The 57,671-nt window shown below is 61.3% G+C and carries 42 protein-coding genes, 2 tRNA genes and 2 pseudogenes (1 of these 46 only partly in view); 10 read left to right on the top strand and 36 right to left on the bottom strand.

Features of this window, described 5'->3' with window-relative positions:
• The 7 genes from BFP93_RS19975 to BFP93_RS19945 form a co-directional block, all read right to left on the bottom strand.
• A protein-coding gene (locus tag BFP93_RS19975; protein ID WP_057724218.1) for an ABC transporter ATP-binding protein crosses the window boundary here: on the bottom strand, positions 1-360 show its 5' portion. It extends 357 nt beyond the left edge of the window; 360 of the gene's 717 nt are visible here — the first part of the coding sequence; its start codon is at positions 358-360; its stop codon lies off the left edge, out of view.
• Positions 357-1,232 carry an ABC transporter ATP-binding protein gene (locus tag BFP93_RS19970; RefSeq protein WP_057724219.1) on the bottom strand — a complete coding sequence of 292 codons (876 nt, stop codon included), beginning with the start codon at positions 1,230-1,232 and terminating at the stop codon, positions 357-359. The genes BFP93_RS19975 and BFP93_RS19970 overlap by 4 nt, the downstream gene beginning before the upstream one ends.
• Entirely contained in the window at positions 1,229-2,506 is a 1,278-nt protein-coding gene (gene livM / locus BFP93_RS19965) for a high-affinity branched-chain amino acid ABC transporter permease LivM (protein ID WP_065883355.1), read from the bottom strand. The genes BFP93_RS19970 and livM overlap by 4 nt, the downstream gene beginning before the upstream one ends.
• A gap of 2 nt (positions 2,507-2,508) precedes the next feature.
• Entirely contained in the window at positions 2,509-3,423 is a 915-nt protein-coding gene (locus BFP93_RS19960; RefSeq protein ID WP_034125666.1) for an ABC transporter permease subunit, read from the bottom strand.
• 210 nt (positions 3,424-3,633) lie between these two features.
• Complete coding sequence (locus tag BFP93_RS19955) at positions 3,634-4,767, bottom strand: branched-chain amino acid ABC transporter substrate-binding protein (RefSeq protein ID WP_065894532.1); 1,134 nt, start codon at positions 4,765-4,767, stop codon at positions 3,634-3,636.
• Between the two features lie 374 nt (positions 4,768-5,141).
• Positions 5,142-6,425 carry an L-pipecolate oxidase gene (locus BFP93_RS19950; RefSeq protein ID WP_065894531.1) on the bottom strand — a complete coding sequence of 428 codons (1,284 nt, stop codon included), beginning with the start codon at positions 6,423-6,425 and terminating at the stop codon, positions 5,142-5,144.
• A 151-nt stretch (positions 6,426-6,576) separates the two neighbouring features.
• Positions 6,577-8,067, bottom strand: coding sequence for an L-piperidine-6-carboxylate dehydrogenase (locus tag BFP93_RS19945; RefSeq protein ID WP_065894530.1), 1,491 nt, complete (start codon positions 8,065-8,067; stop codon positions 6,577-6,579).
• 154 nt (positions 8,068-8,221) lie between these two features.
• Between BFP93_RS19945 and BFP93_RS19940 the strand changes: the two genes are divergently transcribed.
• The 3 genes from BFP93_RS19940 to nadE all read left to right on the top strand — a co-directional run bounded on the left by BFP93_RS19940 (position 8,222) and on the right by nadE (position 11,366).
• Positions 8,222-9,112, top strand: a complete 891-nt coding sequence (locus BFP93_RS19940) for a LysR family transcriptional regulator (protein ID WP_065894527.1) — start codon at positions 8,222-8,224, stop codon at positions 9,110-9,112.
• 208 nt (positions 9,113-9,320) lie between these two features.
• Positions 9,321-10,535: a nicotinate phosphoribosyltransferase gene (gene pncB / locus BFP93_RS19935; RefSeq protein WP_065883346.1), complete on the top strand. Its 1,215-nt coding sequence runs from the start codon at positions 9,321-9,323 to the stop codon at positions 10,533-10,535.
• Positions 10,536-10,538: 3 nt separating this feature from the next.
• Positions 10,539-11,366 (top strand): ammonia-dependent NAD(+) synthetase, encoded by an 828-nt coding sequence (nadE, locus tag BFP93_RS19930; RefSeq protein ID WP_065894525.1) that lies wholly within the window; start codon positions 10,539-10,541, stop codon positions 11,364-11,366.
• A gap of 124 nt (positions 11,367-11,490) precedes the next feature.
• Here the strand turns inward: nadE and azu are convergent, their stop codons facing one another.
• The gene (azu, locus tag BFP93_RS19925; RefSeq protein ID WP_065883471.1) at positions 11,491-11,937 is read right to left on the bottom strand and encodes an azurin; all 447 of its coding nucleotides are present in this window, start codon (positions 11,935-11,937) and stop codon (positions 11,491-11,493) included.
• 333 nt (positions 11,938-12,270) lie between these two features.
• Between azu and BFP93_RS19920 the strand changes: the two genes are divergently transcribed.
• Complete coding sequence (locus BFP93_RS19920; RefSeq protein ID WP_065883342.1) at positions 12,271-12,453, top strand: hypothetical protein; 183 nt, start codon at positions 12,271-12,273, stop codon at positions 12,451-12,453.
• Between the two features lie 71 nt (positions 12,454-12,524).
• Here the strand turns inward: BFP93_RS19920 and BFP93_RS19915 are convergent, their stop codons facing one another.
• The 7 genes from BFP93_RS19915 to BFP93_RS19885 form a co-directional block, all read right to left on the bottom strand.
• Positions 12,525-13,415 (bottom strand): transglutaminase family protein, encoded by an 891-nt coding sequence (locus BFP93_RS19915; RefSeq protein WP_065894523.1) that lies wholly within the window; start codon positions 13,413-13,415, stop codon positions 12,525-12,527.
• On the bottom strand, positions 13,415-15,901 hold the full coding sequence (locus BFP93_RS19910) for a circularly permuted type 2 ATP-grasp protein (protein ID WP_065894521.1): 2,487 nt from the start codon (positions 15,899-15,901) through the stop codon (positions 13,415-13,417). Before BFP93_RS19910 ends, BFP93_RS19915 begins: the two co-directional genes overlap by 1 nt.
• 90 nt (positions 15,902-15,991) lie before the next feature.
• Positions 15,992-19,282 carry a transglutaminase family protein gene (locus tag BFP93_RS19905; RefSeq protein WP_065894519.1) on the bottom strand — a complete coding sequence of 1,097 codons (3,291 nt, stop codon included), beginning with the start codon at positions 19,280-19,282 and terminating at the stop codon, positions 15,992-15,994.
• Positions 19,283-19,469: 187 nt separating this feature from the next.
• Positions 19,470-19,919, bottom strand: coding sequence for a hypothetical protein (locus BFP93_RS19900; protein WP_065894517.1), 450 nt, complete (start codon positions 19,917-19,919; stop codon positions 19,470-19,472).
• A gap of 226 nt (positions 19,920-20,145) precedes the next feature.
• Complete coding sequence (locus BFP93_RS19895) at positions 20,146-20,595, bottom strand: hypothetical protein (RefSeq protein ID WP_065894515.1); 450 nt, start codon at positions 20,593-20,595, stop codon at positions 20,146-20,148.
• Positions 20,592-21,524 (bottom strand): NAD synthetase, encoded by a 933-nt coding sequence (locus tag BFP93_RS19890; RefSeq protein WP_065894513.1) that lies wholly within the window; start codon positions 21,522-21,524, stop codon positions 20,592-20,594. The genes BFP93_RS19895 and BFP93_RS19890 overlap by 4 nt, the downstream gene beginning before the upstream one ends.
• Before the next feature lie 209 nt (positions 21,525-21,733).
• A complete protein-coding gene (locus tag BFP93_RS19885; RefSeq protein ID WP_065894512.1) occupies positions 21,734-24,037 on the bottom strand; it encodes a YgiQ family radical SAM protein in 2,304 nt (767 codons plus the stop codon).
• A 313-nt stretch (positions 24,038-24,350) separates the two neighbouring features.
• Between BFP93_RS19885 and BFP93_RS19880 the strand changes: the two genes are divergently transcribed.
• Entirely contained in the window at positions 24,351-30,653 is a 6,303-nt protein-coding gene (locus BFP93_RS19880) for an NEL-type E3 ubiquitin ligase domain-containing protein (RefSeq protein ID WP_065894511.1), read from the top strand.
• Positions 30,654-30,666: 13 nt separating this feature from the next.
• On the opposite strand, the gene dnaB is transcribed toward BFP93_RS19880, so the two are convergent.
• From dnaB to rnr, 7 genes are all read right to left on the bottom strand, one after another.
• Positions 30,667-32,064 (bottom strand): replicative DNA helicase, encoded by a 1,398-nt coding sequence (gene dnaB / locus BFP93_RS19875; protein ID WP_003188079.1) that lies wholly within the window; start codon positions 32,062-32,064, stop codon positions 30,667-30,669.
• Between the two features lie 110 nt (positions 32,065-32,174).
• Positions 32,175-32,621, bottom strand: a complete 447-nt coding sequence (gene rplI, locus BFP93_RS19870; protein WP_003171376.1) for a 50S ribosomal protein L9 — start codon at positions 32,619-32,621, stop codon at positions 32,175-32,177.
• 18 nt (positions 32,622-32,639) lie between these two features.
• On the bottom strand, positions 32,640-33,533 hold the full coding sequence (locus tag BFP93_RS19865) for a hypothetical protein (RefSeq protein ID WP_065894510.1): 894 nt from the start codon (positions 33,531-33,533) through the stop codon (positions 32,640-32,642).
• Between the two features lie 36 nt (positions 33,534-33,569).
• Positions 33,570-33,800, bottom strand: coding sequence for a 30S ribosomal protein S18 (gene rpsR, locus BFP93_RS19860; protein ID WP_002551829.1), 231 nt, complete (start codon positions 33,798-33,800; stop codon positions 33,570-33,572).
• Positions 33,801-33,828: 28 nt separating this feature from the next.
• Positions 33,829-34,251 carry a 30S ribosomal protein S6 gene (gene rpsF, locus BFP93_RS19855; protein ID WP_003236224.1) on the bottom strand — a complete coding sequence of 141 codons (423 nt, stop codon included), beginning with the start codon at positions 34,249-34,251 and terminating at the stop codon, positions 33,829-33,831.
• A 309-nt stretch (positions 34,252-34,560) separates the two neighbouring features.
• Positions 34,561-35,316 carry a 23S rRNA (guanosine(2251)-2'-O)-methyltransferase RlmB gene (gene rlmB, locus BFP93_RS19850; protein ID WP_065894509.1) on the bottom strand — a complete coding sequence of 252 codons (756 nt, stop codon included), beginning with the start codon at positions 35,314-35,316 and terminating at the stop codon, positions 34,561-34,563.
• Entirely contained in the window at positions 35,313-37,943 is a 2,631-nt protein-coding gene (rnr, locus tag BFP93_RS19845) for a ribonuclease R (RefSeq protein WP_065894508.1), read from the bottom strand. Before rnr ends, rlmB begins: the two co-directional genes overlap by 4 nt.
• Before the next feature lie 225 nt (positions 37,944-38,168).
• Between rnr and BFP93_RS19840 the strand changes: the two genes are divergently transcribed.
• The 4 genes from BFP93_RS19840 to BFP93_RS19825 all read left to right on the top strand — a co-directional run bounded on the left by BFP93_RS19840 (position 38,169) and on the right by BFP93_RS19825 (position 41,233).
• A tRNA-Leu gene (locus tag BFP93_RS19840) sits at positions 38,169-38,255 on the top strand.
• Positions 38,256-38,409: 154 nt separating this feature from the next.
• Positions 38,410-38,496, top strand: a tRNA-Leu gene (locus BFP93_RS19835).
• Positions 38,497-38,654: 158 nt separating this feature from the next.
• Positions 38,655-39,680: an iron ABC transporter substrate-binding protein gene (locus BFP93_RS19830; protein WP_065894507.1), complete on the top strand. Its 1,026-nt coding sequence runs from the start codon at positions 38,655-38,657 to the stop codon at positions 39,678-39,680.
• Positions 39,680-41,233, top strand: coding sequence for an ABC transporter permease (locus BFP93_RS19825; RefSeq protein ID WP_065883311.1), 1,554 nt, complete (start codon positions 39,680-39,682; stop codon positions 41,231-41,233). Before BFP93_RS19830 ends, BFP93_RS19825 begins: the two co-directional genes overlap by 1 nt.
• A 92-nt stretch (positions 41,234-41,325) precedes the next feature.
• Here the strand turns inward: BFP93_RS19825 and BFP93_RS29740 are convergent.
• The 13 genes and pseudogenes from BFP93_RS29740 to BFP93_RS19765 form a co-directional block, all read right to left on the bottom strand.
• Positions 41,326-41,841 (bottom strand): annotated as a pseudogene (locus BFP93_RS29740) (methyl-accepting chemotaxis protein); the annotation flags it as partial.
• Between the two features lie 390 nt (positions 41,842-42,231).
• Positions 42,232-42,285: pseudogene (locus BFP93_RS29735) on the bottom strand (hypothetical protein); the annotation flags it as partial.
• A gap of 1,114 nt (positions 42,286-43,399) precedes the next feature.
• Positions 43,400-44,689, bottom strand: coding sequence for an adenylosuccinate synthase (locus tag BFP93_RS19815; RefSeq protein WP_065886517.1), 1,290 nt, complete (start codon positions 44,687-44,689; stop codon positions 43,400-43,402).
• A 54-nt stretch (positions 44,690-44,743) separates the two neighbouring features.
• On the bottom strand, positions 44,744-45,931 hold the full coding sequence (locus BFP93_RS19810; RefSeq protein WP_065886518.1) for an ATP phosphoribosyltransferase regulatory subunit: 1,188 nt from the start codon (positions 45,929-45,931) through the stop codon (positions 44,744-44,746).
• A 292-nt stretch (positions 45,932-46,223) separates the two neighbouring features.
• Positions 46,224-47,090 (bottom strand): protease modulator HflC, encoded by an 867-nt coding sequence (hflC, locus tag BFP93_RS19805; protein WP_003188064.1) that lies wholly within the window; start codon positions 47,088-47,090, stop codon positions 46,224-46,226.
• A complete protein-coding gene (gene hflK / locus BFP93_RS19800; protein WP_065886520.1) occupies positions 47,090-48,268 on the bottom strand; it encodes an FtsH protease activity modulator HflK in 1,179 nt (392 codons plus the stop codon). Before hflK ends, hflC begins: the two co-directional genes overlap by 1 nt.
• Before the next feature lie 96 nt (positions 48,269-48,364).
• On the bottom strand, positions 48,365-49,666 hold the full coding sequence (hflX, locus tag BFP93_RS19795) for a ribosome rescue GTPase HflX (protein ID WP_065894504.1): 1,302 nt from the start codon (positions 49,664-49,666) through the stop codon (positions 48,365-48,367).
• 12 nt (positions 49,667-49,678) lie between these two features.
• Positions 49,679-49,939, bottom strand: coding sequence for an RNA chaperone Hfq (hfq, locus tag BFP93_RS19790; RefSeq protein ID WP_016976904.1), 261 nt, complete (start codon positions 49,937-49,939; stop codon positions 49,679-49,681).
• Between the two features lie 95 nt (positions 49,940-50,034).
• Positions 50,035-51,006 (bottom strand): tRNA (adenosine(37)-N6)-dimethylallyltransferase MiaA, encoded by a 972-nt coding sequence (gene miaA, locus BFP93_RS19785; RefSeq protein ID WP_065894502.1) that lies wholly within the window; start codon positions 51,004-51,006, stop codon positions 50,035-50,037.
• Positions 51,006-52,916 carry a DNA mismatch repair endonuclease MutL gene (gene mutL, locus BFP93_RS19780; RefSeq protein WP_065894500.1) on the bottom strand — a complete coding sequence of 637 codons (1,911 nt, stop codon included), beginning with the start codon at positions 52,914-52,916 and terminating at the stop codon, positions 51,006-51,008. Before mutL ends, miaA begins: the two co-directional genes overlap by 1 nt.
• A complete protein-coding gene (locus BFP93_RS19775) occupies positions 52,916-54,337 on the bottom strand; it encodes an N-acetylmuramoyl-L-alanine amidase (protein WP_065886524.1) in 1,422 nt (473 codons plus the stop codon). The genes mutL and BFP93_RS19775 overlap by 1 nt, the downstream gene beginning before the upstream one ends.
• Before the next feature lie 15 nt (positions 54,338-54,352).
• Positions 54,353-54,823: a tRNA (adenosine(37)-N6)-threonylcarbamoyltransferase complex ATPase subunit type 1 TsaE gene (gene tsaE / locus BFP93_RS19770; protein ID WP_065894498.1), complete on the bottom strand. Its 471-nt coding sequence runs from the start codon at positions 54,821-54,823 to the stop codon at positions 54,353-54,355.
• A complete protein-coding gene (locus BFP93_RS19765; protein ID WP_065894496.1) occupies positions 54,811-55,671 on the bottom strand; it encodes an NAD(P)H-hydrate dehydratase in 861 nt (286 codons plus the stop codon). Before BFP93_RS19765 ends, tsaE begins: the two co-directional genes overlap by 13 nt.
• A 63-nt stretch (positions 55,672-55,734) precedes the next feature.
• On the opposite strand from BFP93_RS19765, the gene queG reads away from it, so the two are divergent.
• Positions 55,735-56,799 (top strand): tRNA epoxyqueuosine(34) reductase QueG, encoded by a 1,065-nt coding sequence (gene queG / locus BFP93_RS19760; RefSeq protein ID WP_065894494.1) that lies wholly within the window; start codon positions 55,735-55,737, stop codon positions 56,797-56,799.
• On the opposite strand, the gene BFP93_RS19755 is transcribed toward queG, so the two are convergent.
• Positions 56,796-57,413, bottom strand: a complete 618-nt coding sequence (locus tag BFP93_RS19755) for a trimeric intracellular cation channel family protein (RefSeq protein WP_170827587.1) — start codon at positions 57,411-57,413, stop codon at positions 56,796-56,798. The genes queG and BFP93_RS19755 overlap by 4 nt on opposite strands.
• Between the last annotated feature and the right edge of the window lie 258 nt (positions 57,414-57,671).

Below are 57,671 nucleotides of genomic sequence, written 5' to 3'. Positions count from 1 at the left end.
CATGCGCTGCATGTCCTCACCGGCGAACTTGTCGCCAATGGGAATGGTGCCCATCAGCAGGTTTTCCTCGACGGTCATGTCAGGGAATACCCGCCGCCCTTCCGGCGACTGCGCGATGCCGTTGGAGGCAATGTAGTGGGACGACTTGTGGGTGATGTCCACGCCGTTATAGAGAATCTGCCCCGACTCGGCCCGAGGCTGGCCGAAGATCGACATCAGCAGCGTGGATTTGCCCGCGCCGTTGGAGCCGATCAGGCTGACGGTTTCGCCTTCGTTGATGTGCAGCGAGACTTTTTTCAGGGCCTGGATCGGGCCGTAGAACACGTCCAGGTCCTTCATTTCGAGGATAGGCCCGCTCATACCAGCTCCTCTTCGTCCGCGCCCAGGTAGGCGGCAATCACTTTCGGGTCGTTGCGGATCGCGTCCGGCCCGCCTTCGGCGATCACGTTGCCGTGGTCCAGCACCACGATGTGGTCGGAAATACTCATCACCATGCCCATGTCGTGTTCGATCAGCACCACCGTGAGGTCGTGTTCGTCGCGCAGCAGGCGAATCATCGCACTGAGGGCTTCGGTTTCCTGGGGGTTGAGGCCCGCTGCCGGTTCGTCCAGGCAGATGATCTGCGGTCGCGTGCACATGGCACGGGCGATTTCCAGGCGGCGCTGCTGGCCGTAGGAAAGCTCGCCAGCAAGACGGTTGGCGCAGTCCACCAGGTCGACCACTTCCAGCCAGTAAAAGGCGTGGTCGAGCGCATCGCTTTCAGCCTTGCGGTAGCCCTTGGTGTTGAGGATGCCCGCGAGCATGTTGCGGTTGACCCACATGTGCTGGGCCACCAGCAGGTTTTCCAGCACCGACATTTCCTTGAACAGGCGAATGTTCTGGAAGGTCCGCGCCAGGCCGGCGCGGTTCACCAGGTGGGTGCCGCCGAACATTTTGTAGTACACGCGGCTGAGGAAGCTTTTCGGCGACACGAAATCGCTGGCCTTGAAGCGCTCGCCCAGCAACTGGATGACGTTGGTCTGCTTGCCGCGCACGTTGAGTTCGATCTTGCCGCCACTGGCCTTGTAGAAACCGGTGAGGCAGTTGAACACCGTGGTCTTGCCGGCGCCGTTGGGGCCGATCAGGGCGAAGATCGAGTTGCGTTCGACCTTGAGGCTGACATCACTCAGGGCCTTGATGCCACCGAAGTGCATCATCAGGTGTTCGACGGAGAGCACGACTTCCTTGCTCATGGCGCTACCCCTTTACGTGGCGTCACACCGGTACGGCTGATCCGAATCAAGCCACGCGGTCTCCAGATCATCATCACCACCATCAACACGCCAAACAACAGCACGCGGTATTCGGAAAAGCTGCGCAGCAGTTCCGGTGCAACGGTCAGCACGAACGCTGCGATCACCACACCCACAGTCGAGCCCATGCCGCCCAGCACCACAATGGCCAGAATCAACGCCGATTCGAAGAAGGTAAACGACGACGGGTTGACGAACCCCTGGTAGCTGGCAAAGAACACCCCGGCCAACCCGGCGGTGGAAGCGCCGATGGTGAATGCCGAGAGTTTGACCAGCACGTGATTCAGGCCCATGGACCGGCAGGCGATTTCATCTTCGCGCAAGGCTTCCCAGGCGCGACCTACCGGCATACGGGTCAGGCGATGCTTGATGTACAAAACCGCCAGCACCACCAGGAACAGCACGATGTAGATGAACATGAACTTGATGTTGGGGTTGTAATCGAGACCGAAGAACTCGTGGAACGGAATCCCGCCATCTTTGGCACGCTTGCCGAACTCGAGGCCCAGGAACGTCGGCGAAGGCACCGGCATCCCGTTTGGCCCGCCGGTAAACGACAGCCAGTTGTTCAGCACCAGGCGGATGATTTCACCAAAACCCAGGGTCACGATGGCGAGGTAGTCCCCGTGCATTCGCAGCACCGGGAATCCGAGTATGCACCCCGCCAAAGCCGCCGCGATCGCCGCCAGTGGCAGCACGCTCCAGAAGCCCAGGCCGAGGTATTGATAACCCAGCGCCAGGCCGTAGGCACCGATGGCGTAGAACGCCACGTAACCCAGGTCGAGCAGACCGGCCAGGCCCACCACGATGTTCAGCCCCAGGCCGAGCAACACGTAGATCAACCCGAGGATCACCACGGTGAGCAGGTACTTGTTGGCGAAAATCGGGAACACGATGGCGATCACGATCAGGGCTGGAATGATCCAGCGCAGCCGCGATTTGTAGTCCGGCGGCAACACGTGCACGCCGGAGCCGCTGCTTTCGAAACCCTGCAGGATCTTCACGCCCTTGGGGGTCTGCAGGAACAGGCTCAAGGCAAAACGCCCGGCCATCACAATGGCGACCAACGTGGCAACGCGCGCAGGTTCCAGGTTGAAGCTGTAGCCGTCGAGCACCACGCCTACGATCGGGCCGAACACGATCAGCGAAATCAGCCCGGCGAGGACCGTATCGACCACGCTTTTCTTGATATCAATGGATTTGGCAGCAGACATGTTTACACCTTCGCCACAAGTGGGCGACCAAGCAGGCCCTGGGGACGGAAAATCAGAATCACCACCAGCAGGGAGAAACTGAACACGTCTTTGTAGTCAGAGTTGATCAACCCCGCGAACAACGACTCGGAAATACCGAGGATGATCCCGCCCAGCATCGCCCCAGGCAGGGAGCCGATGCCGCCGAGCACCGCTGCGGTAAACGCCTTGATGCCGATGATGAAGCCGGCATAGAAGTCGAAGGTGCCGTAATTGAGGGTGATCAGCACGCCGGCCAGGGCAGCCATGGCGGCGCCGATGACAAACACGTAGGAGATCACGCGGTCGGTATTGATGCCCAGGATCGAGGCCATCTTGCGGTCTTGCTGGGTGGCCCGGCACATGCGGCCGAGCTTGGTGTATTTGATGATGTAGGTGAGCAACGCCATGCCGGCGAAAGCCGCCACGAGGATGAACACTTTGGTGTAGGTCAGTTGCACGAAGCCGGTGCCGATATCGACGCGCCAGGCGCCGGCGAGCAGGGTGGGAATGCCTTGTTGCTTGGCACCCTGGGCGATCTGCGCGTAGTTCTGCAGGATCAGGGAGATGCCGATGGCGCTGATCAGCGGTGCCAGTCGGGTGGAGTTGCGCAGCGGTTTGTAGGCGACACGTTCGATGACCCAACCGTATACGCCGGTAACGACCACGGTGAAGATCAGGGTGCCGAGAATGAGCAGCGGGAAGGATTCGATGCCGAAGTAAGCCAGCAGTGCCAGACTGATCGCCGCGAGGTAAGCGGAAATCATATAAACCTCGCCGTGGGCGAAGTTGATCATGCCAATGATGCCATAGACCATTGTGTAGCCGATGGCGATCAGGCCATAGACCGACCCGAGGGTCAGGCCGTTGACCAGTTGCTGCAGGAAAATACCATCCATAACGCAATCTCACGCGGTGAGCACCTGCACACCGAGGGGTGTGCGGCGCTTCTGGAGGAAAACAGAGGCTAGGCACGCGCCCTCCCTTGTAGGAGCGAGCTTGCTCGCGAAAAACCAGAGAACGCCGTGTGCATCCAGGAAACCAGCGTTATCGTTGACGTTCTTCGCGAGCAAGCTCGCTCCTACAGGGAGGTCATGCAGTCGGTTGGGTTACTTCTGTTTTTCCAGCTGGTGGTATTTGCCGTCTTTATCCCACTGGTAAACCACGTAGTCGGAGATTTTCAGGTCGCCCTTGGCATCCCAGGTTTTTTCGCCCATGACGGTTTTAACCGGGTTGGCCTTGAGCCACTTGGCAGCGTCCTCGCCCTTGTTGGACTTGGCGCCGTTGAAGCCGGCGGCCAGGGCCTGGATCGAGGCGTAGGCATACAGGGTGTAGCCTTCCGGCTCGTACCCGCTTTTACGGAAGGCATCCACCACTGCCTTGCTCTCTGGCAACAGACGCGGGTCAGCACCGAAGGTCATGTAGACGCCATCCACGTACTGGTTGCCACCGGCGGTTTTTGCCAGTTCATCGGTCACTACGCCGTCATCGGACATAAACGCGGCCTTGAGGCCTGCCTCGCGAATCTGGCGAACCAAAGGACCGGCTTCGGGATGCAGGCCACCGAAGTACACGACATCGGCGTCAATGGAGCGGATCTTGGTGACCAGGGCGCTGAAGTCTTTCTCGCCACGGGTCAGGCCTTCTTCCAGCACCGGCTTGACGCCGCGCTTGGTCAGTTGGGCAGCGGTGGCGTCAGCCAGGCCTTTGCCGTAAGTGTCCTTGTCGTTGATTACCGCGACTTTTTTGCCCTTGAGCACATCGACAATGTAGTCACCGGCGACGATGCCCTGCTGGTCGTCACGCCCGCACATGCGGAACATGGCGCCCAGGCCGCGCTCGGTGACCTGTGGGTTGGTGGAGCCGGGCGTGATCGCGATAATGCCCGCTTCGTCGTAGACCTCAGACGCCGGGATGGTGTTGGACGAGCAGAAGTGCCCGACCACGCCGATCACTTTGTCCTGGTCCGCCAGGCGGTTAGCCACTGCGACTGCCTGTTTTGGCTCGCAGGCGTCATCGCCGGCCACCAGCTTGATCTGCTCGCCGTTAATGCCACCGGCCTTGTTGATAACATCGGCTGCCGCCTGGGCACCCTTCATGTACTGCTCACCGAAAGCGGCGTTGGCGCCCGTCATCGGGCCTGCCACACCAATTTTCACATCAGCTTGAACAAACGTAGAAACACCCAGCGCCGCTGCAACGGCGAGGGCCAGAAAACCTTTCTTGTAAAACGTCTGGGACATGAGTGGTGCTCCGATATTTTTGATTTTTGGCACGACAACTTGCATTCAAACCTTTCACTGAAAGCTCAGAGCAAGCCGCGTGCCATTACTTTTTTATTCTTCAAAAAGACACGGTGTCATTGTTATTGCACGCGTTTCGCGTCCCCCCGCCAGGACGTGCAACCGTCTAGCCTCGACAGGTGCAACCTACAGGCCAAAAAAGTGCAACCTTGAACGGTGGCACCTGCAACCGAAGGGATAAACGACAGCTCCAGGCGCTGTAACCCCGTGCGTAACGGAACTGCACATTTACAGTGCGTGATTGCTACGACTTGCACCAATACAGATGGGTAGCCGGCTAAGAAAATACCGGCTAACGAGCGCTGTTACGCGGGTCAGACCACGATCCGCAGGCATTGCCCCGCGTGGTACAGCGAGAACCCCGCCTCATAGAGGCAACTGCGCAGGCCCGCGCCCGCCAGGGGTTGCATCGGTGCAAAGGGAATCGGCAGCGACTGGGGATTGTGGTGACACAAATAGTCGGCAAACGCCTTGCCGACCACGCTGCCGGTGGTCACGCCGCGCCCGTTGTAGCCGGTGACCGCCACCAGCCCGGGCGCCGGCTCGAACAAACGCATCAAGTGATCGGGGGTAAACGCGATGCAGCCGGTCCAGGTGTATTCCCACTGCACCGATTTGAGATAGGGGAAGTAATGCTGCTGCACCCGATCGGCCCACGCCTTGAGGAACCAGGTCGGCTTCTGGTTACCGTTGCCCAGGCTGCCGAGCAACAAACGACCATCGGCGTCGCGGCGAATGCTGCTCAGCACCTGGCGCGTGTCCCATGAACCCTGGCCGCCAGGCAGGATGCGCCCGGCGGCGTCATCGGTGAGCGGCGCCGACGCCACCTGATAGTAGTAACCGGGGAAGAAATTACGCCGCAGTTCGGTCCATTCACCTTCGGTATAGGCATTGGAGGCGATCACCACCTGGGCGGCCTGCACCGCGCCCTGGACGGTCTGCACAGACCAGACTGCACCCTGGCGCTCAAGCCGGGTGACGGGGGAATGATCGAACAACTGCCCGCCCAACCCGACGGCCGCATTCGCCAGACCGCTGGTGTAGGCCATGGGATTCAAGGTGCCGGCGCGTCGGTCCAGCAAGGCGGCGGCGATTTTCGTGGTGCCGGTGGCCTGCTCGCAGGCCTGCCCGGTGAGCAACTCGACCGGTGCGCCACGGCGCTTCCATTGTTCTTCACGACTGCGCAGATCCGCCTCGCCACGGGCGTTATGCGCCATGTGCAGGGTGCCCTCGCGGCGCAACTGGCAATCGATGTTGTACTTGTCGATCAGGCCGAACACCAGCGCCGGCGCCGCGCCCAGCATGCGGTTGAGTTGGCTGCCTACGGCTGTGCCGAAACCGGCTTCGATCTCGTCCGGCGGGATCCACATACCGGCGTTGACCAGCCCGACATTGCGCCCCGAACCGCCGTGACCGGTGCGATGGGCCTCCAGCACCGCAACACTTTTACCCTGTTCGAGCAAATGAATGGCAGCCGACAAACCGGTGATGCCGGCGCCGATCACGCACACATCCACCTTGACCTCCCCCTTGAGCGCGGCACGATCCGGCCGGTTGGGGGTGAGGTGTTCCCACAAGCATGTATCGCGTAAAGGCATTGCCAGACTCCGTAGAGGACCTAACAAACAGCTATTTTCAGTTGTGAACCCAATCAAATGTGGGAGGGGGCTTGCCCCCGATGCGGTGTATCAGTCAACAAATGTGCAACTGACCCACCGCAATCGAGGGCAAGCCCCCTCCCACATGGACTCAGTCGAACGTAATGCCCTGCGCCAACGGCAACTCCAGCGAGTAGTTCACGGTATTGGTCTGCCGGCGCATATACCCGCGCCACGCATCCGAGCCCGACTCACGCCCGCCGCCGGTCTCTTTCTCACCGCCAAACGCGCCGCCGATCTCCGCGCCGCTCGGGCCGATATTGACGTTGGCAATCCCGCAGTCACTGCCCACCGCCGACATGAACTGCTCGGCGTCGCGCACATCGGTGGTGAAGATGCACGACGACAAGCCTTGTGGCACCGCGTTGTTCAGGCGCAGCGCTTCGGCAAAGTCGCTGTAGCCGATCACATACAGAATCGGCGCGAAGGTTTCGGTGCACACCACGTCGCTCTGCTCGGGCATTTCCACAATCGCCGGCGCCACGTAGTAAGCGTTGGGGAACTGGTCTTGCAGTTGACGCTTGCCGCCGAACACCTTGCCGCCCTCGCTCAAGGCCTGCTCCAGGGCGTCCTGCATGTTGTCGAAGCCGTGCTTGTCGATCAGCGGGCCGATCAGGTTGCCTTCCAGCGGGTGGCCGATGCGCACCTTGGCGTAGGCAGCCTTGAGACGGGTGACGATTTCCGCCTTGACCGATTCATGGGCGATCAGCCGACGCAGGGTGGTGCAACGCTGGCCGGCGGTGCCGACGGCGCTGAACAGGATCGCACGCACGGCCATGTCCAGGTCGGCGCTCGGGCCGAGAATCATCGCATTGTTGCCGCCCAGCTCAAGGATGCTGCGGGCAAAGCGCGCGGCGACTTTGGGCGCCACTTCACGGCCCATGCGGGTGCTGCCGGTGGCGCTGATCAGCGCCACACGCGGGTCATCCACCAACGCGGCGCCGGCATCGCGGCCGCCGATGATCACTTGGCTGAGGTACTGCGGCGCATCCTTGAAATTTTTCAACACACGCTCGAACAAGGCCTGGCAGGCCAGCGCGGTGAGCGGGGTCTTTTCCGACGGTTTCCAGATCACCGCATTGCCGCACACCAGCGCCAGGGTGGTGTTCCACGCCCACACCGCGACCGGGAAGTTGAACGCGCTGATCACGCCGACCACACCCAGCGGGTGCCAGGTTTCACGCATATGGTGACCGGGACGCTCGGAGGCGATGGTCAAGCCGTACAACTGGCGCGACAAACCGACGGCGAAGTCGCAGATGTCGATCATTTCCTGGACTTCCCCCAGGCCTTCCTGGGTGATCTTGCCGGCTTCCCAGGAGACCAGCTCGCCCAGGTCGGCCTTGTACTCGCGCAACACGTCGCCGAACTGGCGCACCAGCTCGCCGCGACGCGGGGCCGGTACTTTGCGCCAGGCGTCGAATGCATGCTCGGCGCGACTGACCTGCTGCTCCACCTCGGCGGCCCCTTCCCAGTTCACGGCGCCGATGCGGCTGCCATCGATCGGCGAATGCACAGGCTGTGTACCCGCCTGGTACAACGCCGGGTTTACGCCTAGACGGTCAAGCAATGCAGCAACCATGGGGTACTCCTTCAAATCTGCAAACACAAAATTGCGCCGCCGCAGACACGGCGATCCAGGCCTCATTTGTAGCTGGCCCAAGACTTGCCAACAAACGACGATTAGGCGAGATATCATTCCGTTTATTCATGCGAAGAATAAAAAGAGGCATGCCGTGCTGAACAAAAGACATTTGCCCTCGATCACCGCCCTGCAGTGTTTCGAAGCCGCCACGCGCCACCTGAGCTTTACCCGCGCCGCCGAGGAACTGAACCTCACGCAAAGCGCGGTGAGCAAACAGGTGGCGCAGTTGGAGGAGTTGCTGCAGCACCTGCTGTTTCGCCGCGTGCGGCGCCGCTTGCAGATGACGCCGGCGGGCGACCTGTACCTGGTGGAAGTGCGCAAGATCCTCTCCCTGGTGGAGATGTCCACCCACTACCTGCGCTCCTACGGCGGCGAAACCGAAGTGCTGCGCGTGTCCACGCCCTACACCTTCGGCGCGCGCTGGCTGGTGCCGCGCCTCAAGGGCTGGCGCCTGCGTCACCCAAACATCCATCTGGACCTGTGCAACGAACAGGAACCGGATGAACTGCTGCAGGGCAAGGCCGACATGGCGTTCTATTTCGGCCAGGGTTCACGCCCCGGCACCGAGAGCGTGAAGTTGTTCAGCGAAGAGCTTGTACCTGTGTGTTCGCCCGAGAGCCTGCCGGCAGAGCCGTTCACCGACCCGACCCAACTGAGCGAACTGGTGCTGCTGCAAAACGCCTCGCGACCCCAGGGCTGGCATGACTGGTTCGCCAGCCAGGGTTTGCACACCGAACACAGTTATCACGGGCCGCGCTTCGACACCTTTTATATGTGCATTCGCGCCGCGCAGGTCGGCTGCGGCGTGGCGCTGCTGCCGCGGTTTCTGGTGGAAGAGGAATTGGCCGAGGGTAAGTTGGTGATTCCCTGGCAGCATGGGATGCCGAGCCAGGATGCGTATTACCTGGCTTATCCGGAGCATGCGGCGGAGGTGCCTAAAGTGAGGGAGTTTGTGAAGTGGATGCTGGAGCAGGTTATTTAGTGCCTGGAATATAGCCATCGGGGGCAAGCCCCCTCCCACATGTGCAGCGCATTTCAACCTGTGGGAGGGGGCTTGCCCCCGATGAGGCCAGTAGCCACACCCAAAAAAATCACTGGCAATACCCCACAGGTCTATGCGCCACTAGCCCCCTTCCTCAATTGTGCGTAAAGGCCGGCGCCCAGCGTCGACCCGTCTGGAGATTCCCGTTATGAGCGAGAGTGTGTTTGCCGATCGCATCGTGCAGAACCTGCTCGACACCGACTTCTACAAGCTGACCATGATGCAGGCGGTGCTGCACAACTACCCGAACGTGGAAGTTGAATGGGAGTTTCGTTGCCGCAACAGCGAAGACCTGCGCCCGTACCTGGCGGAGATCCGCTACCAGATCGAGCGTCTCGCCGAGTTAAGCCTGAGCCCGGACCAATTGGGCTTTCTGGAACGTATCAGCTTCATGAAGCCGGACTTTTTGCGCTTCCTCGGGCTGTTCCGCTTCAACCTGCGCTACGTGCAGACCGGCATCGAGAACGGCGAGCTGTTTATCCGCCTGCGCGGGCCGTGGCTGCATGTGATCCTGTTTGAGGTGCCGATGCTGGCCATTGTCAGCGAAGTGCGTAACCGCTACCGCTACCAGACCGTGATCCTGGAACAGGCCCGCGAGCAGCTGTACCGCAAGTTCGACTGGCTGACGGCGAATGCCGCCAGCGATGAACTGTCGGAGCTGCAAGTGGCCGACTTCGGCACGCGTCGACGCTTTTCGTACCGGGTGCAGGAAGAAGTGGTCAGCGTACTCAAGCACGACTTCCCCGGCCGCTTTGTCGGCACCAGCAACGTGCACCTGGCCCGCGAATTCGACATGAAACCGTTGGGCACCATGGCCCATGAATGGATCATGGCCCACCAGCAACTCGGCCCGCGCCTGATCGACAGCCAGATCGCCGCCCTTGACTGCTGGGTCCGCGAATACCGTGGCCTGCTGGGCATCGCCCTGACCGACTGCATCACCACCGATGCGTTCCTGGGCGACTTCGACTTGTACTTCGCCAAGCTGTTCGACGGCCTGCGCCACGACTCCGGCGACCCGGTGCAGTGGGCGGAAAAAGCCATCGCCCACTACCATAAGCTGGGTATCGAGCCGATGAGCAAGACCCTGGTGTTCTCCGACAGCCTGACGTTGCCCAAGGCCCTGGAGATTTTCCGCGCCCTGCGTGGTCGCATCAATGTGAGCTTTGGCATCGGCACCAACCTGACCTGCGACATTCCAGGGGTGGAACCGATGAGCATCGTGCTTAAAATGACCGCGTGCAATGGCCAGCCCGTCGCCAAGATTTCCGATGAAGCGGGCAAGACCCACTGCACCGACCCGAATTTTGTCGCCTATTTGCGTCACGTTTTCAAAGTACCTGCCCTATCCAGCAAGGAGTGAAGCATGCAAGCCGTACAGCGTGAGATTGCGCAGCAGCTCAAGGTGCAAGCGCCGTTCAAAGACCAGGCCGCCCTTGAGGCAGAAGTCGCCAGGCGCGTGGCCTTTATCCAGGACTGCCTGCGCAATTCCGGGCTCAAGTCGCTGGTACTGGGCATCAGTGGGGGTGTCGATTCCCTGACCGCAGGCCTGTTGGCCCAACGTGCCGTGCAGGAACTGCGCGCCAGCAGCGGCGAAGCGGCCTATCGTTTCATCGCCGTGCGCCTGCCCTACGAAACCCAGTTCGACGAACTCGATGCCCAGGCTTCGGTGGACTTCATCGAACCGGACGAGCGCCACACCGTCAACATCGGCCCGGCGGTCAAAGCCCTGGCCAAGGAAGTCGCGGCGTTCGATGACAAACCGGCGGCCTCCCGCGATTTCGTGCTGGGCAACACCAAGGCGCGCATGCGCATGGTCGCGCAGTACACCATCGCAGGCGCGGCCGGTGGGCTGGTGATCGGTACCGACCATGCGGCGGAAGCGGTGATGGGCTTTTTCACCAAGTTCGGGGATGGCGCCTGCGACCTGGCGCCGCTGAGCGGGCTGGTGAAAAACCAGGTGCGTGCGATTGCGCGGCATTTCGGCGCGCCGGAGTCGTTGGTGGAGAAAGTCCCGACCGCCGACCTGGAGGACCTGTCGCCGGGCAAGCCGGACGAAGCGTCACATGGCGTGACCTATGCCGAAATCGACGCGTTCCTGCACGGTGAGCCCGTGCGTGAAGAGGCGTTCAGGATTATCTGCGAGACGTACCGCAAGACGGAGCACAAGCGGGTGATGCCGTTTGCGCCTTGAGGTGAGGCAGGTAGTTTTGCATTGATTGCCAGAATGCCATCGGGGGCAAGCCCCCTCCCACATTGACTGTGTTCACAAATCAAGTGTGGGAGGGGGCTTGCCCCCGATGAACGATAACGCGGTCTTACTTGACGGTCACAGTGCCTTTCATCATCGAAATATGGCCTGGGAACGAGCAAAAGAACATGTAGTCCGTGCCCGCCGTCAGCTTCGACACGTCGAACGTCACCGAATCTTTCTCGCCGGCACCAATGAGCTTGGTGTGGGCGATGATGCGGTCGTCGCCTTCCTTGAGGTAGTTTTTGTCAACACCGGCGGCCATGCCGTCGCTGGCAACCGGCTGCATGTTGGCGGCGCTGGTCAACACCCAGTTATGCCCCATGACATTTTTCGGCAGGTTGCCCGAGTGCGTCAGCTCGACGGTGAACTGCTTGCAGCTCTTGTCGATGGTGATTTCTTTGGTGTTGAACGACATCTGGTCGGTGGAGTCGACAGTGACCTTGCACTCTGCAGCAAGCAACTGGCCGCTAGCCAGAGTCAGCAGGGAAACAGCAACGAGTTTGGCGAACATGTGAATCTCCAGGGCAGGGTTGGAAAACGCGTATTGCGACAAAGGGTGCCTCAAGCAGGCTTAAGTTCTTATGATCTGCATCAACAGATTGTATACAACTTTAGGCTATCAGGCTGATCAACACAATCTAACATCCGCCTCCACGGCAACCGGATATGATCGGCCCATCCCCCACTGGAGCCCGCGCCATGCCCCTCAATCAACTGTTCAACGGCCTGTTTGCCGCTTACGCCAACGGTAAGTGAAGGCCAAGCGCGCTGCGAAGCTGCTACCATAGCGACCCAAGGCAGCCGCGCGCCGCCCACCCTCACCTTCGACCCTAGAGGATCGCCCATGGCCAAACCTAATTACTCCTTCGCCAAACGTCAGAGAGACTTGGCCAAGGAACAGAAGAAAGAGGAAAAGCTGCAACGCAAGAAAGCCGCTGCTGATGAAGAAGCGGGCGCACTGAACCCGGACGTCGACGCTGAAGCAACCGGCGACGACACTGAAACACCAAAAGATCCGGCTGAATAATTGATCGTTCCCACGCTCTGCGTGGGAATGCAGCCTGGGACACTCCGCGTCCCGGCGCACCTGAAGCACGATTATTCCAGCGGCATCACCGTCACCCGCACCTCCGGGTCATGGTTCCCTCCCCCCAATATCACCCCGCGCAACGGCGACACATCGGAAAAGTCCCGGCCCCAGGCCAGGGTGATGTGCTCCAGTGCCGGCCGCACGTTATTCGTCGGATCGAAATCCACCCAACCCGACACCGGACAAAACACCGACACCCAGGCATGAGACGCATCGGCGCCGATCAGCCGTGGCTGGCCGGGCGGCGGCTGGGTGAGCAGATAGCCGCTGATATAGCGCGCCGCCAGGCCCCGCGAGCGCAGGCAGGCGAGCATCAGGTGGGCGAAGTCCTGGCATACACCGCGACGACGCTCCAGCACTTCCACCAGCGGCGTGGCGACCTGAGTGGCTTCGGCATCGAAGGTGAATTCGCTGAAGATCTTCTGCATCAGCGCCTGCACGCCTATCAACAGGGGTGCGCCGGCCGGGAAGCAGCTTTCGGAGAACTCGACGAAGGTTCTTTTCAAATGCACGTAAGGCGATTCGAAGCGATAACGGCAGGCTTCGATGATCTGCGGCGACAGCGGCTGACTGCTGTAGGTAAAGCTGTCACGGGTGCGGTCCCACGCCGGCGACTGGCACAAATCCAACGGCGGCCGCGCCAGCACTTCCACGGTCAGGCCGGCATTGATCAGCAATTCGTCATGGGGCCGTTCGAACGCCAGGCGGGTGATCGGGTTGCCGAACACGTCCAGCTCATCGCGGCGTGACGAGGGCTGCGGGCTGATATCCAGGGTCTGCCAGGTGCACCGTTGCCACGCACAGGGCCGCGGCCATAAATGCGCCAGCTGCTGGGCCAGGGACACCGGGCTGTCGTAGTGATAATGGGTGTCATGGAAAATCTGATAGCGCGCACTCATCACACCGACACCGTTTGCTGGCTGACATCATCCACATGGGCAAAGTGGCGCAGGGCCAGGCGGTCTGACACTTGCCCGCTTTCATCGGCGACCGCTTGCAGCAGGTCGGCCAGGCCATCCAGGGCGGCGCGCACGCCGGATTCGCCGAACAGCGGGTTCTCCAGGCAACCGAGGTCGAAGCGCGCCAACTGCTCCACCAATGCTCCCAGGCCGGTTTCCCGTGGCACGCCGAAATCATCGTTCAAGCGACGCAAGGTGCGGCTCACCAGTTTGAGCTGGAACAGCACCGCATGGGGGTTCTGCTCGTCGAGCAACAACAGGTCGAGCACCGGAATCAGTTGCGGCACCGCCAGGTACCGCGAACGGTAGGTGATGCTGCTGTTGCCCAGTTCCAGCAACCATTCCAGCCCGGCCTGATCGAAGACCGCCACCCCGCGCAGGAACGCGGCAAGGCTGCCGCTCAGGAACTGCAGGCGCTCGATGCGCCGGCCCATCATCAAGAAGCGCCAGCCCTCGTCGCGGGTCATATCGTCCAGGGCAAACCCGGACAGCGCCGCCAGGGACATCACCAGACGGTTGAGGAAGTCCAGCAACTCGCCGAAGTCCGGGGTTTCACGCTCCAATTCCATGGCTTCGCGTTGCAGCTCCACCAGCGCCTGCCAGTTTTCCCGGGACAATTTGCCGCGCACCTGGGACGCCGCCCACTGCAAACGCTGCAAATTGGCGCGCAGGCTCGAGGGCCAGTCATCGCCGAGCAAGGCGGCCAGCAAGCGTTCGGGCAACTCGCCCTCTTCCGGCAACAGCCGCAGGCTTTCGCCCAGTTCGACCGCCGCCTGCAAGGCCAGCGGGTCGTCGCCGTCGACATAGCGCGCCAGCACAATACGCAGCCAGCGCGCACTGTCATCGCAACGCTCGCAATAACGGCCAAACCAGAACAGGTTCTCCACCACTCGCGACGGCAGATACGGATCGCGGCGCACCAGGTCGTGCGCGCCAATCACGCGCTGGGCGCGCCACTGCTCGCCACCGGGCGCACGTTCGCCGAGTACCCAGGTGTCCTTGCTCGCTCCGCCGCGTTGCATCGACACCACTTCGGCATCGGCTTCGGCGGCTACGCGGGTCAGGCCGCCGGGCAGCACACGGTAGCCGTCGTCACTGGCCACGGCGTACACGCGCATGCCGATGGCGCGGTGTTGCAAGTGGTCGTCCACGGTGTGCCACACCGGCGCCTGGGACAGCTGCGCCAGCTCCTGGGCAACATAGGCGTAGGGCCTGGCACGCATGCGGTCGGCCAGGGCCTGGCGTTGTTCGGCGTTCAGGTCGCGACCGAACACCGGGGCGAAACTCTGCGAAGGGAACGCCGGCTTGATCAACAACTGCGGCAGCTTCTCCAACGCCTCGGCCAGCACCGGCGCCTCGCCGCACCACCAGGTGGCGATGGACGGCAGGATCAGTGCTTCGCCAAATAAAAACTCATTGATCTTCGGCAGAAAGCCAAGCAGGCCCGGGGACTCCAGCACACCGCTGCCCAGGGCATTGGCCACCAGCACATTGCCCTGGCGCACGGCATCCAGCAGGCCCGGGACGCCGAGCGCCGAATCGGTGCGCAGCTCCAGGGGGTCGCAGAAGTCGTCGTCCAGGCGCCGCATGATTGCGTGAACGCGGCGCAAGCCACTGAGGGTCTTGAGAAACACGGTGCTGTCGCGCACGGTGAGGTCGCCGCCTTCCACCAGGGGGTAGCCGAGCTGACGCGCGAGGTACAAATGTTCGAAATAGCTTTCGTTGAAGCGCCCCGGCGTCAGCAGCACGATCAACGGTGGCTGGTCATCGCCGGGCGCCTGGCGGGCCAGGGTTTCCTGGAGCGTGCGGAAGAAACCGGTGAGGTGTTGCACCTGCAGGTCACGGTAGAGGTCCGGGAAGGCGCGGGACACGATGGTGCGGTTTTCCAGGGCATAGCCGGCGCCCGACGGGGCCTGGGTTCGGTCGGCCGTCACCCACCAGCGTCCATCCGGCGTGCGGGCCAGGTCCACGGCGTACAGGTGCAGGAAAGCTCCGTCCGGTGGCTGGATACCCTGGCACGGCCACAGGAAGTTGTTGTGACCGAATACCAGCTCGGCGGGCAGCAGGCCTTCCTTGATCAGGCGCTGCGGCCCATAGAGGTCGGCGAGCACGGCATTGAGCAGGCGCGCCCGCTGGGCAATGCCGGCCGACAGGTGCTGCCACTCGTCAGCGGCCAGCACGTGGGGCAACAGGTCCAGTTCCCATGGGCGATCGGCGCCCTTGGGATCGGCGTAGACGTTATAGGTTACGCCGTTTTCCTGGATCTGCCGGGTCAGCAATGCCTGGCGCTGGGCCAGTTGGGCTGGCGTGCTGCGTTGCAGGTGGTCGAGCAGGCGCTGCCAATGGGCACGCACTGCGCCGCTGTCATCCAGCAGTTCGTGATAGGTGCCCGGAGTCAGCGGGTAACGGTCGAGCAAATCGGACATGGAACGCTCGGCAGAGGCAAGGGGGCTCAGGTTAACTCAACAAACACTGCAAATCCTTGTGGGAGGACCCTCCCACATTTGGATTGTCATTCAATCATTTTTATTAGGGAAGCGGCGCAGATCCAGCGTCATCGGCAATTCATCGTTCACCACCACAGTCGGCACGCAGAGCTTACCTGGACTATGCCCCAAGCGGAAAAACCGCGCCATCCGCCGGCTCTCGGCTTCATTGGCATTCACCGGCAAGCTGTCGTAATTGCGCCCGCCCGGATGGGCCACATGGTACTGGCAACCGCCCAGCGAGCGCTGCATCCAGGTGTCCACCAAGTCGAACACCAGTGGCGCATGCACCGCGATGGTCGGCTGCAGGCAGTTGGCCGGTTGCCAGGCGCGGTAACGCACCCCGGCGACAAACTCGCCGACGCGGCCGGTCGGCTGCAGCGGCACCGGGATGCCATTGCAGGTCAGTACATAACGTTGCGGTGCCAAGCCGCTCAACTTCACTTGCAGACGTTCCAGGGATGAGTCCACATAGCGCACCGTACCGCCGACCGCGCCCTCCTCGCCCAGCACATGCCAGGGTTCCAGGGCCTGGCGCAGTTCCAGCTCGATACCGCTGACGGCATAGTCGCCGACCTTGGGAAAACGAAACTCCAGGTGCGCGGCAAACCACTCGGCGCGCAGCGGATAACCGGCGGCATTGAGCTCGGCGATCACATCGGCGAAGTCCTGCTCGATAAAGTGCGGCAACAGGAAGCGATCATGCAGTTCGGTGCCCCAGCGCGCCAACTTCGGTGGCGCGTAAGGTTCACGCCAGAACCGCGCGACCAGCGCCCGCAACAGCAACTGCTGGGTGAGGCTCATGCGCGCATGGGGCGGCATTTCAAAGGCGCGCAGTTCCAGCAGGCCCAGGCGGCCGGTGGCGCCATCGGGGGAATAGAGCTTGTCGATGCAGAACTCGGCGCGATGGGTATTGCCCGTGACGTCGATCAGCAGGTTGCGCAGCAAACGGTCGACCAACCAGGGCGGGCATTCTTCGCCCGGCGCGGGCATTTGCGCAAAGGCGATTTCCAGCTCATACAGCGCGTCGTTGCGCGCCTCATCCACTCTCGGCGCCTGGGACGTGGGGCCGATAAACAGGCCGGAAAACAGATAGGACAGCGAGGGATGGTTATGCCAATAACTGATCAAGCTGCGCAGCAGATCAGGCCGGCGCAGAAACGGTGAATCCTTGGGCGTGGCGCCGCCCAGCACGAAATGGTTGCCGCCGCCGGTGCCGGTATGACGACCGTCGATCATGAACTTTTCCGTGGTCAGGCGGGTTTGCCGCGCCTCTTCGTAGAGGAATTCGGTGCGCTCCACCAACTCGTCCCAGGTGGCGGACGGCTGCACGTTAACCTCGATCACGCCGGGGTCCGGCGTCACTCGGAAATTGCTCAGGCGTGTATCCGAAGGCGGTTCGTAGCCTTCCAGCAGCACCGGGCAATGCAGTTCTTCGGCGGTCGCCTCGATGGCGGTCACCAGCTCCAGGTAATCCTCGACGCGCTCCAGCGGCGGCATAAACAGGTACAGGCGTCCTTCCCGCGCTTCGGCGCACAGCGCAGTGCGGGTGAGCCAGTCGGCGGATTCATCGACCTGCGGCATGCGCTCATCACTCGGGGCCGGCTCGTCATGACTGTGCAGTTGGGCAGTGGTCGGCAGCGCCGGTTGGTCCTGATTCGGGTCGGTCGGATGCACAAACGGATATTCCGCAGCCGTCACCCACGGCTGCGAGGCCAGCGGCAGTCGATAACCCAACGGCGAATCGCCCGGCACCAGGCGGCAATGGTTGTCGCGCAGGTACCAGCGCCCGCTCTGCCAGCGATCATTGGCGGCGGTGCGCGCCAGCGGCAGCACCTGGCCGATGACTTTATCCAGGCCCTGGTTGAAGACTTTGCGCAGGCGCTCGCGCTCCAGGTCATCGCTCAGGCGCGGGTCCTGGGCGGTGACGTTTTGCGGTAGCGCCCCCTCGCGCCACAGGTAGTAAAAATTGTCTTCAAACGCGGGGAACACAAAACGGGCCGGCAGCTTGAGACGCTCGGCGACACTGGCCAGGAAGCGCCCGGCCAGTACGCCATCCGCGCCGTAGTCGGCTTGTTCATCGGCGATCAACGCGCTGTTGTGCCAGATCGGCACGCCGTCGCGGCGCCAGTAGCAGTTCAGGGACCAGCGCGGCAACTGCTCGCCGGGGTACCACTTGCCCTGGCCGAAATGCACCAGGCCCTGCGGCGCGTAGTGCCTGCGCAGGCGCTGGAACAGCTCGGCGGACAAGCGACGCTTGTCCGGGCCCAGGGCGGCGGTATTCCATTCGGCGCCGTCGGGGTCATCGATAGAGACGAACGTCGGTTCGCCGCCCATGGTCAGGCGCACATCGTCCCTGTGCAGGTCAGCATCAATCTGCCGGCCCAGGGCCTGGATCGCCAGCCATTGCTCTTCGGTGTAGGGCTTGGTCACCCGTGGCGCTTCCCAGAGGCGCTCCACCGACATCTCGTGGCTGAACTCGCATTCGCACGGCTCAACCAAGCCACTGATCGGTGCCGCAGAAGACGGATCGGGACTGCAGGCCAACGGGATATGGCCTTCACCAGCGAACAAGCCCGAGGTGGCGTCCAGGCCGATCCAGCCGGCGCCGGGCAGATACACCTCGCACCAGGCGTGCAGGTCGGTGAAATCCACGTCGGTGCCGGAGGGGCCATCCAGGGCTTTGACATCGGCGGTGAGCTGGATCAGATAGCCGGAGACAAACCGCGCCGCCAGCCCCAGGTTGCGCAGCAACTGCACCAGCAGCCAGGCCGAATCGCGGCATGAGCCCGAGGCATTTTCCAGGGTGAACTCCGGGGTTTGCACCCCCGGCTCCATGCGGATCAGGTAGCCGATATCGGCGGCCAGGCGCTGGTTGAGTCCGACCAGAAAATCCACGGCCGGCAGCGGCGTGCGGTCGATACCGGCCAGGTAGGCGGCAAACTTCGGCGTCAGCGGCAACGTTTCCAGATAGGGCGCCAGTTCGCGCTGCTCATCGGCGGCATAGCTGAAAGGGATGTTTTCGGCGTAGGGCTCGAGGAAAAAATCGAATGGATTGAATACCGCCATCTCGGCGACCAGATCGACCTCTACGCGCAGCTCGTCAGTCTTTTCCGGAAATACCAGACGCGCCAGATAATTACCCTGGGGGTCCTGCTGCCAGTTGATAAAGTGCTGCTCGGGCAGCACCTTCAGCGCATAGGACAGTATCCGCGTGCGGCTATGGGCCGCCGGGCGCAATCGCACAATTTGCGGGCCGAGTTCGACAGCACGGTCGTAGCGGTAATGCGTAACGTGGTGCAACGCGACATGAATCGACACGGCGGCCTCCTGCGAGCCAGGGCATGGGCACGACGCGCGCAAGACTTATGCCAGAGCGGCGGTCATTGCGCTTTATCGTGGGAACCGCCGCAGTACAGCACCAAAATGGCGCCAACGGTGGCGTCATGGTGCGAAGGCTGCACATATTTATGGCGAACGCCTGGAGGGAGGTGGTGAATCTACCCAGTCATGGGGCCTTGTGCCTGGCGCCGATGGCTTGCCGCAGGTGGCGAATTTTAACCAATTTGGCTCGCATCTCTCGCTGCCCCTTGCTGTTGAGTATCAGCAGCCCGAACAGTGGAAAAACCAGCGCCAACCCATAAAGAACAGGATGAGGGGCGTATTGGAACATCGGCAACACAAACAGCAGGCAGGCCACGTAGATACCGACCATCAACCATGTCCAAGAGGGTTTGCCGCGCAAAATCATAAAGTTGCTGTGCACCGTCAGCAGCGTGAACACGGCCCCGGCCAGCATGATCTTGCGCCCGACTTGCGCAAGGGGCGCATCAGCAAAATAGGTGACGAACGCCAGCGCCATGGCCAACGCCAATGAAAAATACGCCGCAAATACGCCGCCCAGAAATGTCAGAAAGTAATGCCTGAAAAAGTCCCGGAGCGTCATCAGTTCGCCCATTCTTTTACTTCCTCGTACAACTGAACCGACGCTATCGGGGGCAAGCCCCCGATAGCAATCTGATAGGCGCCACCATACCAAACAGGCTCAGCACCTACCACAAAGCGAAACGCCAACCCGAGACTGGCGTTTTACAGGCCTGCGCGGCCGCCTGGTTTAGCGCGAGATCGTAACGCGGGCCAGACTTCCTGGTGAAGGTGCGAACACAGGTGGTGAATCTACCCAATCAACGGGCTCTACGCTGGGCAACGACGGCCTGTCGCAAGCGCCGTATTTCATGTAGCCGCTGACGCATTTCGCGGTGGCGCTTGCTGTTGAGCAACAGTAAGCCCAGCAGTGGGAACAAAACCGCCGAGCCGTACACCAGGCGGTTGAGGTCGTACTGAATCATCGGCAAGACGAACAACAGGCATGCGCCGAGGTATCCCGCCACCAGCCTGGCCGCCCAGGAATAGCCACGCGCGATCATCACGTTGCCAAACACCAGCACCACCACCAGCAGCAGAATCGCAGCCCCCGAATAGCTGGACTTGAGCGCTGGCTCTACCCCACGCAAATAGGTCACGCCCGCAGTGGAAACTGCGACTGAGCCGGAGAAGATCGCCATGAAGACGGTGCCCATGAACACCGGAAAATAACGGGCGAGAAAACTGCGCATATCGGGGAAGCCGCTCATTCGGTCAAATCCTCGTACAGGCCGATCGCAATGGTGCTGGCCGTACCGACATGCCCGGTTCGATAGCTACCGGCGATACCCAATAGGCCGCCCAGCGCATCTTTCAATTGGGTCAGCGTGGCGTGGCGGATTTCGGTGGAGCTGTAGCTCTTGGTCAGCTTGCCGGCGCGCTGCTGCAGCTTGAGCAACTTGGGCGTCAGGCTCGGATCGCGCAGGCTGAGCAACTCCTTGGTCAATTTCTTGCGTTCCTGACGGCTCAGGCCCTTGAGCAGCTCATACCAACTCTTACCCAACGCGGCGGCCTTGTTGGCTTTGAGCAGCCTGACCGTGGTCAAGGCCCCCGTGCCGATCCCCACCAGCGAGGCCGCATCGAGGATGGGCGAAACCGCGCCATACCATTCGGCGTCGTCCATGCGGTCGTTCGCATCGGGATCAAGTATTTCGTTATAGGTACGCGCCACGCCAAATCCGCATTGGGCGCTGCTCGCCAGCGCCGCAGTGACGCCGATACCCACCACAAACGCACTGGCACCCGCAGTGAACGGCACAGCGACGCTGCCGCTGAATACAACGATCCAGCCGATCACCGCTGCGCCACATGAAAGGCCCATATCAAACGCCTCTTTCCTCAGACGTCCTTCGCGGGGGTCGGTCTTCACCTGCTCTACAAACTGTGCGGGCGAGATGTATTTCTGCGCCTCGCGCAAGATGATGCGCTTGGGCCTGATACTGCAGATGGGCTTGAATTCGCGCAGAGTGATAACGTTGAGGTCAGCGTCGATATACACAACGCCAGCCCCGACGATGCCCGGATCGGCGTCGATAGCTGCAAACAACCGCGGCAGGTTGATCTGACTTTCAATACGCTGGCGCGCCATGAACTGGGAGCGGTTGGAGTCCATGCCGATGCTGAGCAGGGGGTTGCTCATGGGGGTGATCTTCCTTGAAGGGGGTGACGGAACTGACGCTATCGGGGGCAAGCCCCCTCCCACATTTTGAATGTATACACGCATCAACGTGTGGGAGGGGGCTTGCCCCCGATAGCAATCTGATAGGCGCCACCATACCAAACAGGCTCACCACCGACTAGAAAGCAAAACGCCAGCACGAGGCTGGCGTTTGGCATGTCAGGCTGCGATCAACGCGGCACCACCGGCTTGCGCACAGGCTTGCCGCCTTTGCCCTTCGCCGCATCGGTACGTTCCTTCGCCGCCTGTTTGTTGCGCGCCTGCGCCGCCGCCTTGGCTTGCTCGCGCTTGTCCCACGGGTTGCTGCCATCACTGCCACGCGGTGGCAGGCCGGTGTGCTGGGTGAGGATTTTGGTGGTGGTTTCCCTGGCGACCTTGTGGCTGCCGGCCGGCGTCGAGTTCTTGCGACGCGCGCTCTGGTAGCTGTCGGTGCTCGGCTGGTGCAGCGGAATCAGTTGGTCCTTGCCCGGCCCGATCAGGTCGGCGCGGCCCATGCGGGTCAGCGCTTCACGCAGCATCGGCCAGCCCTTGGGGTCGTGGTAGCGCAGGAACGCCTTGTGCAGGCGGCGCTGCTCTTCGCTCTTGACGATGGTCACCGCATCGCTCTTGTAGGTGACCTTGCGCAGCGGGTTCTTGCCCGAGTGGTACATCGCGGTGGCGGTGGCCATCGGCGACGGATAGAACGCCTGCACCTGGTCGGCACGGAAGCCGTTGCCCTTGAGCCACAGGGCCAGGTTCATCATGTCTTCATCGGTGGTGCCGGGGTGAGCGGCGATGAAGTACGGGATCAGGTACTGTTCCTTGCCCGCTTCCTTGGTGTACTTCTCGAACATGCGCTTGAACTTGTCATAGCTGCCGATGCCCGGTTTCATCATCTGGTTGAGCGGACCTTCCTCGGTATGCTCCGGGGCGATCTTCAGGTAGCCACCGACGTGGTGGGTCACCAGTTCCTTGACGTATTCCGGCGACTCAACGGCCAGGTCGTAACGCAGGCCGGAGGCGATCAGGATCTTCTTCACACCCGGCAACGCACGGGCGCTGCGGTACAGCTGGATCAGCGACGAGTGGTCGGTGTTCAGGTTCGGGCAGATGCCAGGGAACACGCACGACGGCTTGCGGCACGCGGATTCGATTTCCGGGCTCTTGCAGGCGATGCGATACATGTTCGCGGTTGGCCCACCGAGGTCGGAGATCACGCCGGTAAAGCCCGGCACCTTGTCGCGGATCTCTTCGATCTCGCGAATGATCGACTCTTCGGAACGGTTCTGGATGATGCGGCCTTCGTGCTCGGTGATCGAGCAGAAAGTGCAGCCGCCGAAGCAGCCACGCATGATGTTCACCGAGAAGCGGATCATGTCGTAGGCCGGGATCTTCTCCTTGCCGTACGCCGGGTGCGGGACACGGGCGTAAGGCATGCCGAACACGTAGTCCATTTCTTCGGTGGTCATCGGAATGGGCGGCGGGTTGAACCACACGTCGACTTCACCGTGCTTCTGCACCAGGGCGCGGGCGTTGCCTGGGTTGGTTTCCAGGTGCAACACGCGGTTGGCGTGGGCGTAGAGCACTGCATCGCCACGGACTTTTTCCACCGAAGGCAGGCGGATGACGGTCTTGTCGCGGGTCATGCGCGGGCTGGCCAGGATCTGTACGACCTTGGCTTCTTCCGGGTCGTCCACCGCGCCTTTTTCCTGCTCGATGGCGCAAGCCTGGGTGTCCTGGGTATTGACGTACGGGTTGATGATCTTGTCGACCTTGCCCGGGCGGTCGATGCGCGTGGAGTCCACTTCATACCAGCCCGCCGGGGTGTCACGGCGAATGAACGCGGTGCCGCGCACGTCGGTGATGTCTTCGATCTTATGGCCCCACGACAGGCGCTGGGCCACTTCGACGATGGCCCGCTCGGCGTTGCCGTACAGCAGGATATCGGCGGTGGCGTCGATCAGGATCGAGTTGCGCACACGGTCCTGCCAGTAGTCGTAGTGGGCGATGCGGCGCAGGGAGGCTTCGATACCGCCAAGCACGATTGGCACGTTCTTGTAGGCTTCCTTGCAACGCTGGCTGTACACCAGGCTCGCACGGTCCGGGCGTTTGCCGGCCATGCCGCCAGGGGTGTAGGCGTCGTCGGAGCGGATTTTCTTGTCGGCGGTGTAACGGTTGATCATCGAGTCCATGTTGCCGGCCGCGACGCCGAAGAACAGGTTCGGCTCGCCGAGCTTCATGAAGTCGTCTTTGGACTGCCAGTTCGGCTGCGCAATGATCCCGACGCGAAAGCCCTGGGACTCCAGCAGCCGGCCGATGATCGCCATGCCGAACGACGGATGGTCAACGTAGGCATCACCGGTGACGATGATGATGTCGCAGGAATCCCAGCCAAGCTGATCCATCTCCTCCCTGCTCATCGGCAGGAATGGCGCAGGACCGAAACATTCGGCCCAGTACTTGGGATAGTCAAATAACGGCTTGGCTGTTTGCATGACGGTGACCGGTGTTGAGATGAAAAATCGCGGGCGCGGAATATAGCACAAATTTTGACCAATTCCGACGACAGTGGTCGGCTTTTAGCCACGCCGCGCCCGACGGCGCTTATAGCCCGGTTTTGCTGGTGGCAGGGCCCGCATGGGGGTGCTGATCACTCGTCGTCATTGACGGTGCAGCGGCCGGGGCGTTTTCAGCGCACAGCTTTATGCACCGCTTCTTTCGATACTGTCCGCCCTAATGTCGCTCGGTCCTTTCAACAGAGCGCCTGCCAGGCTGCCATGCCAAGCGCTCTCTTCCTGAGCACACACCATGACCAACTCAGTCACCCCTGATGCAGAGCAACCTGCATTACTCACCAATGCAAGCTGGGCCGAACAACAGATTTATCAGCTGATACAGGAAAACGTAACCGCCTTCATGGGCAAGATGGGCGTGGATGAGCAAAAAGAATACCTGCGCCTGAGCAAAGAGCTGGTGGAGCGCGAGCAAACCCTTGGCAACGCCCTCACAGCTCTTTACGACGACCTGAGCCAGCAAATGGTCGACGCTCTGGAGCGCGCGCTGAAGAGCAAAACCGGCACGGCCATCAATTCGCGTACTACCTACCTGAAGACGCGGATCCGGCAGTTGCCGGTCTCCCCGGATGACCTCCCCGCCAACGATCGCCTGGGCAACAACGTGCGTATCTACAAAGAGGACCTGGGCGTACGTGAGTACGAACGCTCGATCACCTTGCTGGAGGCCGCGTATCGCAACTTCGGGTTTACCGCGTATTTCTCCACCGAAGAACAACGCGCCAGCTCTATCAGCGGCGACGTCATCAGCGTCAAAGAGTTCGTGGGCGTGGCAAGGAGCGTGGACATCGGCAAGCGCATCAGCGACTACATCGAAAAAGAGTTCATGAAGCGCCTGTCCACCCCGCTCTCCGGCCTGCAAGGCACCAAGCTGCTGGTCGCTTTGAGGGACGCCTATCGCACCAATGAGTCCTGGAGTATCAGCGAGCGGGAATTCAATGACCTCAAAAGCTGGCTGTTCGACACCAGCGTGCATTGGGACCTCTACCAACTGGACGCCGGCGGCGACAAGATTGCCTTGCCGTTTTTCACTCGTCGCTTTGATACGCCAGACGGTTCTTGCGTCTACAGTTATTTCCCGGACCGCCCCAACGGCGCACTACGGCGGCACGCCTCTGGGCAAGAAGCCGTGGACGCCCTGCAGAACCAGATCCGCAACGACGTGGGGCTGGCACACTTCAGTTGGTTCATGAAGGCCATCTCCCTGAACAATCAGGAAAAGCTGCGAGCCTTCATCAAACCGCTGAATGTCAACCGGGACGACCTCTCCTGGCACGCACGGATCCTGTACGACCTGTTTGCCAGCAAGACCCCAAACAGGCAAAAACTGGCGGTGGAAAAAATCGGCACGGACATCCGCAGCCTCGCCCTCACCTTGCCGATCTACCAGTCGTGGCCAATCCAATCGGACCTTATCCGACTGGCGCGCACCAATAAAATGGCGGACCGCGAGGCCGCCGTTAAGTTGGCCACCTATCTGGTCAGCGAGACCTTGTCGATGCTGCTGATTCCGCTCCCCGGTGGCGTGACCGGCTTGGGCAAAATCATGCTGGTCGCAATGCTGGGCACCCTCGTCTACCAGACCTGGTCTGCCATTGTGGCGCTGCGCCGAGGCCAGCAGGCAGAGCTGGTGCAAGCCGTCGGCGACATTCTTGACCTGCTGGTGGGGCTGCGTTTACAGGGGGCGGCGGCCAAGTTGTCTGCCCGCCGCACCCGTCGGTTGATGAGCGCGCTGGGCAACCCCAACTACGCTATTGCCACAGACGGCAAGCCAGGGTTGTGGTTCATCAACGACTACACACAAATCGACCCGAACTACCTGACAGGACTTGAACAAAACCCTCAAGGCCTGTTTGAAAAGGGCGGCCGCAGCTACATCAAGCTGCAGGTCGACAACCAAACCAAATTCGCCCAGGTCACCCTCGAGAAGAGCTCCGGGCGCTATCAACTGGACATGCCGGGCTCTTCAAGCATTCACCCCTATGTCACTTACTCGGCCAAACATGACCGCTGGACACTCGACTCCATCGATACCCGCGCGCTGAACGAAGCCCAATTGCTGCAGCACATGATCTCGCCCAGCGAACTGCCGTTGAGCCCGACCGCCAGCAAGCGCGCGTTGGATGTCGCAGCCGTTGATCGCCAGGAATTGCTGGATATCTGGTTCGATCGCCGGCCCGGCCCTGTCGCCTTGACACAAGCCATCGAGAATCAGCAACTGCGCGAAGGGCTCACCCAGCTGCAAACAGCGCTAGAGCGCAGCGATGGCCCGCTGCCGCCCATCGCCGACCAGATCATGCCTGCACTACTGGCAGACCTGGGCACCTGCACGATCAAGCTGTACACCCCTGACGGCAAAACCTTGCTGTCCAGCTACACCCCGGTGCTCGCGCCCCACACACAACCGTTGGCCACCATCGAGCTGCGCCAGGAGGGGCGTGATCGTTACCTGGCACCGGCATTTGGCTCGCCGGTCGGCTCACTCATGCAACAGGTCTTGCAGGAACATGAACGACTCATCCCGGGTAGCACGTTGGGTCAGGCAGGTCACGGCAGTGAAGCGCACCACCTGGCGAGCCGATTGCTTGAGCTGAGAAAAAAACTCGCGGCACACCTTCAGACGCATCAAGCAGCCGTGTATGAGGCGTTACGCGATGGCCGACTGCGCGACCACATGAATGCACAACATCCAGCCACTCGGTTTGCACCCACGGCACTGTTTGAGCAGACAGCCGGTGGTGACCCCGCCATCAGCCTGTTGCGGCGTCGCTTTCCGGACCTGTCACGAGCAATGGCCGCAGATTTGCTAAGGCTTCATCCCGCATTACGCGACATCGGCCTTTACTCGTTCCTGGAGGCTCCAGTACGCGAAGCCATTCACAAGAGTATTCAACAAAGCACCATCACTGAGGCGCTCAACGCACTTTCGGACCCGAGCGGCCTCGGGCTCAACGCGCACAGCCAGGCCCTGTTCTGCAACCTGCTGACGCTCTTGCCGGGTTGGCCGAGCGACCTCGGTGTAAAGGTTTACCAAGGCGCCACCGATCAGACCGGGCGGATCACCCACCGAGGCTCACTGCTGGAAACCTATGGGAGCGAAGACGCAGACAGCTTCGTCATGCTGGTCAAGTCCGGCACTGAATATGCCGGCTACCTACAGGGCAGTGGCGAACTGAAAACGGCCGTCGCCGGGCAGAACAGCCTACTCGGCGCCACCCTGCGCGCGCTCACCGAAACCCAACGCAATGAGTTGGGCCTTGAGCCCCACGACATCGCCGTGCTGGCCCAGGACGTGCTTGAACAGGCGCGCGTACAACAGGCGCATCTGCCGCAATTCCTCACACCTTCGCGGGAGGCGCCGCTATCAACCTCAAGCATCAGTGCTTTCCGGATACCCCACTGGCATGTGCCAGACAATGCCGATGCAGACGGCATCCACGCCATGGGCGAGCGTCGATACGTGACCATCGACAACGGCACCTACCGGGTCATGCTCGACCGCGACGCTTCCTCGGCGACTGGCAAAGTCTGGCGCATCGTCAAACCGGGCGATCCGGTAGCAATGGACGAGGCTAACGTCTACAACAGCAGCCGCCTCGGTGAAAGCCATGCCATCCGGCGCAACGCCGCCAATGTGTGGGTCAGCGCCCTCGTCGGTGCTCCGGGGGGTGTACGAGGCGAATGGCATGACTGGTCGTTCTTTCGGCAATTGGCCGACAGTGCCAGCGCCCTCTTGAATCAACTGCGCAGTCCGCAGCGGCGAGTACACACACTGTTTCCGTCGTTTGACCAGGGTCAGATCAACGCCTTTATCCAGTCTCTGGGCAACGACATTGCTGGCGGACTGGCTCGACGAGAAACCGAATACAGAACCCTCGGCAGGGAGTTGAAAGCATGGCGGCATGCGAACGCATCCGAATCTGCAAGCTGGCCCAGGCTCGCTACCGATGAGGTCAAACGCTGCTGGCGTCGTGAGACCGGGACATCACTCAGGATGCCGCCGGGTACGGCTGCGCTTCCTGGACTGAAAGCCGACTTCAGCCATGTACGGAAGTTGGATCTTGTGTCGATCAACTGGTCGGACGGGGCCGATACGTTCCTGGGCAATTTCTCCAACCTGGAGCGACTGAGCATCACCCACTCCAAACTCGACAAGCTCCCCACAGCGGTCAGCGAAATGAGCCATTTGACCTCGCTGAACGTGAGCTCTAACCAGATCAGGCTGGATGTACCCAGCGCTGAAAAATTGGCCGGCCTGGCCCAGCTTGAACATATCGATCTGTCGGAAAACCCGCTGGGGATAACACCCGATTTCAGTGGCATGCCGAAACTGCAAACCCTGGACCTCAGCAGTACACAGATCGATCAATGGCCAACAGGCCTGCTGAGTCAAACCAACCTGAAAAGCGTCAAACTGCTCAATAACCGCCTGCGCGCAGTGCCTGAAACCTGCCTGAACCCACCGACCGATCAATTGGAAGCCATCGTCCGGATCAATAACGTCACGCAGCTGCAAGGCAATGACTTCCCCGCTAAATACTGGAGAAAATTCGACAGCTATTGGCGCAATCTGCATGAAAACCATCCGAACCTGATCAACAACGCAATCGACAGCGCGTTTGACTGTGGCAATCCAAGGGTTGAAAGATATCGGCGGATGTATCCGGGCAAGAGCATCAAGCAAAGTCGAGAGTTTCTCTGGGGGCTCCCCAAAGGAACAGTGGCGGCAGAGCTGGACAGGCTGGAACTTGAGTTCAATCAACTCCAATCACAGTTGGACGCCTGGGCCTTTTCGGGAGGCGTTCGCCGTCAGGGCTACGTTCGCGCAGGCCAATTGGCAACCAATGCAGTGACTCGGGGGGATCGCGACATCGCTAAAGCTCGTATTCTGAGTTGCTGGAGACGAGAAACACCACAGATGCTGGCCAATGACGGCACACCGATCGGCCTGCAACTCGATCTCAGTGGACTGACACTGCCGAGCCTGCCAGACCTTGACGTAGACTTCAGCCACGTAGGCTCACTCAAGCTGGATAATATGAACCTGAGTGTTTCCCCGGAAAGCTTCCTGACGCGATACCGACACGTACGCTGGCTGAACCTGGCAGACAATCAGCTCAGGGACCTTCCCCCGGCATTGGGCGAGATGCACGGCCTTACGCGCTTGTATCTGCATAACAACCGTATTCGCCTGACCCCGGACACCGCCCGCATCCTGGCGGAACGCGTCACGCTCAGAGCGCTCTTGTTACAGGGAAACCAACAGCTCGGCGTGACCCCCGACTTCAGCCAGATACCCGATATCCGCTCGATTAATCTGTCGGGCACAGGCATTGAGACATGGCCGACGGGCCTGGCGGAGCAGCCGCTGCTGGACACGATCAACCTGAATGCCAACCGGATTACAGAGATCCCTGACGCCGTCATCGCGCCTACAGATGCGCTCCTGGCCCAGGCGGCCCGACTCAATAACGTGACCTCTGTTACCGGCAATCCATTGTCCGATCAGACGTTGACGCGGGTCGCGCAATACGCAGAACGGTTGATCACAGCCGGGCTCGCCCAAGTGGGGCAGCCGAACCGTCTAGTGGTCACATCCACCGAAAACAGGTCACCGGCACCCTTTAGAGATCGGGGCGACGAGTCGTTTCGACGCTTGACCAACGGACTGGCCTCCGCCCAGGTTTCCGCCAGGCGGGCGCAATGGAATATGCTGCGCGAACAGCAGGGAGCGGAGCCTTTCTTCGACCTGCTCAGGCGCCTGGAGCAACTGGGTACGGGCCAGCAGGATCACCGGCGAAGAGTCTGGGAGTTGATCGACGCCATCTCCGAAAACAGTCCGGAGTCCGAACAGCTGCGCAGAGAAGTTTTCGATCGGGCCGGCGAACCTGCGTGCTGCGACCGAGCGGCGTTCTCGTTTGGCAACCTGGAGGTCGCGGTCCTGGTATACAGGGCCCTGAGTCAAGCCATGGACCAATCACAAGGCAAGGCGCTGTCGGCATTGTCCAGAGGGCTGTTCCGTTTGCACGAAGTGGACAAGTTCGCCTCAGCCGACATCCAGCGCAGCGAGATGATCGTCAACGATCCGACGGTATCGGAAGAAGGGAAACGCCCCCATCGCCTGCGCCTGAGTGAGGAAGTCGAGATCAGGCTGGCTTATCGCTACGGTCTCAAGGATCGCCTCCAGCTGCCCGGACAGCCTCAGCGGACGGCCTTTACCCAGATGGGTGACGTCACTCAGGACAGGCTGGATAGCGCTTATGAAAAAATCGTGGCCCTGGATAATTCACCTGAGGAATTCCAGGCACTGGTTTCCAGGGAGTTCTGGCAGGTCTATATAACCAACAAATACCGAGCGCAATTCGAAGCGCAGCGCCAACCCGCTCAGGAACGATTGAATGCATTACGTGACAGTTTTGTCGCCGGACTGCTGCCGGAAGCAGACTACAAGAAGCAAACCGATGACGAGCAGGCCCAGCTCGCTATCGAAGAAGCCGAGCTGATCCAGACACTGACTCGGCAAGTGCTGGCCGAATGATCCCGGCCAGCGGTTACTCGTCGTCGTCGAAGTTGTAACTGCCCGGCGCCAGGTTCTCGAAGCGCGTGTACTTACCGATGAACGCCAGGCGAATAAAGCCGATCGGGCCGTTCCGCTGCTTGCCGATGATGATCTCGGCGATGCCCTTGTGTTCCGTTTCGGGGTGGTACACCTCGTCGCGGTACACGAACATGATCACGTCAGCATCCTGCTCGATCGCCCCGGATTCGCGCAAGTCGGAGTTCACCGGGCGCTTGTTGGGGCGTTGTTCCAGGGAACGGTTGAGCTGGGACAGCGCAACTACCGGGCAGTTGAATTCCTTGGCCAGGGCTTTCAGGGAACGGGAGATTTCGGAAATCTCGTTGGTACGGTTGTCGCCGCTCGAACCCGGGATCTGCATCAACTGCAGGTAGTCGATCATGATCAGGGCGATGTCACCGTGTTCACGCACCAGGCGGCGGGTACGCGCACGCATCTCTGAAGGGCTGATACCGGCGGTGTCATCGATGAACAGCTTGCGGTCGTTGAGCAGGTTGACCGCCGAGGTCAGGCGCGGCCAATCGTCGTCTTCCAACTGGCCGGAACGCACCTTGGTCTGGTCGATACGGCCGAGCGACGAAAGCATACGCATGATCAGCGATTCGCCTGGCATCTCGAGGGAGTACACCAGCACCGCCTTGTCGCTGCGCAGTACGGCGTTTTCCACCAGGTTCATTGCGAAGGTGGTCTTACCCATCGACGGACGGCCGGCGACGATGATCAAGTCGGACGGCTGCAGGCCGCTGGTCTTCTCGTCGAGGTCGGTGTAGCCGGTGGAAATGCCGGTAATCGCCGCATCCGTGTTGAACAGGGTATCGATGCGGTCGATGGCTTTGGTCAGCAGGTCGTTGACGCTGACCGGCCCGCCGGTTTTCGGACGGGCTTCGGCGATCTGGAAGATCTGGCGCTCGGCTTCGTCGAGGATTTCGGCGGCGGTGCGGCCTTCGGGGTTGAAGGCGCTGTCGGCGATTTCGGTGCTGATGCCGATCAACTGGCGCAAGGTGGCGCGCTCGCGGACGATCTGCGCATACGCCTTGATGTTGGCGACGGACGGCGTGTTCTTCGCCAGCTCACCGAGGTAGCCCAGGCCGCCGACCTGGGAGGTCTGGCCTTCCTTGTCCAGTTGCTCGGCCAGGGTCACCACGTCGATCGGTGAGTTCTGGTCGGCCAACTTGGCGATGGCGCGGAAGATCAGGCGGTGGTCATGGCGATAGAAGTCACCGTCCGAGACTTGATCCAGCACGCGTTCCCAGGCGTTGTTGTCCAGCATCAAGCCACCGAGCACGGCCTGTTCGGCCTCGATGGAATGCGGCGGCACCTTCAGGGCAGCGGTTTGCAGATCGTATTGCTCAGGAGCGGAGATTTCGTTCATGGCCACTTGAAATTTGGGGTGTGTAAAAAAACAAAAGGCACGACCTGTAAACAGGATCGTGCCCGATGTTAACCGGCTGACACACGAGGTGCCAGTCAGTTAGGTGCGACTTAAGCTGCTACCACGACAACGCGTACGGTGGCTTCAACTTCGGCGTGCAGGTGCACGGCTACGTCGAATTCGCCTACGTTGCGGATGGTGCCGTTCGGCAGACGAACTTCGCTCTTCTGCACTTCAACGCCGGAGGCGGTCAGTGCATCAGCGATGTCGTGGGTGCCGATCGAACCGAACAGCTTGCCTTCGTCACCGGCAGTGGCAGTGATAGTCACTTCCAGCTCAGCCAGTTGGGCAGCGCGAGTTTCGGCCGAAGCTTTTTTGTCTGCTGCGGCTTTTTCCAGCTCAGCACGACGCTCTTCAAACGCAGCCAGGTTGGCAGCGGTTGCAGCGGTGGCTTTGCCGTATGGCAGCAGGTAGTTACGACCGTAGCCGGCCTTAACGTTCACTTTGTCGCCCAGGTTGCCCAGGTTGGCGACTTTTTCCAGAAGGATCAGTTGCATGTGAAAATCCTCTAACTTTTAACCTTCACCGTTCGCGCTATCGGCATCTTTCGACGCCAGACGTCCGCGAAAATCAATCAGGCCGTCGACAATGGCCAGGACCACGAGTAACGGATAGATCAGCTGCATGAACAGCAACAGCGTGACGTACAACCCCACCAGCCAGAACCTGGCCAGGCGCTTTCGCGCAACCAGCCCATGAATCAGGGCCAGCCCGGCAAACACCAGCGGTACGCTGCAAATCGGCGCCAGCAAGGCCATCTGTGGACCGAAGTTCGGTCCGACAACCATGCACGCCAGCAGCAACATCGCCGGTCCTGCGGGAATTCTGATACTGCGAAACTCGCGACCAAAACCACCCGGGTTATACAACAACGCCTGCCAATAACGCCCAAGAATCAGGCTCAGCACGCTGACAACCTGCAGCAAAGCCGCAATCAGGCCGGTCAGGACCGGCGCAATCAGTGACGCAAACCGCGCTCGCTCATCTACCGACAATTGCTGGTAGAGATCCCCGAGGGCCAGCGGCAGGATCTTGACGATCTCCTGCGCCAGCGCCTCGATTTGCGGGCGGAAAGCCGCGCCAAGCATCACTGAGTACACCAACCCCACTGCCACGCTGACCAGCAGCGTACGGACCCAGGACTCACTTGCGCGCAGAACCAACGCAAGGCTCGATGACCCCAGCAGTACCAGAAGTACCCGTGGATCACCCATTTGCAGCCACCAGATCAAGGCCGGCAACAAACCCAGGGCAAGAACGCCCAGGGCGTCCTTCAAACCGCGCCGCAGGAGCACAAGGCATCCAGCGGCAGCACCCAACCAATAAAGCAACGGCAATGCCGCACAGCCAGCCACTACCAGAGTGGCCTGCACACGACCGCGCATGATGAACTCAGCTAAGGCGCGCATGCATTCAATCCCTTACTACTTGTCGACTGCCCGGTCTCAGCGGCCGTGGCTGTCGGTGTAGGCCAGCAGGGCCAGGAAGCGGGCGCGCTTGATAGCGGTGGCCAGCTGACGCTGATAACGTGCTTTGGTACCGGTGATACGGCTTGGAACGATTTTGCCGGTCTCGGATACGTAGGCTTTCAGAGTGTTGAGATCTTTGTAATCGATCTCTTTCACGTCTTCAGCGGTGAAGCGGCAGAATTTACGACGACGGAAGAAACGTGCCATTTGATAGGCTCCTTAAAAGGTCCGTGGATTACTCGTCAGCGTTATCGCTGTTGTCGCTGTCATCACTATCAGCGCTATCAGCGCCTTCGTGCTCAGGACGGTCGCGACGCTCACGGCGCTCACTGCGGTTTTCTTCAGCCTTGAGCATCTCGGATTGGCCGGTAACGGCTTCTTCGCGACGGATGACCAGGTTACGGATCACTGCATCGTTGTAGCGGAAGTTGTCTTCCAGCTCGGCCAGGGCCTTGCCGGTGCATTCAACGTTCAGCATCACGTAGTGAGCCTTGTGAACATTGTTGATTGCGTAGGCCAGTTGACGACGGCCCCAATCTTCCAGACGGTGGATTTTGCCGCCGTCTTCTTCGATCAGCTTGGTGTAACGCTCAACCATGCCGCCGACTTGCTCGCTTTGATCCGGGTGGACCAAAAAGATGATTTCGTAATGACGCATGAATGCTCCTTACGGGTTGTAGCCTGCCGCTCAAAAACGGTCAGACAAGGAGTGAATGACACTTATGGATCTTGCCGCAGGGGAGGCACATGCGTGCCTGCCAGGTGGGCAAGGGGCGCAATTGTAGAGAAGGGGGAGAAAGCGCGCAAGGTGATTGGTGATTATTTGAACAATCGCCCAAACACCACAAAAACAACTGTGGGAGGGGGCTTGCTCCCGATTGCAGTGGGTCAGTCACAACATCTGTAACTGAAACACCGCTATCGGGGGCAAGCCCCCTCCCACATTTTGATCCAGGCCAGGCCCGGCTTACTTCTTGGTCCTGGCCTTGGCACCGCGCTGACGCCGCGCTTCGAACAGGCATACACCCGTCGCCACCGACACGTTCAGGCTGCTGACGCTGCCGGCCATCGGCAAGTGCACCAGGTAATCGCAATGCTCGCGGGTCAGGCGACGCATGCCCTTGCCTTCAGCGCCCATGATCAGGATGGTCGGGCCGGTGAGGTCCTGGTCGTAGATGCTGACTTCGGCCTCGCCTGCCGTGCCGACAATCCACAGGCCGCGCTGCTGAAGCTTCTCCAGGGTGCGCGCCAGGTTGGTCACGGCCACCAGCGGAATCACTTCCGCCGCGCCGCAGGCCACTTTACGCACGACCGGCGTGAGGGTGGCCGACTTGTCTTTAGGCACGATCACTGCCAGCGCGCCGGCCGCATCCGCCGAACGCAGGCAGGCGCCGAGGTTGTGCGGATCGGTCACGCCGTCCAGCACCAGCAGCAACGGTGCGCCTTCGGTACGGTCGAGCAGCTCGTCGAGCATGGCTTCGCCCCACACCTGACTCGGGCTGACGTCTGCCACCACGCCCTGGTGAACACCTTCTACCCATACGTCCATTTCACGGCGTTCGGCCTGGCCGATGGCAACCTTGTTCTGGGTGGCCAGCTCAACCAGCGTCTGCACGCGTGGCTCGCTGCGACCTTCCGCCAGCCACACCTGTTTGACGCGCTTGGGGTGGTGACGCAGCAGTGCTTCTACGGCGTGCACGCCGTAGATTTTTTCCAGACTCATGACTTGGCCTTAGGTTTGCGCGACCCGCCGCTTTTCGCGGGGGCCGAACCCGCTTTAGGCGGGCCTTTACGGTGCTTACTCGGTTTGCTCGACGGTTTTTCCGCCCCTTGGGACTTTCCCCCAGACGCCGCTTTACCACCGCTTTTGGCTTCGTTGAGCAACTGCTGCTTCAACTCGCGGCTCTTGCGCAGCTCGGCATTTTTCGCCGCGGCATCGCTTGGGCGGTAGGCTTCAGGGGCCTTGTCCTTGGCCGAAGAACGACGTCCGGTCTTGGCAGGTGCAGGCTCGGCAGCCGTCTTCGCGCTGGAAGCCTTGCCTTTGGACGCCGGCGCTGCGGTTTCGCTGCCGCGCTTTTTGCGGCCAGCCGGCTCGGCGGGCTTGTCAGGCATGCCGAAGTCGATCTTGCGCTCGTCCAGATCGACACGCATGACCTGCACTTCCACGGTATCGCCCAGGCGGAAGCTGCGACCGGTGCGCTCGCCCGCCAGGCGATGGTGCACAGGATCGAAGTGGTAGTAGTCACCCGGCAAGGCGGTGACGTGCACCAGACCCTCGACGTAGATGTCGGTCAGCTCGACGAACAGGCCGAAACCGGTCACGGCGGTGATCACACCCGGGAACGATTCGCCCACGCGATCCTTCATGAACTCGCACTTGAGCCAGTTCACCACATCGCGGGTGGCTTCGTCGGCGCGACGCTCGCTCATGGAGCACTGCTCGCCCAACTGCTCAAGCGCCGCTTCGTCGTACGGATAGATCCGTGCCTTCGGAATGGTCATGGCACCGGCGCGCTTGACGTGCGGGGTGTTCTGCTTGGAATGGATCACGCTGCGGATCGCGCGGTGCGTGAGCAAGTCTGGGTAACGGCGGATCGGCGAAGTGAAGTGGGTGTACGCCTCGTAATTCAGGCCGAAGTGGCCCTGGTTATCGGCGCTGTACACCGCCTGGCTCAACGAGCGCAGCATCACGGTCTGGATCACGTGGTAATCCGGACGGTCCTTGATGCTGGCCAGCAGGGCCTGGTAATCCTTCGGCGTCGGGCCGTCCTTGCCTTTGTGCAGGGACAGGCCGAGCTCGCCAAGGAACGCACGCAGTTTTTCCAGGCGCTCCGGCGGCGGACCGTCGTGGACGCGGTACAACGCAGGAATCTCGTGCTTCTTCAGGAATTCAGCGGTGGCCACGTTGGCCGCCAGCATGCATTCCTCGATCAGCTTGTGCGCGTCGTTACGGGTGGTCGGGGTGATGGCAGCGATCTTGCGCTCGGAACCGAAGACAATCCGGGTTTCCTGGGTTTCAAAATCGATCGCGCCACGGGTGTGGCGGGCGCCCAGCAGCACCTTGTACAGCGAGTACAGCTGCTTGAGGTGCGGCACCACGTCGGCGTATTCGCCGCGCAGGGCCTTGGCTTCGCTGGTCTTCGGCGCTTCCAGGATGGTGCTGACCTTGTTGTAGGTCAGCCGCGCCTGGGAGTGAATCACCGCTTCGTAGAACTGGTAGTCGGTCATTTCGCCGGTTTTGGAGATGGTCATCTCGCACACCATGGCCAAACGGTCGACTTTCGGGTTCAGCGAGCACAGGCCGTTGGACAGCTGCTCCGGCAACATCGGGATCACGCGCTCAGGGAAGTACACGGAGTTGCCGCGCACCTGGGCTTCGTTATCCAGGGCCGAACCGATCTTCACGTAGCTGGACACGTCGGCAATCGCGACGTACAGCTTCCAGCCGCCGGAGAACAGGCGCAGCTTGCCCGGCTTGGCTTCACAGTAGACCGCGTCATCGAAGTCGCGCGCATCTTCGCCGTCGATGGTGACGAACGGCAGATGGCGCAGGTCGATGCGTTTTTCTTTGTCTTTGTCTTCAACTTCCGGCTTGAGCTTGGCGGCTTCCTTGAGCACGGCATCAGGCCAGACGTGAGGAATATCGTAGGTGCGCAGCGCCACGTCGATTTCCATGCCCGGCGCCATGTAGTTGCCGACCACTTCAACGATATCGCCCTGGGGCTGGAAGCGCGCAGTCGGCCAGTGGGTGATTTTCACCTCGACGAACTGGCCGACCTTGGCGGCGCCATTGCGGCCCGGGGTGATCAGCACTTCCTGCTGGACCTTCGGGTTATCCGGCACCACAAAGCCGATACCGCCTTCTTCGAAGTAACGACCGACGATGGACTCGTGGGCACGGGACACCACTTCGACGATCACGCCTTCACGACGCCCACGACGGTCCAGGCCGGACACGCGCGCCAGGGCACGGTCGCCATCGAACACCAGGCGCATTTGCGCAGGGCTCATGAACAGGTCGTCACTGCCGTCATCCGGGATCAGGAAGCCGAAGCCGTCCCGATGGCCGGCGATACGGCCCAGGATCAGGTCGAGCTTGTCGACCGGCGCGTAGGTGCCACGGCGGGTGTAGATCAACTGAGCATCGCGCTCCATCGCACGCAAACGGCGGCGCAGGGCTTCGAGCTGGTCTTCGGTGGTCAGACCGAACTCTTCAACCAACTGCTCGCGGCTAGCAGGCGAACCACGATCGGCGAGGTGCGCCAGGATCAGTTCGCGGCTAGGAATAGGGTTTTCATATTTTTCCGCTTCACGAGCGGCCTCGGGATCGAGGGACTGCCAATCGGCCATTAGAGAGTTTTCACCTTGTCTATATGCGGGTTAGTTTGGCATACGCGTATTGAAACGGGAAATTTCAGACGTCATCAAGCCTTTTAAAGCCCTTTGCAGCCCTCGGCGCGCACCTTGCACGACCATTGGCGAAATTTTCCAGGCTTTTTTCATGGCAGGGGTTTACAGGGCAAATATCGCTCCGTATAGTGCGCGCCATCGACGACGGCAACGTTGTCAGATAATGCCCAGGTGGTGAAATTGGTAGACACGCCAGCTTCAGGTGCTGGTGATCGCAAGGTCGTGGAAGTTCGAGTCTTCTCCTGGGCACCAAATTCAGATCAAACCCGCGAAAGCGGGTTTTTTTGTTTCAGACCTTTGATTTTTAACGGAAAAATTGATTTATATTTTTCGAATCAGGGGTTTACAGATTAAAAAGCCCGCCGTATAGTTCGCCCCATCAACAGCGGCAACGTTGCTTGATAATGCCCAGGTGGTGAAATTGGTAGACACGCCAGCTTCAGGTGCTGGTGATCGCAAGGTCGTGGAAGTTCGAGTCTTCTCCTGGGCACCAAATTCAGATCAAACCCGCGAAAGCGGGTTTTTTCGTTTCCGGGGTTTGAAAAATCCGGCTTGAAAACGCTCCCCGCGATTACCCTCAAGCCCGCACTTGAGAAGCTTTATCGTTTATCCTTGTAGTGATTTGTTGCACATAAGCGAGGAACACTTCGGATGATGATCCGCGATACCCGATTCAAGACATCCCTTCTGCGTGGCCTGTCTCTTACTCTGCTTGGCCTGGCCCTGCTCTCACCCGCCGCCTATTCTGCCGACAAGGTCTCCCTGACCCTTTACAACGGCCAGCACAAAGAAGTCGGCGATGAACTCGCCAAAGCCTTTGAAGCCAAGACCGGTATTCACGTCAACGTGCGCAAAGGCAGCAGCAACCAGCTGGCCAGCCAGGTCGTCGAAGAAGGTGATCGCTCCCCTGCCGACGTGATCTACACCGAAGAATCGCCGCCGCTGAACAAACTCGGCGAGCAAGGCTTGTTGGCGAAGATCGATGCCAGCACCCTCGACGTGCTGCCCAAGGATTACGTCGGCAGCAATGGCGACTGGATGGGCGTCACCGCACGCACCCGCGTCGTCGCTTTCAACCCCAAGCTGATTGCCGAAAAAGACCTGCCCAAATCGGTGCTGGATTTCGCCGGCCCCGAATGGCAAGGCAAGGTCGGCTTCGTGCCCACCAGCGGCGCGTTTCAGGAACAGGCCGTGGCGATCATCAAGCTGCACGGGCGTGAAGCGGCCGAAGAGTGGCTGACCGGCCTGCGCGCCTTCGGCAAGGTGTACAGCAACAATATGGTCGCCCTCAAGGCCGTTGAAAATGGCGAAGTGGCCGCCGTGCTGGTGAACAATTATTACTGGTTTGCCTTGAAGAAAGAAAAAACCAACCTCGACTCCCAACTGCACTATTTCACCGACGGCGATGCCGGCGGCCTGATTACCGTGTCTTCGGCTGCCGCGCTGAAATCCAGCAAACATCCCAAGGAAGCCCAGCAACTGCTGGCCTTCATGGCCAGTGAAGAAGGCCAGCGTGTGATCACCAACACTTCGGCGGAATACCCGTTGCGCAAGGGCATGGAGTCCAACCGTGGCCTCAAGCCTTTCAGCGAACTGCAGCCGCCGAAAGTCACCCCTGCCGACCTGGGCAATGCCGAAGAAGCCCTGGAACTGGAACGTGACGTTGGCCTGAACTGATGACCCCGTCGCTCAGCGCTGCAGGCTTTCGCCCCCGGCGCAAACGCCCTTCAATCTGGCTGCTGTTGCCGGTGCTGTTCCTGGTTGGCCTGAGCCTGCTGCCGCTGGTGTATGTCGGGCTCAAGGCCTGGCAAGCCGGCTGGGCACAGGCGGTGCATCTGCTGTGGCGGCCTTATGTGTTCGGGCTGCTGCGCAATACCCTGTCGCTGATGGTCGGCGTGACGGTCGTGTGCGGCGTGGTCGGCTTGTCCCTGGCCTGGTTGCTGGAACGCAGCAACCTGCCTGGGCGACGCCTCTGGGGCGTGATCCTGTGCCTGCCGTTTGCGGTGCCGGCGTTTGTCAGCAGCTTTACCTGGGTGTCGCTGAGCGCCAACTTCGAAGGCCTCGGCGGCGCGATCCTGGTGATGAGCCTGTCCAAGTATCCGCTGGTCTTTCTGCCGGTAGCCGCCACGCTGCGCAATCTTGACCCCGCCCTGGAAGAGTCGGCGCGCACCCTGGGGCTGAATCGCTGGGGCGTGTTCCGGCGCATTACCCTGCCGCTGCTGTGGCCGTCGCTGGTGGCGGGAGCACTGTTGATTGCATTGCACATGCTGGTGGAGTTCGGCGCCCTGTCGATCATCGGCTTGCAGACCTTTACCACCGCGATCTACCAGCAGTTCGAACTGGAATTCAGCAACGCCAACGCCGCGATGCTCTCGGCGGTGCTGCTGGTGATGTGCCTGAGTTTGTTGTGGCTGGAGCTGCGCGTGCGCGGCAAGGGCCGCCATGTGCGGATCGGCCAGGGCGCGGCGCGACAGGCCGAGCAGGTGAAACTGGGTAAATGGGCGCTGCCTGGCCAACTCTATTGCCTGGCGCTGGCGATCATTGGCAGCGGCATTCCCCTGGGGATGCTCGGTTATTGGCTGGCCGTGGGCTCATCGGCGGCGTTTCCGGTCGCCGCCATCAGTGAGGCGCTGTTATCGTCCCTGGCACTTTCCCTGGGTGGCGCGGCATTGTGCCTGGCGCTGGCGGTGCCGGTAGGCCTGCTGGTGGTGCGCTACAAAGGCCAGCTGGCGATCTGGGCCGAACGCCTGCCGTACCTGCTGCACGCCCTGCCCGGCCTGGTGATTGCACTGACCCTGGTGTATTTCGCGCTGCACTACGTGCCGGCGCTGTATCAGACGTCGGCACTGTTGCTGATCGCCTATGCGCTGTTGTTCCTGCCCCTGGCCCAGGCGCCGATTCGCACGGCGCTGAACAAGGCTGCACCACAGCTGGAAGAGGCGGCGCGCACGCTCGGCGCATCGTCGTTCAGTGCGTTTTGCCGGGTGACGCTGCCGATTATTTTCCCGGCATTGGGCGCCGCGTTTGCGCTGGTGTTTCTGGATGCGATGAAGGAATTGACTGCGACCTTGCTGCTTAGTCCGACCGGGCTGAACACCTTGGCCACCGCCGTGTGGGCGCATACCTCGAATGTGGAGTTTGCGGCGGCGGCGCCTTATGCGGCGTTGTTGATTCTGGTGTCGGGGTTGCCGGTGTACCTGCTTACGACGCGGATGTATTTGAGCCGCTGAGATGGCTATCGGGGCAAGCCCCCTCCCACATTTGGAATGCGTTGCAACCTGTGGGAGGGGGCTTGCCCCCGATGAGGCCGGCACAGACAACCCTAAGCCCGAAACTGCCCCAGACTCGCCTTCAACTGCGCCGCCAAGCCATCCAGTACCTTGCCACTGGCCGTGGTCTCCACCACCGCCTGCGCGGCCCGCTCAGCCTGGGCATGAATCACCTCAACCCGACCACGCACCGCATGCGCACCCTGGGCCTGATGCTCGGCCGCGCGTGTCGCCAGGCCGATCGCCGCATGCACCTGCTCCACCGAGGCCTGCACGGTCTGCTGCAAGCGCACGCTGTCGCGCAACACCAGCAAGCCCTCATTGGCCTGACGACCAGCCTTGCCAATGGTTTCCACCGCCTCACGCGCGCCCTGCTGCAACGCCACGATATGCGCCTGGATGTCACCGGTGGAGCTTTGGGTCTTGCTCGCCAACGCACGCACCTCGTCCGCGACCACCGCGAAACCACGCCCGGTTTCGCCGGCACGGGCCGCCTCGATGGCCGCATTGAGCGCCAGCAGGTTGGTTTGCTCGGCGATGCCGTGAATCACCGTCAGCACCACTTCAATCTGCTCGCTTTGCTGCGCCAACCGCTCGATCACCTGGGAGCCAGCCTGCACCTGCCCGGCCAACGCCTCGATCAAGCTGCCGACTTCGGCAGAAGTGCGCGAGTTTTCATCCGTGGCCTGGCGAATCTCCACCACCTGCTGCAAGGCCGCCTGCATGGCATGGCTTTCGGCCTGGGCCTCGTCGGCCATCTGCGACAGTGCGCGCAGGCTTTCTGCAACCTCGTCGCGCTGCAGGCCGGCCGCTGCATCGGCACCGGCATTGCGCAAGGTCATCGCGCCGATTTCCATGCCGGTGCGCTGGGCCACATCGCCCGCCTCGCGCACGATGGGCTGCAACTTATCCACAAAGCGATTGACCGCCGAAGCCATGTCACCAATTTCGTCCTTGCTGCTGATCTGTACACGCTTGGTGAGGTCACCCTCGCCTGCCGCCAGGTCATCCATGGCCGCGATCAACAGCTTCAGGCGGTTGACGACGCGGCGGCCGAGCACAATGGCGATCAGCAGCAATACACCGAGACCGACCAGCGCCAGGCCCATGCCGATACGCCAGCGCAAGGTGCCGGCAGCCTCTTGAACCGCACTGGTGGTATTGGCCGCCATCTGCGTGGCCGTGACTTGCGCCGATTGCAGGCGCGCGCCCATGGCGGCAGCGCTATCGGCGGCGGCGCCTTTGAGGCTGTCACCGACCAGTTGATCACCGCTGGCAATCAGCGCGGCGAAGCGGCTGTCCAGTGCTTGCAGGTCGGCCTCGACCGATGCGGTCGACACCCCCATGCGGACTTTGCCGATCTCAACGCCGTTGGGGCTGATCGAGGCCTCGACGTAATACACCGAAGGATCAGCCTTGGCCGCGTCCAAGACTTTATCCAGGGCACGCTCCCCCGCACCTTTGGCCAACAAGGCCTGGTTGATCGGATTTTCACGGTTCAGGTAACGGGTCAAATGCTCGCCCGCCGCGTCGTCATACACCACGAACAACACGTTGGGATTACGCTGCGCACGCCGGGCAAATTCCGATAATGTCGGCACGTCGCTGTCCCACATGGCACGCGGCGCCACCGAAGCCAGCAACTGGGCCATGTCATTGGCGGAGTCCTGCAGGTCTTTTTCCAGGGTCGCCCGCAATTGCTTCTGCTCTTGCTGAAGACGCGTGGAGAGCCCTGCAGTCAGACGTTGGCGAGTGCTGGTGGACAGGCTATCCAGGCTGGAGGTGACTTCCTTGCCGGCCTGTGCCAATTCGCCGGACAATTTCTGGCTGTCGATGCCCAGGCGACTCCCCAAATCGGCCTCCAGGGCCGTGACCGTGCTCCGCGTCAGCGCGACGGCCACCAGCACTTGCACCAAAAGAGCGATACCTAGGGTAACGAACACCGGCCGCAGTAGACGGCTTTGTAACAACGAGAGAACGGCAGACACTGGAAATCCCTCCACCACGGGTGCCATTAAATTGATAGCACCGCGAAAAAGAGAAACACAGCAAGGGTCGTGCCGCTTGCCAGACAGAAACGACAAAGGGCTCCCGAAGGAGCCCTTTACTTTTTACATCAACAGCTTATTAAGCGAACGGGTGACGCAGAACGATGGTCTCGTTGCGGTCCGGGCCCGTCGAAATAATGTCGATCGGGGCGCCGATCAGCTCTTCGACGCGCTTGATGTAGGCGCGGGCGTTGGCTGGCAGCTCTTCCAGGGTCTTGGCGCCCACGGTCGATTCGGTCCAGCCCGGCACTTCTTCGTACACAGGCTGCAGGCCCACGTAGCTGTCAGCGTCGGTCGGGGCAACATCATTGCCTTGCGCGTCTTTGTAGCCGACGCAGATGTTGATGGCTTCCAGGCCGTCGAGCACGTCCAGCTTGGTCAGGCAGATGCCCGAGATGCTGTTCACGTCGATAGCGCGACGCAGGATAACGGCGTCGAACCAGCCACAACGACGAGCACGGCCGGTGGTGGCGCCGAATTCGTGACCCTGCTTGGCCAGGTGTGCGCCGACGTCGTCGAACAGCTCAGTCGGGAATGGACCGGAACCTACACGGGTGGTGTAAGCCTTGGTGATGCCCAGGATGTAGTCGAGGAACATCGGGCCAACGCCCGAACCGGTGGCAACGCCGCCGGCGGTGGTGTTGGAGCTGGTCACATACGGGTAGGTGCCGTGGTCGATGTCGAGCAACGAACCCTGGGCGCCTTCGAACATGATGTCTTTGCCGGCGCGACGCAGGTCGTGCAGCTCGGCCGTCACGTCGAGCATCAGCGGCTTGAGCAGCTCGGCGTATTCCTTGCACTCGGCCAGGGTCTTTTCGAACTCGATGGCCGGCTCTTTGTAGTAACCCACCAGCATGAAGTTGTGGTAATCCACCAGTTCACGCAGCTTGTCTTCAAAGCGTGGCATGTTGAGCAGGTCGCCCACACGCAGGCCACGGCGCGCCACCTTGTCCTCGTAGGCCGGGCCAATGCCGCGACCGGTGGTGCCGATCTTCAGCTCGCCACGGGCCTTTTCACGGGCCTGGTCCAGCGCCACGTGGAAGGACAGGATCAGCGGGCAGGATGGGCTGATACGCAGGCGCTCGCGCACCGGCACGCCCTTCTCTTCCAGCTTGATGATCTCGCGCAGCAGGGCGTCCGGCGCAACCACTACGCCGTTGCCGATCAGGCACTGCACGCCTTCGCGCAGTACACCCGATGGGATCAGGTGCAAGACGGTTTTTTCGCCATCGATGACCAGGGTGTGGCCCGCGTTGTGGCCACCCTGGTAGCGCACTACGGCGGCAGCATGTTCGGTCAGCAGATCAACGATCTTGCCTTTGCCCTCATCACCCCATTGGGTGCCCAGGACTACGACATTCTTACCCATAACACTTGTCCTCATTCGCGCAAACTTGGTGCCGGCGATGGCCGGCAGGAAAACTCAAGAAGCCAGTGGCGATACTTGCCAAAGCCCGTTCTGCTGAATCAATTGCCGGTCGCAGTCCGCTTCACGGGCGGCGGCCAATGGCTGCCCAGGCAAAGCCTGGACGACACGCTGACCCTCACTGCGCAACTGGCAGACCTGCTGCCAGAGTGCCGCGTCCGTACTGTCGGGCATCCAGATGCCACCAGACGGCAGCTCGACCTCAGCACGCCCCAGGGTCACCAGGGTTTTCAAATCGGTGGAAAAGCCGGTGGCCGGACGGGCGCGACCGAAGTCGGCGCCGATATCGTCATAACGACCACCCTGGGCGATGGCCTGGCCAACACCCGGAACGAACACCGCGAACACCACACCGGTGTGGTAGTGGTAGCCGCGCAACTCGCCCAGGTCAAAATACAAAGGCAGCTGCGGGAAGCGCGCCGACAGTTGCTCGGCAATCGCCAGCACATCATTCAGCGCAGCCAACACCGGCGCCGGCGCGTTGGCCAGGCGCTCACGTGCAGTGACCAGCACTTCACGCCCGCCGCACAGGTCAACCAGCGCACGCAGCATGTCGGCCAGTTCAGCCGGCACGCCGGCGGTCAGGGCGATGACTTCATCGATGGCCTTGCGTTGCAGCGCATCGAACAACTGTTGCTCAACTTCACCGGACAAGCCGGCCGCACGGGCCAGGCCGCGGTAGATCCCCACGTGGCCCAGGTCCATGTGCACGTCCGGCACATCAGCCAGTTGCAGCATGGCCAGCATCAGGCTGATCACTTCAACGTCGCTGCTCGGGCTCGCATCGCCATACAACTCGGCGCCCAGCTGGATCGGGCTGCGTGAAGATGACAAGGCACGCGGCTGGGCATGCAGCACGCTGCCGGCGTAGCACAGGCGGCTGGGGCCTTCGCGGCGCAGGGTGTGCGCATCGATACGCGCCACCTGCGGCGTGATGTCGGCGCGGAAACCCATTTGCCGGCCCGATTGCGGGTCGATGACCTTGAAGGTGCGCAGATCCAGGTCCTGGCCCGCGCCGGTCAGCAGGGACTCCAGGTACTCGATATGAGGGGTCACGACAAACTCGTAGCCCCAGCTCTGGAACAGATCCAACACCTGGCGACGCGCTATTTCAATACGCGCAGCTTCTGGTGGCAGTACTTCTTCGATGCCATCTGGCAGCAGCCAGCGGTCTACCGTTGCCATTACGCCATTCCCCTTTGATCCGGGCGGCCAGCCCTCGGCCGAGCCTTGAGTGAAGCAGAAAATACCCGCCGTCTGCATAAACCACGCGCAAGAGCGACGTGACGAACGGCCTGCAAACGGCCTCGTCGGGCACTTTCCTCGAAAAACCTGTCACGCCTGCCGAATCGAACACGCAGACGCAAAAAAGCCGGGAATTTCCCGGCTGCCGCATCATACACCCGTTTTCTGAAAGGATCACCCCGCCAGGCATTTTAGCCGCCCGACGGAGTGGTCCTACAGAATCACAGGCCTGTTACTTGGACTTTTCCAGGTAGCGGAAGAAATCGCTGCTTGGGTCCAGCACCAGCACGTCGGTCTTGTTCGCGAAGCTTTCACGGTAGGCGCGCAGGCTACGGTAGAACGCGTAGAACTCCTGGTCCTGGCCGTAAGCCTTGGCGTAGATCGCCGCGGCTTGAGCATCACCATCACCACGAGCCTCTTCAGACTCGCGATAGGCCTCTGCCAACAGTACACGGCGCTGACGATCGGCATCCGCACGGATACCTTCGGCCAGCTCGTTACCCTTGGCACGGTGCTCACGGGCTTCACGCTCACGCTCGGTGCTCATGCGCTCGAACACGCTGCGGTTCACTTCCTTGGGCAGGTCGATAGCCTTGACGCGAACGTCGACCACTTCGATACCCAGCTCTTTCTCCGCCATGGTGTTCAGCGAACGAGTGATGTCAGCCATCAGCGCATCGCGTTCACCGGATACCACCTCGTGCAGGGTGCGCTTACCAAACTGGTCACGCAGGCCCGATTCCAGACGACGCGACAGACGCTCGTCGGCAATCTGCTTGAGGCCCGAGGTCGCCGTGTAGAAGCGCTCGGCATCCTTGACGCGCCACTTGGCGTAGGCGTCAACCATCACGGCTTTCTTTTCCAGGGTCAGGAAGCGCTGTGTCGGTGCATCCAGGGTCATCAGGCGGGCGTCGAACTTGCGCACCTGGTTGACGTAGGGGACTTTCACATGCAGGCCCGGCTGGACATCCGCCTGGACCACGCGACCGAATTGCAGCAGCACCGCGCGCTCGGTCTGAGCGACGATGTAGAAGCAGTTCCAGGCAGCGATGACCACGACGACGCCCACAATCAGGGCGGTCAGCGATTTATTGCTCATCAACGACTCTCCCTGGTACGTGTTTGCTGTTGCAGCAAGTCAGCGGCCGCACGGGCGCTCGCTTCGTTGGCAGCGGCATTCGAACCGGTGGACGGCGCGCTTGTGCCGCCGCTACGACCACCTTCGATCATCTTGTCCAGCGGCAGGTACAGCAGGTTGTTCTGCCCACCCTTGCTGCCGGTCACGAGAACCTTGCTGGTGTTGCTGAAGACTTCCTGCATGGTGTCCAGGTACAGACGCTCACGGGTAACCTCGGGCGCCTTGCGGTACTCGGCAACCAGCTTGGTGAAGCGGTCCGCCTCACCCTTGGCACGGGAGACCACTTCGTCGCGGTAACCGTTGGCATCCTCAAGGATACGCTGGGCCTGACCACGGGCTTCCGGCACCACGCCGTTGGCGTAGGTTTCAGCCTGGTTGCGCGAACGCTGCTCGTCTTCACGGGCGCGGATCACGTCGTCAAAGGCTTCCTGCACTTCACGCGGTGCCGCTGCGCTCTGTACGTTGACCTGGGTAACGGTGATACCGGTGCGATAGGTATCGAGGAAGCGTTGGAGGCGCTCCTTGATTTCGCTGGCCATCAATTCACGCCCTTCGGTCAGCACCTGGTCCATGGCAGTGGAACCCACCACATGGCGCAGGGCGCTTTCGGTCGCGTGTTGCAGGCTGATTTCCGGCTGATCGACGTTCAGCACGAAGTCCTGCAGGTTGGTGATCTTGTACTGCACGGTCAGCGGCACTTCGACGATGTTCTCGTCTTCAGTCAGCATCTGGCCCTGCTTGGTGTAGGCACGCTCACGCGTGACGTTCTCCATGTACTTCTTGTCGATCGGCGGGAAATAGATGTTCAGGCCTGGCCCGACCGTCTCGTAATACTTGCCGAAGCGCAGCACCACGGCTTGCTCCTGCTCGTCCACCACGTAGACCGCGCTGTACAGCCAGACGGCCGCGAGCACGACAAGACCCAGGCCCAGCAGGCCGTAGCCGCCGCCCTTGCTTGTGCGACCACCCTCGTCACCACCGCGTTTTTTCCCACCACCGAACAACCCATTCAGGCTTTCCTGCAGCTTTCGGAAGGCCTCGTCGAGATCCGGTGGCCCCTTGCGGTCGCCATTATTGCGGCGTTTACCACCCCAAGGATCCTGATTATTCGAGTTGCCACCCGGCTCATTCCAAGCCATAGCGCTCTCCATCTGATAAAGCAAAGACGCACCCACGGCGCGCCGACCAATGCTACAGAATGCCTGCTACTGCGGCACAACCGCTTTCTCAGGCTTTTATTGCAAAGTGTGTTGTTCGATGAACTCCGCCGGTACAACACCCTCGCGACTGACCAGTCGATTGAGCTCCGCGCGTGGCAATCGAACGGCCAGCAAGCTGACACCTTCTTCGTCGTGTTCTTCTTTCTGTACCGCGCCCAGCTCGAAAAACTGTGCACGCAGTCGAGCAAAACGCTGCGGCAAGCGCAAGGTGCCCACGAACAAATCGCCGCCGAGCAACTCGGCGATGGCTTGCTCAAGCAATTCAAGGCCACTGCCATTACGCGCCGACAGCCAGACCCGCTGGGGTCTGCCATTCTCATCGCGCTGGATTTGCGGCTCGACGCCTTCAAGCAAATCGAGTTTGTTATACACCTCGAGGATCGGCAAGTCCTGGGCACCAATCTCGCCCAGCACCAGCATCACCTGCTCGATCTGCAGCATGCGATCCGGCTCGGCCGCATCGATCACGTGCAACAGCAGGTCGGAATTGCTCGACTCTTCGAGCGTAGACCGAAATGCCTCGACCAGCTTGTGCGGCAAATGACGAATGAAACCTACCGTATCGGCCAGGACAATCGGCCCCAAGTCGTCAAGATCCAGGCGGCGCAGGGTCGGGTCGAGCGTCGCGAACAGTTGGTCGGCCGCGTACACGTCCGACTTGGTGACGTTATTGAACAGCGTGGACTTGCCCGCGTTGGTATAGCCCACCAGGGACACGGTGGGGATATCGGCACGGGAACGGCCACGGCGCGATTGCTCGCGCTGGCTGCGGACTTTCTCCAGGCGGCCCTTGATCTGGCGCAGGCGAACCCGCAACAGACGTCGGTCGGTTTCCAGCTGGGTTTCACCCGGGCCACGCATGCCGATGCCGCCGCCCTGGCGCTCAAGGTGCGTCCAGCCGCGAACCAGCCGTGTGCTCATGTGGTCAAGCTGGGCCAGTTCGACCTGGAGCTTGCCTTCATGGGTACGCGCGCGTTGGGCGAAGATATCGAGAATCAGGCCGGTGCGGTCGATCACGCGACACTCGAAGACACGTTCGAGGTTACGCTCCTGACTCGGCGTGAGGACGTGATTGAAGATCACCAGATCGGCTTCTTCGGCATGGACCAGGTCGCGCAACTCTTCGACCTTGCCGCTGCCAATCAGGTATTTGGCGGTTGGCCGATGACGCGGCACGTTAAAAAACGCAACGGTCTCGGCGCCGGCCGAATTTGCCAACTCCTGAAACTCCTGCGGATCTTCGCGCGCCTCAGGGTCCTGTCCATCCAAGTGAACGAGGATTACTCGCTCACCACCACCGTGGCGCTCAAAGAACAAAGGAGACTCCTATCAGGCGTTACCTGGCTCAGCGTCAGCTGCTTCATCACCGGCTGCGCTAGGCAGACGGATTGGACGAACAGGGACGACTGTCGAGATAGCGTGTTTGTAAACCATCTGGCTGACGGTGTTTTTCAGCAGGATCACGAACTGGTCGAACGACTCGATCGTACCTTGCAACTTGATACCGTTGACCAGATAAATGGAAACCCCCACTTTCTCTTTACGTAAGGTATTCAAGTAAGGGTCTTGTAGCGAATGCCCTTTTGACATGTGCCGCACTCCTTTAAGGATCAATAATAAAAAATCGGAAAAATAAATAGCTCATGGCCGCCACACCCCCAAGGATAGACGGCAATTGCAAGGACTCAGCTCAATATGGAGACCGTTCCCAGGTATTTCAAGGCGCGTGACAGATTGTCGCTGTCCAGGCTGTCCAGCCAGTGCAAATCGCTCCAGCTGCGCAGCCAGGTGAACTGGCGCTTCGCCAATTGGCGCGTGGCAATGATGCCGCGCTCCTGCATTTCGGCTGACGTCAGCTTGCCATCCAGATGATCCCAGACTTGGCGGTAGCCTACAGCACGTATCGAAGGCAACCCCGGATGCAGATTACCTCTTGAACGCAGTGCTACGACCTCCTCCACAAACCCCTGTTCCAACATATTTGTGAATCTTTGTGCAATTCGTTCATGCAGCACCTGGCGATTTGCCGGAGCGATGGCCAGGTTCGCCACAGTATAGGGCAATTGTGACCGGCCATATGCGCCTGCATCAGCACTTTGCGCAGTTTGTTTCAGCCTGTGTTCAGTCATGGTCAGGCCACTGACACGCCAGACTTCCAGGGCACGGGAGAGACGCTGGGGGTCATTGGGGTGAATGCGCGCCGCCGACACCGGATCCACCGCCGCCAACTGATCGTGCAGGGCTTGCCAGCCAAGGCGTGCGGCCTCTTCTTCGAGTTCGGCGCGCACCTGGGCATCGGCCGGCGGCATATCCGCCAGGCCTTCCTGCAAAGCCTTGTAGTAGAGCATCGTGCCGCCGACCAGCAACGGGATGTTACCCCGCGCGGTGATCTCGGCCATGGCGGCCAGGGCGTCGGTACGGAAATCCGCCGCCGAATAGCTCTCGGCCGGGTCGATAATGTCGATCAACCGATGCGGATGCCGCGCCAGCACCTCTTTCGAAGGCTTGGCCGTGCCGATGTCCATGTCCCGGTAAACCAGGGCAGAGTCCACACTGATCAGCTCGCACGGCAGGACCCTGGTCAGTTCGATGGCGAGGTCGGTCTTGCCGGCGGCCGTGGGGCCCATCAGGAAGATCGCGGGGGGTAAGGCACTCATCAGCGACCGCGCAGGAACAGTTTGTCCAGATCATCCAGGCCCATCTGGGTCCAGGTCGGTCGGCCATGGTTGCATTGGCCGCTGCGCTCGGTGTTTTCCATGTCGCGCAGCAGGCCGTTCATTTCCGGCAGGGCCAGGCGACGGTTGGCGCGGATGGCGCCGTGGCAGGCCATGGTGCCGAGCAGTTCATTGATATGCGCCTGAATGCGGTCGCTGGTGCCGTACTCCATCAGGTCCGCCAATACATCGGCGACCAGGCGGTTGGCCTCGGCTTGCTTGAGCAGCGCGGGAATCTGGCGGATGGCCAGGGTCTCCGGGCCCAGGCGTTGCAGTTCGAAGCCCAGCTTCTGGAACACACCGTGGTGCTCTTCGGCGCAATCGGCTTCTCGCTGGCTGACCGCCAGGGATTCGGGCACCAGCAGTGGCTGGCCACTGAGCCCTTCACTGGCCATGGCGATCTTCAGGCGCTCGTACATGATCCGCTCGTGGGCCGCATGCATGTCCACCAGCACCAGGCCGTGGGCGTTTTCCGCGAGGATGTAGATGCCCTTGAGCTGCGCCAGCGCGTAGCCCAAGGGTGGAATATCACCGCCACCCTCGGGCAAGGCAACGGTGCCTGGCTCGGCACCCGGCAGCGGCGCGAAGAACTCACGATAAGCCGCCTGGGCCTCGGCCACCGGCACGGTCGATTGCGGGCGCGGGGTGTATTGATACTGATAACCGGCGCCGGCGCCCGCGTTGGGTGCCGTGTAGTTGGGCTGCTGCGGAGATTGCAGCAAGTTGGCGGCCAAACTCATTTCGCCCTGAGGCCCGAATTCACCGGCCTCGGGACCGCTTGGGCGAACGACCGCCGTCACGATGGGCGCCGACAACTGATCATCCGGACGCACGTCGCCCAAGGCGCGGTGCAAGGTGCCGTACAGGAAGTCATGCACCATGCGCCCATCACGGAAGCGCACTTCGTGCTTGGTCGGGTGCACATTGACGTCAACCACCGAGGGGTCGACCTCAAAAAACAGCACAAACGTCGGATGCCGCCCGTTGAACAACACGTCGCGGTAGGCCTGGCGCACCGCATGGGCCACCAGCTTGTCACGCACTGCCCGGCCATTCACGAAGAAATACTGCAAATCCGCCTGGCTGCGGGAGAAGGTCGGCAAACCGACCCAGCCCCACAGGCGCAAACCATTGCGTTCAATCTCTATCGGCAGCGCCTGCTCCAGAAAGCCGGCTCCGCAGACTGCCGCCACGCGCCGAGCACGCGCGGCGTCGTCATTGGCTTCGTGCAGGCTGAGGATGGTCTTGCCGTTGTGGCGCAGATGGAATGCCACATCGAAACGTGCCAGGGCCAGGCGCTTGATGACTTCCTGCAGGTGGTCGAATTCGGTTTTTTCGGCCTTGAGGAATTTGCGCCGCGCCGGGGTGTTGAAGAACAGGTCGCGCACTTCCACCGAGGTGCCCACCGGATGGGCTGCCGGCTGGACCCGGGGCGCCATGTCACGGCCTTCGGTTTCCACTTGCCAGGCCTGCTCGGCGCCGCGTGTGCGCGAGGTCAGGGTCAAGCGGGCCACGGAGCTGATGGAGGCCAGGGCCTCACCGCGAAAGCCCAGGCTCATCACCCGCTCAAGGTCTTCGAGGTCGCGGATCTTGCTGGTGGCGTGACGGGCCAGGGCCAGCGGCAGGTCATCGGACGAGATGCCGCTGCCATCGTCCCGCACCCGCAGCAGCTTGACGCCGCCCTGCTCCACGTCCACGTCGATGCGTTTGGCGCCGGAGTCGATGCTGTTTTCCAGCAGTTCCTTGATCACCGAGGCCGGACGCTCAACCACCTCGCCCGCAGCGATCTGGTTCGCCAGGCGCGGGCTGAGCAATTCGATACGCGAGCCGCTATTCAAGACAGATTCGCTCATTACTGCGCCGCCAATTCGGTGCCCGGGATGGTCAACACCTGGCCGATTTTCAGCTCATCGGTTTTCAGGTTGTTGGCGCTGCGCAAAGCGGCGGGCGTGACCTGGAAACGTACCGCCAGCATGGCCACGGTGTCGCCGGGCTGTACGCGGTGGTCGCGCGGGCCCTGGGCAATTTTGCCGGAATCACGTAACCAGGCAATGTAAGTGCCCGGGGGCGGGTTCTGTTGGAAGAACTGACGCACACCGGCGCTGATCGAGCGCGCCAAGGCCTGCTGGTGGCTGGCACTGGCGAGCTTGGATGCCTCGTTGGCGTTGGAAATGAATCCGGTCTCGACCAGGATCGACGGGATATCCGGCGACTTCAGCACCATGAACCCGGCTTGTTCCACGCGCTGTTTGTGCAGCGACGTGACCCGGCCGATATTGCTCAGGACCTTCTGGCCGACGTTCAGGCTGGAGGTCAGCGAGGCGGTCATCGACAGGTCGAGCAGTACGCCGGCGAGCATTTTGTCCTTGTCGTCGAGGGACACGTTGCCGGCCCCGCCGATCAGGTCGGAACGGTTTTCGCTGTCGGCCAGCCAACGGGCGGTCTCGGACGTGGCGCCACGATCCGACAGGGCAAACACCGACGCACCGAAAGCGGCGCTGGAAGGTGCGGCGTCGGCGTGGATCGAGACGAACAGGTCCGCGCCCTTCTTGCGGGCGATTTCAGTACGCCCGCGCAACGGAATGAAGTAGTCGCCGGTACGGGTCAGTTCGGCGCGATAACCTTTCATGCCGTTGACCTGGCGTTGCAGTTCGCGGGCGATGGCCAACACCACGTCTTTTTCATGCTGGCCGCGCGAACCGGAGGCGCCCGGGTCTTCGCCACCGTGACCGGCGTCGATCACCACGATAATGTCGCGCTTGCCTGCCGGAGCGGGCGGCGGCGGTGGCAGCTTGACCTGCGGTTGCGAGGGGTTGACCGGCACCGCAGGCACCGTCGCCACGCTGGGCGTCGGCACAGGCGGCGGCGCGGCATCGGCAGGGTTGTCGAACAGGTCGACCACCAGGCGGTTGCCATATTGAGCGTTGGGCGCCAGGGAAAAGCTTTTGGGGGTCACGGCCTTTTTCAGGTCGATGACCACGCGCAGGTCGGTCGGCGTGCGCTGGGCCGAACGCATGGCGGTAATGGGTGTATTGGCGGTGGAGACCTTCAGCGGCGCAGCCAGGCTCGCACCGTTGATGTCGATCACCAGGCGATCAGGCGCCGTGAGGGTAAAGACGCTGTGCTGGACCGGGCCAGACAGGTCGAACACCAGTCGCGTGTTATCCGGCGCTCGCCACAGGCGAACACTTTTCACCTGTGAAGCAGCCAGAGCATTGACAGTCATTGCCGCAAGCAACACCCCCACGACAGCAACCAACGCGCGAAAGCGCATACCTAACCCCACCAATTATTTGAATTCCAGTGCCAAAGCGGCGCACCACGACTGGCCGCGCACGCTCTGGGGCAACAACTTCAACTGACGTCCGTGCTCATGCGGCGTAATGGTAATGGTCATGTCCGGCTTTGGCAAAAAGCCTGTGCCTTTATTTGGCCACTCGATCAGGCATAACGCGTCTTCGTCGAAATAATCACGGATGCCCATGAATTCCAGCTCTTCAGGGTCCACCAGGCGATAGAGGTCGAAGTGGAAAGCGCGAATATTACCGATCTCATAGGGTTCGACCAGGGTGAACGTCGGACTTTTTACCGCGCCGGCATGCCCCAAACCGCGAATGATGCCCCGGGACAGCGTGGTCTTGCCCGCCCCCAGGTCGCCCTCGAGGAAGATCAGCCCCGCCCCGGCCGTGACCTGGGCAATGCGCCGGCCGAGGTCGACCATGGCCTCTTCATCGGCCAGGAAAAAAATCACTTCAGACACGGCGACTGCTCCTCCAACAATTGACGAATGGCCGGTATCAGATCACTGGCGGCCAGGCCGCGGCCAAACGTGCCCTGGCGATCCCCTGCCGTGGCGTGCAACCACACGGCCAGGCAGCTTGCCTCATAAGCGGGCATGCCCTGGGCCAGCAGTGCGCCTACCAGCCCGGCCAACACATCGCCCAGCCCTGCCGTCGCCATCGCGGGATGGCCTTGGTCACAGCGCGAAACACGTCCGTCCGGGCTGGCGATCAAACTGCCGGCCCCCTTGAGAATAGTCACCGCGTTGAATCGCTGGCTCAACGCGCGCGCCACCTTAAGGCGGTCGGCCTGAACCTCGGCTGTCGAAATGCCCAACAGGCGCGCGGCTTCGCCCGGATGCGGGGTGATCACGCAGTTGGCCGGCAGGCTGACGCTGCCGGTCGCCAGTTGATTCAAGGCGTCGGCGTCCCAGACTTGCGGCTGCGGCGCGTTGGCGGCGACGGACAGCAGGCTTTTACCCCAGGATGCGTCACCCAGACCGGGCCCGATAACAATGACCGAGATCTTTTCCAGCAGGCCCATCAGCTGATTGGCCGAACTCACGCCCTTTGTCATCACCTCCGGCAGACGCGCCAGCGCGGCGGGAACATGCTCCACGCGTGTCGCCAGCGACACCATCCCCGCACCACTGCGCAATGCACTTTCGGTACTGAGCAGCGCTGCCCCGCCAAAGCCTCGGTCGCCGCCAATCACCAGCAGGTGGCCAAACTGACCTTTATGCGCGTCCAGCGAACGCGCAGCCAGTTGCGGCAAGTGGCCCGGCAACAACAGCTGAACGTCGGTTATTTCATGTTTTGTCTGAGGCATGCGTCTTCAAGCTCCGATGTCTGGCAGAATTATACGCATCTAACCTGTGGTTTCCCGTGTCTCATGCCCGCTATTACCTCCGATCTGCCCGCCCTCGCCCAATCGATCAAAGACTGGGGCCGCGAGCTGGGCTTCCAGCAAGTCGGCATCAGCGGCCTGGACCTGGCCGAGCATGAACAGCACCTGCAACGCTGGCTCGACGCGGGCTACCACGGCGACATGGACTACATGGGCGCCCACGGCAGCAAACGTTCGCACCCCGACGAGCTGGTGCCGGGCACCTTGCGCGTGGTGTCGCTGCGCATGGATTACCTGCCCGGCGACACCCAGATGGCGCAACTGCTGGCCCAGCCGGAAAAAGCCTATATCTCGCGCTACGCCCTGGGCCGGGACTATCACAAGCTGATCCGCAAGCGCGTGCAGCAACTGGCCGACCGTATCCAGGCGCAGATCGGGCCGTTCGGCTTTCGTGCCTTCGTCGACAGCGCGCCGGTCCTGGAAAAAGCCATCGCCGAACAGGCCGGCCTCGGCTGGATCGGTAAAAACACCCTGGTCCTCAATCGCAAGGCCGGCAGCTATTTCTTCCTCAGCGAACTGTTTGTCGATTTGCCATTGCCGGTGGACCCACCCCACGCCACCGAACACTGCGGCCGCTGCACCGCGTGCCTGGACATCTGTCCTACCAACGCCTTCGTCGGCCCCTACGTGCTGGATGCCCGGCGCTGCATTTCCTACCTGACCATCGAGCTCAAGAGCGCCATTCCCGAAGACCTGCGCCCGCTGATCGGCAACCGTGTATTTGGCTGCGATGACTGTCAGATCGTTTGCCCGTGGAATCGTTTCGCCCGCACCACCGCCGAAAGCGATTTCAAGCCACGGCACAATCTGGATAACGCGGAACTTGCCCAATTGTTTATGTGGGACGAGGATAAATTCCTCAGCAGCACCGAAGGCTCACCTTTGCGCCGCGCCGGTTACGAGCGCTGGCTGCGCAATTTGGCGGTGGGCCTGGGCAATGCGCCGTCGAGCATTGCGGTGCTGGAAGCGTTGAAGGCGCGGCGCGATTACCCGTCGGAAATGGTGCGTGAACATGTGGAGTGGGCGCTCAAGCAACACGCCGCACGCTAGTGGACGTCGTCGTTGTAGACGAACTTGGGCATTTCCCAGTGAAAACGGATCGCCAGCAGGCGCAGTAGAAAGCCGCTGAACAGGGTCAGCAGAATCGCCTGTTCGCTGGGCAATTGCAGATACAGGCACAGCAAGTAGAACCAGGCGGCCAGGAACGACACGCTGGCGTACAGCTCACGGCGAAAGATCAGCGGGATGTCGTTGCAGAAGATGTCTCGCAGGATGCCGCCAAATACGCCGGTGATCACGCCGCTGACCGAGGCCACCAGCATGCCATGCCCCATTTCCAGGGCGGTCATGCAGCCGATCAGGGTGAACGCCACCAAACCCAAAGCATCCAGCGCCAGGAACAGCGAGCGCAGGCGGCGCATCAGCGGTGCGATAAAGATGGTCACCAGCGCGGCCACCGAGGTCAGCACCAGGTATTCAGGGTGCTTGACCCAGGTCAGCGGGTAATGCCCCAGCAGCACATCGCGCACCGACCCGCCACCCAGCGCCGTCACGCAGGCAATCAGCACCACGCCAAACCAGTCCATGCCGCGTCGACCGGCGGACAAGGCGCCGGTCATTGCTTCGGCAGTGATGGCGATGAGGTAGAGCATCAACAGCATGATGGCGATCCTTGCAGGGAGGTCGGCAGTCTAATCATTTGCTGATGGCACCAAAAGGGGGCGCTCCGAGATAAACCCGGTCGCCCTTCAACACTTGGATTTGCAAATCCATTCCAATGTGGGAGGGGGCTTGCCCCCGATGGCGGCCTCTGAGCCGACCAGGATGCTGGATTGGAACGAGTACATATCCGTTTCTGCGGTAACGGCCACTTAGGGTTCCGCCCTGACGGCGGCTCACTTTTGAAAAGCGCAAAAGTAAGC

The organism is Pseudomonas sp. 44 R 15, from assembly GCF_900004965.1.
GTDB classification, from domain to species: Bacteria; Pseudomonadota; Gammaproteobacteria; order Pseudomonadales; family Pseudomonadaceae; genus Aquipseudomonas; species Aquipseudomonas orientalis_A.
The sequence above is the reverse complement of the archived record's forward strand: the minus strand, read 5'-3'. Positions and strand labels throughout refer to the sequence as shown.

Excerpts from the sequence above, each read along its gene's own strand:
- BFP93_RS19920 (WP_065883342.1), top strand. The coding sequence starts at position 12,271 with ATGGCCAAACCTAATTACTCCTTCGCCAAACGTCAGAGAGACTTGGCC.
- pncB (WP_065883346.1), top strand. The coding sequence starts at position 9,321 with ATGAGCGAGAGTGTGTTTGCCGATCGCATCGTGCAGAACCTGCTCGAC.
- hflC (WP_003188064.1), bottom strand. The coding sequence starts at position 47,090 with ATGAGCAATAAATCGCTGACCGCCCTGATTGTGGGCGTCGTCGTGGTC.
- rlmB (WP_065894509.1), bottom strand. The coding sequence starts at position 35,316 with ATGAGTCTGGAAAAAATCTACGGCGTGCACGCCGTAGAAGCACTGCTG.
- BFP93_RS19895 (WP_065894515.1), bottom strand. The coding sequence starts at position 20,595 with ATGAGCGGCTTCCCCGATATGCGCAGTTTTCTCGCCCGTTATTTTCCG.
- miaA (WP_065894502.1), bottom strand. The coding sequence starts at position 51,006 with ATGAGTGCCTTACCCCCCGCGATCTTCCTGATGGGCCCCACGGCCGCC.
- BFP93_RS19950 (WP_065894531.1), bottom strand. The coding sequence starts at position 6,425 with ATGCCTTTACGCGATACATGCTTGTGGGAACACCTCACCCCCAACCGG.
- hflK (WP_065886520.1), bottom strand. The coding sequence starts at position 48,268 with ATGGCTTGGAATGAGCCGGGTGGCAACTCGAATAATCAGGATCCTTGG.
- BFP93_RS19825 (WP_065883311.1), top strand. The coding sequence starts at position 39,680 with ATGACCCCGTCGCTCAGCGCTGCAGGCTTTCGCCCCCGGCGCAAACGC.
- rnr (WP_065894508.1), bottom strand. The coding sequence starts at position 37,943 with ATGGCCGATTGGCAGTCCCTCGATCCCGAGGCCGCTCGTGAAGCGGAA.
- BFP93_RS19815 (WP_065886517.1), bottom strand. The coding sequence starts at position 44,689 with ATGGGTAAGAATGTCGTAGTCCTGGGCACCCAATGGGGTGATGAGGGC.
- queG (WP_065894494.1), top strand. The coding sequence starts at position 55,735 with ATGCCCGCTATTACCTCCGATCTGCCCGCCCTCGCCCAATCGATCAAA.
- BFP93_RS19765 (WP_065894496.1), bottom strand. The coding sequence starts at position 55,671 with ATGCCTCAGACAAAACATGAAATAACCGACGTTCAGCTGTTGTTGCCG.
- BFP93_RS19945 (WP_065894530.1), bottom strand. The coding sequence starts at position 8,067 with ATGGTTGCTGCATTGCTTGACCGTCTAGGCGTAAACCCGGCGTTGTAC.
- BFP93_RS19880 (WP_065894511.1), top strand. The coding sequence starts at position 24,351 with ATGACCAACTCAGTCACCCCTGATGCAGAGCAACCTGCATTACTCACC.
- rpsF (WP_003236224.1), bottom strand. The coding sequence starts at position 34,251 with ATGCGTCATTACGAAATCATCTTTTTGGTCCACCCGGATCAAAGCGAG.
- mutL (WP_065894500.1), bottom strand. The coding sequence starts at position 52,916 with ATGAGCGAATCTGTCTTGAATAGCGGCTCGCGTATCGAATTGCTCAGC.
- BFP93_RS19885 (WP_065894512.1), bottom strand. The coding sequence starts at position 24,037 with ATGCAAACAGCCAAGCCGTTATTTGACTATCCCAAGTACTGGGCCGAA.
- BFP93_RS19970 (WP_057724219.1), bottom strand. The coding sequence starts at position 1,232 with ATGAGCAAGGAAGTCGTGCTCTCCGTCGAACACCTGATGATGCACTTC.
- rplI (WP_003171376.1), bottom strand. The coding sequence starts at position 32,621 with ATGCAACTGATCCTTCTGGAAAAAGTCGCCAACCTGGGCAACCTGGGC.
- BFP93_RS19810 (WP_065886518.1), bottom strand. The coding sequence starts at position 45,931 with ATGGCAACGGTAGACCGCTGGCTGCTGCCAGATGGCATCGAAGAAGTA.
- BFP93_RS19830 (WP_065894507.1), top strand. The coding sequence starts at position 38,655 with ATGATGATCCGCGATACCCGATTCAAGACATCCCTTCTGCGTGGCCTG.
- BFP93_RS19775 (WP_065886524.1), bottom strand. The coding sequence starts at position 54,337 with ATGCGCTTTCGCGCGTTGGTTGCTGTCGTGGGGGTGTTGCTTGCGGCA.
- nadE (WP_065894525.1), top strand. The coding sequence starts at position 10,539 with ATGCAAGCCGTACAGCGTGAGATTGCGCAGCAGCTCAAGGTGCAAGCG.
- BFP93_RS19955 (WP_065894532.1), bottom strand. The coding sequence starts at position 4,767 with ATGTCCCAGACGTTTTACAAGAAAGGTTTTCTGGCCCTCGCCGTTGCA.
- azu (WP_065883471.1), bottom strand. The coding sequence starts at position 11,937 with ATGTTCGCCAAACTCGTTGCTGTTTCCCTGCTGACTCTGGCTAGCGGC.
- BFP93_RS19890 (WP_065894513.1), bottom strand. The coding sequence starts at position 21,524 with ATGAGCAACCCCCTGCTCAGCATCGGCATGGACTCCAACCGCTCCCAG.
- BFP93_RS19900 (WP_065894517.1), bottom strand. The coding sequence starts at position 19,919 with ATGGGCGAACTGATGACGCTCCGGGACTTTTTCAGGCATTACTTTCTG.
- hfq (WP_016976904.1), bottom strand. The coding sequence starts at position 49,939 with ATGTCAAAAGGGCATTCGCTACAAGACCCTTACTTGAATACCTTACGT.
- BFP93_RS19915 (WP_065894523.1), bottom strand. The coding sequence starts at position 13,415 with ATGAGTGCGCGCTATCAGATTTTCCATGACACCCATTATCACTACGAC.
- BFP93_RS19910 (WP_065894521.1), bottom strand. The coding sequence starts at position 15,901 with ATGTCCGATTTGCTCGACCGTTACCCGCTGACTCCGGGCACCTATCAC.
- rpsR (WP_002551829.1), bottom strand. The coding sequence starts at position 33,800 with ATGGCACGTTTCTTCCGTCGTCGTAAATTCTGCCGCTTCACCGCTGAA.
- livM (WP_065883355.1), bottom strand. The coding sequence starts at position 2,506 with ATGTCTGCTGCCAAATCCATTGATATCAAGAAAAGCGTGGTCGATACG.
- BFP93_RS19865 (WP_065894510.1), bottom strand. The coding sequence starts at position 33,533 with ATGCGCGCCTTAGCTGAGTTCATCATGCGCGGTCGTGTGCAGGCCACT.
- BFP93_RS19960 (WP_034125666.1), bottom strand. The coding sequence starts at position 3,423 with ATGGATGGTATTTTCCTGCAGCAACTGGTCAACGGCCTGACCCTCGGG.
- dnaB (WP_003188079.1), bottom strand. The coding sequence starts at position 32,064 with ATGAACGAAATCTCCGCTCCTGAGCAATACGATCTGCAAACCGCTGCC.